Raw genomic sequence first — 55,482 nt, 5'->3', positions numbered from 1 at the left:
TCCGTAAACAATAGGGGTGCGGTTGCAGTTTCAGGCACACTTATCTTAAATCTGTGGCCCAATATTCCTAGGAGCATGTGGATTGTGCCAAGCGGGTACTTCACTCTAAAATCATGCAAGCCATCATAGTTTCTCAAGTTGTTTGGTTGTATGCAGTTTCTGAAATTGTCCCAATTGACAGGGCATTCCCTCTTGTTAAAGCGCACCATATGGTGGCCAAAGCTTCGGATATATTTTCTGAATATTTCCATATCCAAATATATGCAATCTTTTGCAGAGGTTCCATTTTCTAGGAGCATTATTTTTCCGTCGTAGAAGCCCTTGATTTTCCAGTCCAGAAAGTCAGACATCAGGAGCCCGCACAGCAGCCCATCACTGTCAGGGCTTAGGACACAGCTATGCCCATTTTCCACGATCCAGGGGTAATCTGTAATCAGTTTGTCATAATCTATCTTCTCATTTCGACCTGACAGAAGCTCCTGTATTTTTGACATGCTTAGATATGTCTGATTTTGTTTAATAGGCGTCGGATAGATAATTCCTTTCAATATGGGCTGTTCTGGAAGTAGACCTTGCTTATCTTTGGGTCTTCCATCAATTTCTTTTCAATGAACTCGGTTGCGGTAATCCTTGAGAAAGGAGAATATGAGCAGGCACCCTTAAGCGCAATTTTGATGACACCAACGTTTTCATCAAAGTGGAGTAACTCTAAATCACTTCCATTTTCGACTAGTACTTCTCTTATTTCCTGGATTTTATTTTCGAGTTCCATTTATTCCACCACATCAACACCAAGGGTGTTTTCGATTTCCCTCTTCTTGGTCTGGCGAATAACCTCTTTTTCCTCAAATCTGTCGAGCGTCTTGACCCCAGTTACTATTACAAGCGTGTTTACCGCTTCTCCAAGGGACTTGTCAACGACAGCCCCCCATATTACCTTTGCATTGGGGTCCAGGACTGAGGACACTCTTTCAACAATTTCCTGGCATTCCTTAATTGTAATGCTCGAGCCGCCGCATATGTTTATCAATGCGCCTCTGGCACCTTCAACGTCAACATCAAGAAGAGGATTGTTTATGGCCCTTTCAACGGCCTCTATTGCCCGGTTTTCGGTGTCGGAGCTTCCCAGGCCAATCATGGCAAGCCCGCCGTCAGTCATGACCGCTTTTACATCTGCAAAGTCAAGGTTTACGAGACCTGGCTGCATTATGAGGTCGGTAACCCCCCTTACGGCGTTAACCAGAATTTCGTCTGCAATCTTGAATGCGGTCGTAATAGAAACTTCAGGGACAATCTCAAGGAGCTTGTCGTTAGGGATAATTATAAGGGTATCTACGTGCTTTTGGAGCTTGCTTAGGCCTCCAAGGGCATTATTCATCCTGTGCCGGCCTTCCATGGTAAAGGGCATTGTGACAACGCCCACGGTCAGGGCTCCAAGCTTCTTTGCGGTTTCAGCCACCACAGGCGCCGAGCCGGTTCCGGTTCCGCCGCCAAGCCCGCAGGTGACAAAAACCATGTCTGCGCCGGTAAGCGCCTTTTTGATGTCTTCGCGGCTTTCTTTTGCCGCTTCCTCGCCCACAAGAGGGTCGGCTCCTGCGCCAAGGCCTCTCGTAAGGACTTTTCCTATAAGGATCTTTTTGTCAGCTTTGCTGTAGAGAAGCTGCTGAGCGTCAGTATTAATTGCAATTACTTCGACCTTTGGGGCTCCGCTTTCGACAAGCCGGGTTGCAGTGTTGTTTCCTGCCCCGCCAGCGCCAACCACCTTGATCCTTGCTTTCCGCTGCTCAAGTATTGTCTCAAGGTCGGTTTCTTCCTGCGTTTTTTTGATAACTGTGTCGTTCTTCTTGGCAACCATAATACCTATATGTAAACATATTTATATTCTTCTGGGCGGCTGGAAATTATATTCTCTAGTATTAAATCCTCTTTAATATTATTTATGGATTCTGCGACCCTCCCAGATGACATGGAGAGATTGAAGGAGCGGCTGAAGCTCAATTTTTTTCAGATTGAAAAGCGCCTTGCTGAAGGCGATATCCGGCTGGATGGCATCGAAAAGGAGATAAAAGCCCTCAAGGGCATAAAGAAAACGCTCGAGAAAATAGAAAAAGGGGCTTCTGGAAGCTACAGCACGCCTGCAGAGGTAGCGCAGCTTGAGAAGTCAATCTGCTCACTCAAGGATGAGCTTTCAAGAAACTGGTCCTCTCTTAGCAAGCTAGAGAAAGACCTATCTTCAAAGGAGAAGGCCAGTAAGGCAGAGGGCAACCTGCAAGGAGAAATCGAAGTGTTGAAAGATGAAATTTCCAAAAACAAGTCGGGCATGGCGGCTCTTGAAAAAAAACTTCTGGAGAAGGTTAAGGAAAGTAAGGGCGTGCAGGAAGCAGGCCAGCTGGATTCTGAGCCAATAAAAAAGGAACTCGGTGAAATGAGGTTAGAGCTTTCAAAAGTCCATCCTGCTTTGGATGACTTTGAAAAAAAGCTTTCTGAAAAGGAAAAGCTTTCCGGGGAAGTTGTTTCCCTTAAAAAAGAGCTTGGAGGGCTTAAGGATGAGCTCTCCCAGAACCGCTTGGCTCTTGACGGCTTCGAAAAAAAGCTCCAGGAAAAAGCTGTGGCTGGGTCCGTTCCTGAAATTGATGTGCTCAGAAAGGAAATCGATGCCCTAAAGTCAGAACTCTCCAAAGGCAAGGCCTCTCTTGAAAAAGCTGTAGGTAGCTTGCCTGAAAAAGACAAGTTGGATAGGGAGCTTGAAGAGGTAAAGGGTGCAGTCATAGGGCTTAAGGATGAGCTTGCCCACAACCGGTCGGCATTTGAAAAGCTCGAAAAGGAGCTTTTGGAGAAAGATGCCGGAGGGGCGGATGCTGGCAGGATACGGGAGGAGATTAATTCGCTTAGGGCAGGTCTTTTAGAAAGCCGCAAAAAAATGGAACTTTTGGAAAAGGCAGGCATGAAGCCGGAGGATATCGACCTGGATTGGGAGGACCAGCTCAAGCAGATAAGAACTGACATTGAGGAGCTTGAGATGGTTAGAAAGGAGCTTGCCCAGGATAAAGAGCTTTACCGGGAGCTTCGGTCCGCTGTCCTGGCCTCAATTGAAAAGTTTGATGCGCTTGAAAAAGACTTCTCAAAGCACCTTGAAGAGCTTACTGAGCTAGGCAGAAATGTCGAGTCCACACGACAGCTTAATGAGGAGACACTCAAGCAAAACAAGCAGGAGCTAGTGCGGCTTAGCGAGCGGGGGGCGAAGATTGAGCAAGCGCTTGAGGAGGCAAAAGCCAAGGTGGCTAAAGACCTCAAAGATGAGTCAGACTGCATTCAAAAGAACCTTGAGCAAGTCAGGGGCGAGCTTCGGGAGGAAATGAAAGACGAAATAACCCGGCTTGAAGCGGAAAGCCACAAGCTTGAAATTGCAGCTGCCAGCCACAATAAGGCCCTGAGGGAAAACATAAAAGAAGAGGCAGACAAGCTTGAGGACCGCTCGAAGAGAATTGAGAGCTTTCTTGCCGATGCCCTCGAGGAGCTTCACAAAGAAGACAAGCTTCAGAGAGAGCAGCTTGAGGCAGAACTTAAAAATCTGCTTCAGGATAATTTTGCTTCCCAGTCAAAGAAGATTCACATGTTTGGCGAGCAGGTAAACCGGCTCGGAGAGGAATATGCGCGAATAAAGAGAGATGTTGTCGAAAAGACAATCGATGAGGAGATGAATAAGCTTTTGATAATTCTAAATGAGAAGCTAAAGAACCTTACTACAAGGGACGAGTTCGATAAAATCCGGGACGAGCTTCGGCTCAGGATAGAGCAGGTAAGGACTCCTGAACTAAAGCCGCTTGAGGCAAGAATAGTCTGCCTTGAAGACGACCTTTTGGAGCTAAAACGGCTTTTGAGGGGAATTTCCCAGCGTCTGCCTGTAATTGTAGAGTAATGTTTCAGCCCTTTTTGGCTAAATACTTGAATTCTCCCATAATCTTATGGAAAAAGCCCTTGCGCTCGTTGCCCTTCTTTTCGTGCTTTGCCCCGTAATGGGGGCAGGGCCTGCAAAGTACCTGGAGTATGAAGTTTATCTGGATGTCCAGGAAAATAACCGGGTTTATGAGACAGTAAACCTTACCTTCCCTGAAGTGGTGGACTCCTTTAACTATTATCTACTGCACCCAGCGGGAAACCTTACCATCTTATCAGAAGGGCTTGCAATAGACTGCACCGCCAAAAGGGTTTCTCCGGGTATGGAGATAAGCTGCGAAAATATAAGCGTTTCCTCAATTCAGCTATACTATGAGTTTGCAGGGCTTGTAAAGCAGAACGGGCCGTTCTACGTGGTTTCAGACCAGTATGTCTTTTCCACGCCAACAGATGAGTTTTACATCAGAATTATGCTTCCCGAGGGCTATGTGGTGTCTGATGAGGGATTTCTTGAGCAGGAATCTGAATCATATAATCCCACTGACGCGATACAGGGAACCGATGGGCGGCGAATATCCCTTACCTGGAAGCGCGAGCCGAAAATCGGCGAGATTTTTTCCTTTTACGTGAGCTACGAGAACGTTTCTGAAACTAGGGACTACTCTGCTTTGATGTTTTTCCTTATAGGGCTTGCAGTGCTGCTTGTGGTGATGCAGTACCTCAGGAGAAAGCCCACGCTGAAGGAATATGGCCTGAATGAAGACGAAAGAAAGGTTTTGGACGTTCTTTTGAAGGAAAACAGGATTTCCCAGAAGAAAATCGCAAGGGAAACCGGCTTTTCAAAGGCGCACGTCAGCCGGATTGCAAAGAATCTCGAATCCAGGGGGCTTATAGAGAGAAAGCGGATTGGAAGGACTTACGAGGTTGTTTTGAAGGTGTGATTTGGGATACTCACCTGTCGAATTTCTCACGATATCTTCTGAAGTAGGTCAAGGCCGAGTTTTCGGCATAAACAGAATCTCCATCAAACCCGATATAACCAGCACCCTTCAGTCTTCTCAGGTAGCTATCTATTTGGTCATGGCCTTTGCCAGGAAAGCTTTTATAAATGTCTACTCGTGGTATTCCCTTATCGCCATCTATAACTCTGCCAAGTACCTCTCTTGCAAGAGGGTCTCTTAAGAGAGCTGTTGGGTTGTTGTCTGCGGTTAGTTTTCCACCATTACGACCTCCCATATTTCAAACCTCTTTAAGAAAACTATACGAATTCAACCTTCTTGATCCTAAAGCCGGAGCCGATAATGTTCTGCTTTTTGCACTCCTTGCACTCGTACCTTAGGTCCAGTTTTGTAGTGGGTTTTCCCCTTCCCTTGGGGTTCTTCTTTGGAAAGCCGCCGTAACCTACCATTTTTCGAAGGTATCTCCTCTGCCCTATGGCCAGGGTTCGCCTGGGCTTGTTTTTAACTCTCTTTACCTTTTGTTCGGTGTATTTCTTGCATTTTTTGCAGTACCTGCGCTGGACTTTCGGTATTTTCATAAAATACTGAAGCAAAATATAAATTATGAACGAATGGGGGCTTATAGCCCTTTTGGGGCTTTCAAACCTCTTCCTTTTGGCTATTCTCGCCAGCCGGCTCATGAAGGAGCGCGAAATAAGGCAGGATGCTATCGAAAAGAGCAGGGCGGTCCTGGAAGGCAAGTTCCGAGAGCAGCTTGCGCCTGTTTTGCCCGATTTTGGCTATAACCCTACGGATGTCCGTTTTCTTGGCTCTCCTGTGGACTTTGTGGTTTTTGATGGGCTTGCGGAAAACTCGCCGCGGGGCATTGTCCTGCTTGAAGTGAAGTCGGGGGAGGCAAAACTCACTGAAAGGGAAAAGATGGTAAGGGGGCTTGTAAGGGAGGGAAAAGTGCATTATCGCGTCCTGAGGGTTTAGCCCGGCACTGCTCGCTGAAAGTCAACCCGCTATTTCTTTGCCTCATTTAGCCCAATGGTTAAGCTGTTTGCCTTTATGAGGGAGCTTATGCCTTCAAGCTGCGCAGTTCCCTTGCTGTAGGTGATTTTTCCGACAAAGCCGTAGATTTTTGCACCCGTATCGACCTTTGCCTCCATAACCTGCGGCCTTGTGGTACTTATCGTGCCGTCATTAACGTCAATCTGGGTAATCTTGATATCGCTTACTGCTATTTCGTCGAAGCTCTGGCCTTCTATGGAGATTCCCATTTTGCCGTCAAGGCCGAAAAACTCGGTTTCAATCCCGTCGCATGTTCCGAGGATTTTTCCTTCATTGAAGTCTATGTCCCCCTTGAAGCCGTTGATTGTGAGGAGGCCCTTCAGCGTAAGATTTTTGCCGTCGGTCAGGATTTCATAGCTTTTGCTCGAGTCCAGATAAAGCGTCGTCGGGAGAAGCGTGTTTATTTTTGGGACTTCTTTTGCGCTCATAGAGAAAGCGACATTGTCCTCGAACTCAAGCTGCTTTTCAAAAAAGGAGCCGGCAATGTCATCTATTGAGGAAAAGCTTCTGCCAAAGCTTGTCCCAAAGTCGGGTGAAAAGAGAGGTATTGCCCCAATGCCAAGTATCACCAAGAGTATCATTATTGTGGCAGGAATCTTCCAGTCCATAAACTAGCTGGTATTTATAATATAGTTAGTATTGCTTGTAATTGCCCTCTAGAGCGCAACAGGGCTTTCTCCGCCGTGCCAGGACTGCCTTGGCCGGACCCTTATCTTGTACATCCTCTCTGAGTTATCGTCAAGGATCAGCGCAACCCCCTTTAGTTTAGGGAGTTCGTCAAGGTATTTTTCAATCGAGTAGAGCATGTAGGTCTGCATTATTGCTTTTAGCGCGTCAATGTCTCTTTGGGAGGTAAGCCGGTGGGAAATAACAACATCTGCCTGGGCAAGCACATCGGGGTGAAGCTTGTCGGGCATCTGGGTGATGAACAACTGGGAGATTCCCGGCTGACGGCCCTGCCTGATGATTGTAAGTATTATGTCGGAAGACGCAGTCGAGCCTTCGGAAGGTATGAAGTTATGCGCCTCGTCAGTCATAAGCCAGCAGAGCGGCACTTTTCTCTTCTTGTCTTCAGAGTCCTCTATTGTCGCAAGCTCTTCCTCCCTTCTTGCAAGAACCCTTGCTTCATAAACTTTTTTCATAAGAAGCCCGACGACAAGACTCTTTACGTTCCAGCCGACTCCGCCGCCAAACATGGAAACATCAAAGATGACAACTTTTCCGGGCTTGAGGAATTCATAGATGTCCATCCCGTCCTGTGAGAAAATTCCCCAGTCGTTTGCGTTAAGGAACATGTTCTCGAGCTTTACCCGGATCTTATCGTCAAACTCTTCTTTTCTTATCTGCTCGACAATGTCAGTTATCGAGTAGCTGCCCTGCATCTTGTTTACGACCCTTGAAAGCAGGATTCCGTCGAGGTCGTTTTCCGCAAGACCGAAGGTATAACACCAGTCGTTTGCGTTGAGGTCATTAGGTCGGAAGGAAAACCCGCCATCGACAATTACGCCCATTTCCTCGAACTTTTTAACATGGCCGACAGGTACGTACTCGAAGGCCTCGAAGCTTTCGGGCTTCAGCCCCCATTCATAGAGGAGGTCCCTTTGCTTGTGGTTGGGGTAGCGCATTGTCCAGAAGATTCCCTGCGTGTCTATTGAGATGACGCACAGGTTCAGCCGGACTTCGTCAGGAAGCTTTGTCATTTCCTCTGCAAAAATCTGGCTAGTATAGGACTTTCCGGTTCCCCTTTTGCCGACAATGACTACGACGTGTGGCCGAAGGACATCGACCATGATGGGTGTGGTAAGGTGAACTTCAGCTCCGGTGCCTACAATGTTTTTCCCAATAGTAATCGTCCCCTTGGTTCCATACTTCTTAAGGTCTTCCCAGTCTCTGCCGGCAATAATCTCTGGCATAACTGAATCTTTTTCTTTTTAGGAAAAGAAACTCTACCTTCTATATGGAACCAAAAGACCCTGTACCGGATACGATAAAAACTTATGACGGCTACGCCGAAACCTACGATGAAATATATGGTGAGGGCTGGTCGGGGCTTGAAGAGTTCAGGGAGATTATGGACGAGTTTGTGGCGCGCGTTCCCGGAAAAAGAGTTCTTGACATTGGGTGCGGTCCCGGACGGGACGCAAAGTATTTTTCTGAAAAAGGGCTTGATGTAACGGCAATAGAACTGTCGAAAGCATTTCTTGAGATTGCCCGGAAAAATGTGCCCCAGGCCAAGGTTATTTTCATGGACATGAGGCATATGGATTTTCCGGGCAGTTCCTTTGACGGATTATGGGCGACCGCTTCTTTTCTGCACATACCAAAAAACCAGGCAAAATCCACCCTGGAGGGATTTAGCAGAATTCTAAAGTCGGGCGGCCTCATGTTTATTTCAGTAAAGCAGGGAGAGGGAGAAAAGTTCGTAAGGAAGGATTATTACAACGGAAGCGCGAAATTCTTTGCGTTCTACACACGGGAAGAATTTGAAGCGTTGCTAGGTTCAGCGGGATTTAAGGTGGAGAAGGTTTTGGTAAAAAACAAAAACAATGGAACCTGGATCAGCGTTTTTGCGTCTAAGTCCTAGCATTGCATTTTGTTGAAGGATCTTATTGAAAAGTAGCTCTAAGAATAGCCCTCCACTTGCTTTAGTCAAGTATTTACTTTGGCAAAAACCAAAGATATTCTGCATATGGGCTGTAACTTAGGTAAACAATTACCAAGGTCAAAATTGCTAAACCCGCAATGGCCAGTATTAAGTGCTTATTGCTTTTTCCAGGGTATTTCTTGCCAGTTGGTTCCATAATCTGGCTACTGAGATTATATATTTCAAGGGTTTGCCTGAAAGGAGTAGCTACTAAATAATTTCTTTGAGTTTTCCAACCGTCCAGAACTTTGCCTTTCTCAAATCCTTCACGCCGACAGAGTTCGTAAGAAACATTGCGATTTTCAGCTCCTCGATTGTGGCGTCAAGATACTCGTCCAGCGCGTCTTTTCCGGCCATAGCCGCTTTCAGGATTGGCCGTGCAATTGAGACTGCGGATGCGCCAACTGTAAGCGCTTTGGCAGCATCCAGCCCGTTTCTTATGCCGGATGAAGCAATAAGTGGCAGGCCTGTTTTTCTGCATTCCGTCAGGCAGATGGGTGCAGGAATTCCCCAGTTTCTGAAAGTTTCGGCAATTTTCATTTTCCTTTTGGACTTTACGCTTTTTGACCGGTAGTACTCGACCATGACCCAGTTTGTGCCCGATGTTCCCGAAACATCGATTGCTTTTACTCCTGCGTCTTTCAGCTTGAGCGCAACCTCCCCCGATATGCCAAAGCCGACTTCCTTTACGATGACGGGGTAGGACTTTGCAATCTCGCAGATTTTTTCAAGAACGCCGCGCGCATTAAGGTCGCCTTCGGGTTGGGCAATTTCCTGAGGGTAGTTCAGGTGAACTGCCAGGAAATCCGCCCCGATGCTTTCAAAGAGCAGGTCTGTGTCGGGCGCGCAAAGCGCGGGAAGCTGTGGCGCCCCGATATTTCCGATTACAAGCGGCAAATCATAATTTTTAACGACACTGTAGCTTTTGAGAGCATCTTTATCTCCCCTGAGCTTCAAAAGCGGCCTTTGCGAGCCGATGCAAAGCCCGATTTTCCTTTCACACGCGCTTTTTGCAAGCATCTCGTTAAGCCCCCCCGCCTTTTCGATTCCGCCGCTTATGGCGCCAATCAGGATGGGCGCGCCAAGCTTTTTTCCAAGGAACGTTGTTTCGCTTGAAACCTCAACAAAATCAAAGTCAGGAAGTGCGTGGTGCTTCAGGATTATATCGTCCCAGTAATTATATCTATGCTCTACTTCCTCTTCAAGGCAGATTCTTATGTGGTCGTCTTTTCTTGTCTTTATGTCCATAATAGTAGGAAAACCTAAAGTTTACTAAGAAGTATATGAATGGTCGGCGGAGACGCGTATCTTCTCGTTCTAGTAACGCTTAGCTTCCTTGCATTGGTGCTGGGCGCTATCCTGAGGTACTTCAGGCAGCCGTCGGTAATTGCCTACATCCTTACAGGGCTTATCCTTGGGCCTTTTGGGCTTAAGGTAATCACCGACACAGAGGCGGTAACGAGTCTTGGAAACATTGGTGTTGTCTTCCTACTTTTTTTCATAGGGCTCAGCGTTTCTCCTTCAGAGCTTGTGACGCGCTGGAGGATAGCAATACTTGGCACCTTTTTCCAGATTCTCCTGAGCGTTCTGGTGGTCTGGTTTTTCGGGCTTATTCTTGGCTGGCCGATGGGCATGATTATCCTGCTTGGCTTTGTCATAAGCTTGAGCAGCACTGCAGTTGTCGTGAAGATTCTGGAGGCAAGAAAAGAGGTTGACAGCAAAATCGGGCAGGACGTTTTAAGCATATTGATTGTCCAGGACCTGGCGGTAATACCTATGATAATTGTCCTTTCCCTGATGACTGGTGAGGCGGTAAGCAGGGGAATTTTGAGCTTGCAGATTTTCGGGTGCCTTTTTGCGCTTGCATTTGTCCTTTGGATAATGAGAAAGAGGGAAGTGGTTCTGCCTTTCAGCGATAGGTTTAAGGGCGACCCGGAGATGCAGGTTCTTGCTTCAATCGTGTTCAGTTTAGGCATAGCGTCTCTTAGCGAATTTTTTCACCTTTCTGCGGCCCTTGGCGCTTTTGTCGCAGGAATTTTCATCGCTTCGACCAGGGAAACCCGCTGGGTTCAGCAGAGTTTGGAGCCGTTCAAGATTCTGTTTATCGCAATTTTCTTCATGTCCATCGGGCTTCTTATCGACCTGAAGTTTCTTGCCTCAGAGTTTCCTACAGTGGTGATTATGCTCATGCTGGTGTTTTTTACCAACAGTTTCCTTAATGCCCTGATTTTCAAGTGGAGCGGTGAGTCCTGGCGCACGAGCTTGTACGGCGGCTCTCTTCTTGCGCAGATTGGGGAATTCAGTTTTGTCCTGGCAGCAATTGGGCTTGGAAACCAGCTCATTACCCAGAGCAGCTATCAGCTCGTAATTCAGGTTATCGCAATTTCTCTTATTATAGGGCCTTTCTGGATAAAATTCTTTGAGTACTTCATAGACGAGTCTGAGGTGCTGATAAGGGAAAGCCGCAGGATTGCTTTTGCGCCAAAGAATTACCGATATTCTCCAAAACAAGCAGGCCCATATGACGCTCTTTTCGAGGCGGGAAAGAGGATCTCATATGCAATCTTTGATGAGTCAGGAAACCTTGTTGACGGGGACAAAAACAATGGCCCGTTACATAGAGAGAAATACAGAAAAAGGTCTTAATTTGAATTTGCTTGGAAAAACCAAAGAAAAATGCTCTCGCTCAGGAAAATCTCCTTCCGACTGCAAGGTTATGCGCTTCGATATAATGCCTCACCAGCTTTTGCCAGTCTGCCAGAAGTGAAAGACGTTTTGCCTCTATCTTGTTTTTGGTCCGGTCTGATTTTGAAAGCTGGCTGTACTCGTAAAGTATCCTGGAAAGCGCGCTGATTTCTTCCTCCCTTTTCTTGTTCATCCTCTCGAGTATATAAATTCCGGGGTATTTGCTGCGCTTTCCCTTCTCTTTAATGTACCTTCCAAATCCGGAAAGGTCAGTTGTAACCGATGGCACTCCAAGCGCTGCTGCTTCAAGGGGCGTGTATCCCCATGGCTCGTAAAATGAAGGGAATACTCCAAGGTGCGCTCCCTGAATGGCTTCATAATAGCTCAGGTCCAGGAGACCGTCTGCCCCGGATAGGTAGATGGGATAGAATATTGCTTTTACCCTATCTTCTTTGCGGTTCAACAATCCTGCATTTTTGAATGAGTTTAGTATCGTGTCGCTCTGTTCGTCATACAGGTCGTGAGTTGTAAGGGAGGGAACCCCGCTTTTCATTAAGCTAAGGACGCTTCTTTTGGTCTTTTCCAAAAAGTCCTGCTCGAACAGGGTTTTTTCGTTTACTTCCTTTTGGGACACCAGAAGAGTTATCACCCGGTTTTTTATGTCGTTTGCCCGGTCATCCACTTCATCCTTTACATCCTCAAAAAGCGTTTTGTTTTCAAGAAGCTCCTGCTTTATGCCCCGGACATTGCCAGGGACCCAGAAGAAGGCCACTATTGTTTTTTCAGATTCCTCTTTCTTGAGCCATTCATTTACCCTTCCAAGGGCCTCTATGTAAATGTCCATCCCCTTTACGTGAAACTCGTACCTGCTGCAGAGAAAGTAAAATAGCGTCTGCTCGAGGTCAAACGATTGGTAAGGGAAAAAGTAGTAGAGCAGGAATTCCTTCATCCTGTCTTTGTATAGCTTGTGCTTTATGGAGCCCTCTTCAAAGGTAGGGAACTTGCTGATGTCAAGCCCGTTTGGGAGGATTATGTCTGGCTTTTTGCCCAGAAGGTAGCTTGCCTCCGTCCCAGTAGTTTCGCTCACTGTAGTAAAGGCGTCGGCGTTCATTGCGCACTGCTTTTCTGTAAGGTGCTTTGCCTGTATTCCAAACTCGAATGCCTTCCTGTCCGGCTCAAGCTCGTCAAGCTTGTCATAGATGCTGATGTCGTGTCCGCTAAGGGATCTGCCAAGCATCGTTGCGTGCGTCGTAAATACTGTTGCTACCGGCGCTCCCCTTTGCTTCAGGTATAAGAGTCCCCCTCCCGACAGCCACTCATGGAACTGTGCCACTACAACGCTGCTGTCCACTTCGTTTTTGAATGTTTCGATAAGCTTTCCGGCGGCGTAAGACCATACCATCGGCTCGTCAAAATCATGGAACTGGGTTCCCAGGGAGTCTATCCTGAAGTTTTGCCAGAGTTGGTTTTTTATGTCATTTGTTTTTGCAGTAAACCCGCTATAATCTATGAGTATTGTGTTTGGCTCTCCGGATATGAGCCAGCGGCCGTAATAGCATTTTATGCCCTCCCGCTCAAGCTTTTCAAAGACCCTCTTGAATTCTTCCGGGGGAGCCCTTTCCTCGAAAACCCCTGCTATTTTCTTGGGGAAAAATGGGCCTACCGTGAAGTATCGGTTCCCATAATATTCTTTCATAGGCCCTACTTTGGACATTATTACCGTGTATATCCCACCCACCTTGTTGCAGACTTCCCAGGAAACCTCGAACAGGTAGTTTGCAGAAGTTTTCAGGGGGATATAATTTTCCTCGCCAGAGTCGCTTAGAACTCCTTGCGTACCCATAATAAACTACAAAAGTATTTTTATTGTAACCGTAGCAGGATGGTGACTTTCCCGCCAAAAGTGGATTTTGGGAGTTGCTTATTATTTGCCCAATTAATTTGCTGCTTTGGGGGCACTTGGAGGGGATTATTTAAGACTGGGCTTTCTTATTTGTGGTAATATGAAAAAAGGAGTTTCTCGGCCTCCAGAACTGTCGGCCTATCATGTCGAGCCGCTCCCAACGCCTAAGTTTCCTGGGGGCACATACCGGGCATTTAATGCCCTTACTGAAACCTACCGTGGGCTAAATGCCTTGCTGGCAGGGGCAAACACATGCACAACCATACTTGACCTTACCGACCCTGAAGGCGTTCCCAGAAGATTGCCTGAGCCGGCAAGGAGTTTTCTGGCTTTGCACAATGTCCACTCCTGCGAGGATTTGGCTCATGTGAAGACTGCTTATCGCAACCCATTTCATGTTTATGTAGTGGATGGTGAGGGGGGCGCTGGGGCTACTATAGGGGCCATATATTCGATAAGAACCGATTCCAGCAGCGGCGAGGTATCGTTTGGAATGCTGGTAGAGCCGGGTGCCAGAAAAAAGGGGGTGGGCTCGGCTATGCTTGGGGTCTTTGAAGGGCTTAATGAAGGCAGGATTATGAGGTCAGACTTTACCAACAGCGATGAAACTGCGGCTTTTTTCAGGGAGCAGGGATATGGTGTAGAGGTTGGCAGATATAACTCTAAGGCCACAAAGCCGCCCAAGATTTGAGAATAAATACCACCCAAAAATAATATATTGTTTAACGAGGTATAAACTAATGAGCAAAACAGAAAAGAAAGAGGCAGGCACCATGCAGTTTGTGGCATATAACCCAATAAACAGCAAGGCCGACACAATGGTGCTTGTGCATGGATATAGCGAGAACGTGCCTTCGGGATACATGCCATGGGCAGAGGTAGTCGAGGACCGGCTTAAAATGGCCCAAAAGGTGGTAGATTACCTTGAAGACCACGATATTGACACCTACTTCGTGATTTCCGGCGGCACCAAGAAAAACGGCGTAACTGAGGCGCAGGCCATGAAAAGCTGGCTCCAGAAATACCTTCCTGACCTTTACCATGAGATAAAGGACTACCTTATCCTTGAGGAGGAATCCCTGAAGACAAGCGAGAACGTAAAGAAGATGGTCAAGATGGCGGACCAATTGGGTGTAAGAACCCTGCTTCCGGTCACAAGCAAGGACCATGCTTCAAGAGTGGTGAGGGACTGGGCATACGAGAAGCCGGAAGGCTCAGACCTTATTATCGCAGGAGTGCCGAGCAAGGATTCCTACAGTGAAAAGAGCCACTACGAGAATGTGCAGCCGTTCATCGCGGAGCCGCCTTTCTGGGCAAGGGAAATCCTTGACAAGATATTCAAGGTTCCTGGAGAATATAGAGGCAACAAGGCAAACCGGGAAGCATTCAAGAAGGAGCTTGAAGAGCTATATAGGAAGTTTGGCGTTGCGTCCTAAAAGAAAAGGGAAATTTATTTTTTCAATACCCCAATGCTTGCATCAGCCAGGTATTTTATTTTTGAAAGTTTCCTATTTTTGGGTTTTAGTTGTCACTATCAAGAAACAAAAAAACTATAAATAGCATAAAATCTAGGATAGTATATGCAAAGGGGCTATTTGGAGAAAATCGGGAACGCTTTAGGCAACGCTGAAAAGTATGTTTCTGAGACTATATTTTCCCGTTTAGGCAAGGGCTCTTCAAAATATGCCCCCTTCTCAGGAGAGCATAATCTGGGCCAAAAAAGCCAATCCAGGGAAAACCTCTCTGGGGGGCGGGAAAAGCCCGTTTCTGGCAGCAAATATTGCCCAAACCCTTTGGCAGAGCGGTTTTTTTCAAGGTGGCCTGAACTGCCCATACTTTACACCGCTGGTGTGAAGACCGAAGGGTCATTTCCCGATGATTCGATGGGAATAAGTAAAGAGCTTTGCAGGTACTTCAAGGAGGCTTCAGAAGGCAAGGATTTTGAGCTTCACGAGATCTTTTTTGATGTGGGAAATCTCTGGAAGAACACGCAGACCTATGCGCAGCTTATTGCGCCAGGCAAGGCGCGCAGTGAGCGTGATGCCGAGTCTGCATTTGAGGGTGAAAACGGCGAAGCGGTTTACGGTCGGTCGGCAAAGAACCTCAGAAAGGTTAACGCTGGCGGAATACCGGACGCATATTCCATGATAAACCAGCACCCTGGAAGCGAGTTTGATTATCCTTATCGGCTTTCTGACATGCTGACGGCAAGAGAAAAGGCGCCTCCGGGCATAAAGCCGCACAAGCACTATTTTTTCAACTACCCCGAAGCTGCAATGGAAAAAGTGGGTGACATAACTGGCCTTACCTGGCAGAACATGCTTAACAAGGACCCATTGGGAAAGCCTCTCAAGGAGCCGATTTTCGAAGGCCCGTTCCAGTGGAGCGTCCTGGAGTATGACCCCGAGACAAAGGAGACCCGTGTCTTCTACGAGTGCGGCAAGGTCCCTGCATATGATGTGGACCTGCCTGACGCAATCCTTATTTATGCTGGCTGCGGCACGAACGCAAGTAACCCTAAAGTCGACGCGATAACCGTTGTGGGAAGCAGGAAGGGCTCTTCTGAGGGCGGAGAGTGGATAATCACACGAAACAAGGAAAAGCTGAAAGGTGTTGAAAACTATGAAAAAGTCCTGGCAGAGATAGACAATATTGTCGACACCGCTCCGCCAAGTTCGATTGGAGTTGAGCTTGTAGTGCAGGATACGCTTTACAACAACAAGCTAAAGCGCCTTGATAAAGTTCTTGCCTACGAGTATGTTTATCCAAAGGACGAGGTGGCGGCGCTTTTCATGTGACAGAAGTTTCTGTCTTTTTTGGGTTTTTGCTTTCCGCATCCTGCGGTGTAGATTCTTCCGTTTCTTTGAGTTTTTCCTCCCTGCTGCCTTCACAATTTGCTCCTTCTCTTCTGCCTTCCAGAATCTCCAAAAACTTGGTTGCTTTCTTTTCGCCCAAGCATTCAATTTCCATAAGCTCCTCTTTTGTTGCCGTAAACACTTTCCGGGGATTTCCAAACTTGTCAAGCAGCCGCTTTGACAGGACAGAGTTAACGCAAGGGAGGCCTGCAACCAGAATTTCCTGCTCTTCTCGAAGGTTCTTTGGCTTTTTCTTGATGCGCAGGGGAAATGACCTCTTCCTGTCCAGCTGCTCTCTTTTGGCAACCGTCTGTATGAATTTAGCGCTTTCTATCTTGTTTTTTGTCCAGACTGTTGATATTCCAAAGTCGACGGCTATTGCGGAAATGGCGCCAAAAACTACATTTTCATTAAATCCGATATAGCACTCGAAACCTTCGACAAGGAGAAGGGGCTTTTCAAAATTGTTTGCGAGTTCGCGCGCCTGTGGAAAGATTCGCCCGTCCATTATTGAAGAAATGAGGTCGGAGTAGGTCTTTCTTTCTATTGCTACCCTGTCCGAAACGATATAGTCCGCAATCTGAAGCTGCTCTTCCTCGACGATGCAGTTGTTTGTCTTGAGGTAGTCCACAATTCCGCTTTTTATTTCCCTCTTGTCGACTTTCACCCTGCACTTTTCCGTCTCTAGCATCAGACTCGCCTTAGATTTCTACTGGTCTTTTTGGAAGGTATGGCCTCAGGTTTGGATTCCCCCTTGAACTCGTCAGGTATTCTCTCCCCGACTATTTCTTCTATGACATCTTCTATGGTGACAATGCCTGCAAATTCGCTGAATTCATTAAGCACGACAAAAAGGTGGCACTTTGTTTTCTTGAAGGCATTGAACAGGTCGTCGAGGGGCTTGTCGCCCTCAACAAAAAACACGTTTTTTCTTGCCACTTTTCCGGCAGTCAGCTTTCTAGTATCCTTCCCAAGAATGTCCCTTGTGTAGAGAATCCCTACAATGTTATCCTTGTCTTTTTTGTAAACCGGCACCCTCGAGTAGCCGGAGTTTTTAATCCAAAGGAGCGTGGATTTGTCGAGCTTTTGGCCAAAGTCCAGCATTTTTACCGCGGTTCTTGGAGTCATAATGTTTCGGGCAATCTTTTCCGAAAACGAGAGGGCGCCTTTTAGTATTTTCTCTTCATCGGCATCGATAATTTTTTCATCTGCGTTTTCGTGCTCCTCGATAATTTTCATCAGTTCCTTTTTGGAATAGATGGTCGGCATTTCATCTCCCAGATACCGATCAAGCACTTTTGAAATTGGCCAGCATATGGGGTAGAGAAAGTACATGAAAATCTGTACAAACCAGGCAAATTTCGAGCCGATATGCAGGGCGTGCCTTGAAAATAGCGCCTGGGGTATTATCTCGCCAAATATGACTATAAGGGCTGTTGCGGTTATGTTTGCAAGCATACCAAAGAGCAGGTTTCCAAGAAGTATGGATAATGTGGTGTTTACCGCCACATTTGCCACAATAAGGGTGCAAAGAAGAAGGTTTCCGTTTTTGCGCACAGAGTATATCTTTTTTGCCTGCTTGTCGCCGAGCTGGGCCTTTCGCTCCAAATCTGCCTTGTTTAAGCTGAAAAACCCAAGTGTGAGCCCCGAAAACACTCCTGAGAAAACAAGCAGGGTGGCTATCAGGAGGTAGGACATATAATTAGATAAGCTTTAAAATAGTGTAATTCTATGAGGTTTGACGTTAAAGGCACATTACTCTTGGGTGATGCCGGGAATGGGGTGGAGGCGAGCGTTCTTGGAAGGAAGATATCAAAGGACGAGGTTTTTATCCTAAAGGAATTATTTGAGGAGGCCTGCCGCAAGGGTTGCTCAAATTACGGGAAAAACCACAGTTGCCCGCCCCATGGCACTAGTTTTAACAAGTACACGCGCAAATTCAGCCACATTCTTGCCATCAGCTTTTGCGTAAAGCCCGCTGAAGGCCTTAAAACCGCAGAAATTCCTGCATACCGGGAACTTGAAAGCGTCTCGGAAGCCCGGATAGATAAGCTTATGCGGTCTTTAGAGGAGTTTTCCGGCTCAAAATACATTTCTGCGAGGTCGTGCCGCATCTGTTCGCCCTGCAGGAGGGCGCAGGGAAAGCCCTGCAAGAACCCGGACCTGCTTCGCCACTGCACCTGCGCGCTTGGAATAGACTGCGGCTACTTGTCAGAGAAGTTCTTCCAGCGGCCGATTGTCTGGCAAAAAGGGGCCTTTGAGGGCTATCTGACATTTATATGCCTTCTCCCGTTCAACGAGAAGGACGAGAAAAAGATTTTTGCAGAGCTTCGTAAAAAACTTAAGAAGCATTAGTTACACATCAATATATAGGTTTCAGCACCCAATATCAGCTTCTCAGAATGTCCAGGTACTTGGTGTTCAACTTGCTCATGTCGTGTATGATTTCTGCCTGAAGCTCTATGGGTTCGCTGGGTATTACAAAACCGATTACCCTTACAAGCAGCCCCTGCTTTAGCTCTTCCGGCTTTGGGGACTCGTCAGAATAGGAGACCGTGATGTTCCCGCTTCCATCGTCCATCACGAAAAACCCCTCCTGGGGATCGATAATTTTTCCTAAGATTCTCACTCTGGTGTCAAGATTTGGATTTATTTCTGATACCCGCCTCCATACTGAGGGCTCGGTCTTAAAGCCAGCCATAATTTAACTTTTCGAATAATAAGTTTGTATCTCCCTGTGCACCTGGCCAATATCGAGCACCATTTCCTTTGACAGCTTTTCAAGGAAGGCCTTTCTTTTTTCGATTTCTCTCCTGACATCTTTTATATCCAGGCCTGATTTTTTTGCAAGTGCCGCGAGGGCAAAGCTCTCAAGCCCGTCTTCAAAAGAATCATCTTTGCTGTTCCAGGAGGAAACCACGGTAGTTACCGCCTTTCCGGTCCTTTCATCAATCTGCCGGAATTCCTCTATTTTTGAAACTCTTCTCTGAAGGTGGTTTTGGGATTCAATCCGGTCAATTGTCACGACTACGTCAAGAAGCTCGATTAGGGAGCCGGGAAGGTTTATGGGCGGCGTTTTGAGGCGGTTTAAGACTGAGTCGATGTCCTCAGAGTGAAATGTTGCCATTGTGGGGTGTCCTGAAGCCATGCCCTGGAACATTATGTAGGTTTCTTTTCCCCTCACTTCGCCAACCAGGACATGGTCGGGGTTTTCCCTGAAGCTTTCCCTCAAAAGCTCCTCAAGCCCGACTTCCCCGAGGCGCATTCCTCCAATGGAAGCTCTTGCAACTGTAGCGGTCCAGTTTTCATGGAAAAGCTTTATCTCGCGCGTGTCCTCTATAGAAACCACTTTAGACTTTTCCGGGATAAAAGTTGCAATCACGTTCAGGAGCGTTGTCTTTCCGGCGCCTGAGCCGCCTATGATGAGTATATTTGAGCCCTTCTCGATGAGGTACCAGAGGTATGCCATTGCCTGTGGGGAAATTGTTTTTGAGTGAAGAAGTTCTGTCGGCGAAAAAGGGGTATGCCTGAATTTCCTTATGGAAAAGTTTGGGCCTCTTGGGGAAACCTCGTCGGATATGGTTCCCTGGACTCGGCTTCCGTCAGGCAGGCTTCCCTCCAGGAAGGGGTCCGAGTAGGTAATATATTTGTCGCACCTCTGGGCAAGCTTGATTATGAAGTTCTTCAGCTTTTCGTTTTCAGTAAAGCAGATGTTTGACCTGAGGTTTCCAAGAATTCTGTGCTTTACATAGAGAGGAGTTTTCGTGCCGTTGCAGTTTATGTCCTCGATGTACTCGTCATGCATCACGGCTTCGATTTCGTTAAGCCCCACAAAGTTGCGGTAGATATAGTACATGAGCTTTTCAAAGTGCTTTTCAGAAATTGAGATTCCGTATTCTTCCAGCAGGCGCTTTATTTTTTCGTTAAGGTATTTCATAAGCTCATCCGGGTCTTTTACTTCTTCCGGTGAAATGTCTATGGTCTGCAAAAGCCCTTGGTGAAGCTTTTCAAGCATCACTTCATCATCCCGGGTAAGCTCCGGCTCAATAATCTCGTAATGAATTTCCCCGTTTCTGTAAAATAAATGCGCTTTTGCAAAAGGCCTTAAGAGAAGGTAAGTCGTATCCGTTTTTTGCAAGTCTTTTGGAAATTCGACAAGCTGCGGCGATTCCTCTGGCCTGAACATAATTAGATAGGGTATAATCTATAATTAAGACCTATTTTTATGAATGAACTGAAAGGGGCTTATCCGCCGCTTCTGATTCTCTTTGGGCTTGTAGTCTCGGTCGTGATTTTCATGGCGGTCTTTAAGGTTCTTGGGCAGGCAGGGGCTTTTCAGTATGAGCAGCAGGCGGAGATAACTGCCCGGAATATGCAGACTGCGATAAACCAGGTCTGCGTTACTGGAGCCACACAGGAGGTTTCTGTCAATTTTCCACAGCGCCTTTCATCGAGCGGGATTTCAAAGCATCCGCTTTCCCTGATGGGCTCGATTGCAAGTGGGGACTTTGCCGCGACCTCGGATGCGCTCAGGTATATGGCAGCTCTCGACTCTTTTGGCGACCCCTGGTATGTGCTGTATTATGAGGACTTTCCTGTCGGCGAGGATTCCGGTTGGACGGGCTGGAGCAGTGTTGCGGCAGAAAGGACGACCAGCCAGGCCATGAAATTTTCCGATGCCGCGATATGCCTTAGCACTTCTGCAGTTCCGGTTCTTGGAGACATGAAGAACCTGGGGGCAAGAATTGCAAGAAAAGCAGGAAGCGTGGACGACATGACCGAGATTTACCAGAAAAACCGCGCGCTTGACCGGCTGCTCAGGGATTATGATTCTATTTATATTACTGCCCGCGTCGCTGGCGGGACTGTTAGGGAAACTGTCGAAAAAACCTGGCTTGTCAGAAATGGCAGGAATGTTTTGTCTAAAGGCAAGGGGGCTTATGACCAGAGTCTTGGAAAAGTTTTCAACAGGTTTTTCCCGAAAAAAGCCCTTTCGGTTGCAGTGGACCCGCCAATGGTCTCGCCTGTTGGTCGCCATTTGACGGCTTTCAGCAAGACTGAGGAAATTATTTCCGACAGCTCTACGGGAATCAATTCCCTTAAGTCAGTCTTGGCAAGGGAAGGAGGTGACACTTCTGCTGCAAATAGGCTGATAAAGCAGCTTGATGGCCTCAAAACCAATAAGGAGCTTACGGAAGGCGGCTACAAGAACATTGTTTCTCAGCTCAAAAATTCAGATGATGCTAAGCAGCTTTACAGCGCATCTTCAGATATACTTGCCAAAGACATAGAAAAGCACACGCAAATTCTTGGGTCCGGCTCAAACCCGCTTGTAAACCGCCGTATACTTGGGCCGGATGGAAATACTCTCAGTGACGCCGAAGAAGAGTTCTTAGGGGGGCTTGTGAGGCGGGTTGGGGCAGGTGATGAGATAAGCAAAGCAGACGTCCGGGTTGTAAAAAGGATATTTACCGATTCAAAGGGCGAGATAGACGGCGAGTGGCAGAATTTTGTGGAGGTATTTCAGGACACTCAGGCGATAAACGAAAACTTCCGCCAGATGGAATCTTTGTCAAGGCATCTCCTGGACGATAACAAATTACCCACCACAGAAGTTGATATTCGCGGCACGACAATAAAGGCGGGGCCTCAGCCGATAGAATATTCCCGCGTCTATCTTGATGCGATAGAAACAAGGCGCTTTGGGCTTCCCGCAATAGCTGCATATTCAAGCGTCATGGGAGTCGAGCGGCTTGGGCAGATTGCAAAGTCGGGGCTTATAAGAGAAGGCCGTTGGGCAACTACGTCGTACGGGGCTTCGTTTATGTTCAACACGCTCGAGGTTTCGCTTTTTGACCAGGCGCAGTACAAGTTTTATCCCTGCTCAGGAAACGCGCTCTGCCTGAAGTCTGCAGTTAACCCTTCGATAAGCATTCTTCCGCTTGATGACTGCAAGGCAGTTGGCATAGACTACATCGAGCTTGACAAGACCCCTGCGGACGCAGCACTTATATCTGGAAGTTCCAGCTCCTGGAGCATTGCAACGCTAAACAGTTTTGGCACAAAGCTTTTTGGCGGAAAGACCACCTCTAAGTTCTACACCGCAAGCCCATGCTCAGGAAAGGTGAAAATTGAGAGGACTGCATGCGACTGCATAATGCAGGAGCAGTATTATATTGACACTTCTTCGCCGGACATCTTTGAGGTCAAGTGCACCATCGAAGACTTTATTGGAGATGAGGTGCGCCTGAAATGCACGCTTACTAAGAAGAGGTCGTATGCAAGCTTTTCCGGGGAAGCGGAAGTCCTTGACGAAAACCTGCGAGTGCTTGTGCCTCTTATCTGCAAGGATGACCTTGGAAGGTGCGACCTTTCTTTTGACCTGACTGACTCGGGAATGGTTACCTTCAGCGTCGGAAGGTGGGATGACTACTTTGGGGAGTATTATGCAGACCTTTCCGAAAAAACACGTGACAGAATAAATCAAATTAAGGATACCAAGGGTGACCAATGGCCTTCGGGAGATGGTACCCGTGAGGATGAGCTTTCTAAGGTGGATAAGCTAATGGATACTCTTGGAGAGTGGGACTTTGTCCTTCCACTCGAAGCATCAATCGTAAACAACCTGGACGAGGCCAAAGGCAAGGAAATATCCTTTGACCCGATAGTTTTGCCATCAGTTCCCTTCAAGTACCACACCTGCATAGACGAAAGCCAGCTTTGGCTCAAGTGCGCGCATTGGGAAAATATCGGCGCTTCAAACCTGGTGAAGGACACGCTGGACGGAAAGGAAAACATCAAGGCAAATGAGTGGTGTTGCCTATCATGGGTTCTTTCAAAGGAAGACGGCTCGTCCAGCCCGATTCAGGGCGAGGTTCTGCACTTCGATTCCTGTGAGGAGTATAGCACGCTTACCTTTCCCTTGGTTCGAAATAACCTTGGCTCAGTGATGGGTCTTGACTTTGCGCCCATAGGGGGTGAAATTTATATAGAGCCAGAAGTTGAGGGCACTTTTCGCGGCGGGACATCAAGGGCTTTTAGGGCTTATGGCGAAGACGGAAATGAGGTTACTTCAGGGCTTGTCTGGTCTGAAGGCACAGCCGGCGTCTGCCAGAGGACAAGCACAAATGACATTGGAACGTACCTGGCTACCGGTGAAGGGGCTTGCAGGATAGATGTCCAGTATGGCGGCAAGAAGGCGTTTTACATTGTTTCGACAGTGGACTCCATCGAATGGGGCTTTGACACGGAAGCCAAAGCAAACCTATTTTTGGACTCAAATGCCCACAGGATACAAAACCAGCTTTCCCAGTCCGGTAAGATAATCCTGCCAAAAAAGTCCGATGGGGGACAGGACATAGACCCTAACGGAGAAATTGGAAAGCTTTACTGGTACAACCTTCCTCTGGTTTTTGAGCAGGGTGAGAAAACCCCATGCATCAAGATAAAGTACTATGCTACTGATGAAATGGGCGCTGGAAATGCAGCGACCGGCTTTTGCTATTCTTCCCCAACTGCCTGGGCGGATGTAAAGGCGGGTGGTTGGGTTCTGGCTGCAACAGTCATAGATATGGGGCTTGAAGTGGCAATTGACATCACGACCGCGGGAAGCGGTGCCGCAAGCGGCATCGGCGGGTTTGTAAGCTGCATGGCAGGAAACTTCATAATGTGGTACGGCGAACAGGCAGTGTCCGAAGAGAAGCAGGAGGGCTACTGGCCAAACAACATCTATTTCGAGAATTATTTCACGGACTAGCGCCGCAGGACCTAGTGCTGTTTCTTAAATTATCTGAAAAGCCAAATTATGGAAAAAGCAGTTGTGACTCCGTGGGAGGTGAAGGGAAACATAGACTATGATGCGCTTATAAGGGAGTTTGGCGTTTCGAAAATAGATGGCAAGATGCTTGAGAGGATACAGAAGCGCACAGGAGCGCTTCACCACTTCCTGAGGAGGGGGATTTTCTTTGCCCACAGGGACTTGGGCTGGATTCTGGACGAGTATGAAAAGGGAAACAAGTTTTTTCTTTACACAGGAAGGTCTCCTTCAGGAAACACCCACATAGGCCACCTTGTCCCGTGGATTTTCACGAAGTGGCTCCAGGACAAGTTTGGAGTAGAGCTTTATTTCCAGTTTCCCGATGATGAGAAGTTCCTGTTCAAGTACGAGATGACGCTTGATGACACGAAAAAGTACACTTACGAAAACATGCTTGATGTTATAGCACTTGGCTTTGACAAAAAGAAGACTCACTTTATCGTAAACACGCGCCATGCAAACCTTATGTATCCCGAAGCCCTGAAGGTTGCAAAGAGGATAACCTTCTCGACAGCAAAGGCGTCTTTTGGGTTCACAAACGAGACCAATATTGGGGCAATTTTCTACACCTCCATGCAGGCGGTTCCTGCTTTTTTGCCATCCGTCCTGAAGAAGAAAAACCTCCCCTGCCTGATACCTCATGCGATAGACCAGGACCCGCATTTTAGGGTGTCAAGAGATGTCATTCCAAAGCTGGGCTACTACAAGCCCGCGTCAATCCAGTGCAGGTTCCTGCCGGGACTTGCTGGAATGGGGTCAGATGGCAAGATGTCTGCCTCAGACGCAAAGACTGCAATCTACACGACTGACGACCCGAAAACCGTAAAGAACAAGGTAAACAAGTATGCTTTTTCTGGCGGGCAGCCGACAGTCGAGGAGCACAGGAAAATTGGGGGAAACACAGACATCGATGTTCCGTACCAGTGGCTGACCTTTTTTGAGGAGGACGACAAAAAGCTGAAGGCAATTCATGACGACTACCGCAGCGGAAAAATGCTGACCGGAGAGATTAAGGCGATTCTAATTGACAAGCTTAATGCCTTCCTTGAAGAACACCAGAAGAGGCGTGAGGCAGCAAGAGACCTTGTTGAGGATTTCATGCTCAAGCCATAGCCCAGGCATTCAATTTTGCTAAAAATCAAAAAATAAGGGTCTATTTGAGTTCTGAGTAAGTCTGGCCAAAGATTGTCATTGCCGTAAGCCCTGCTATGAACGAGCCGATGAATGGGCCGATTATAGGGACCAGGGAAAGTACCCCCACGATGAGTAGCCCGTATATACTCGCCACAAGCCATGAAACAAGATATTTCACGCTGAACGCTTTTCTAAGTACCTCTCCAATGCCGAAAGCCGAGCCGAAACGGTCTGCTGCAACATATTTCATTATTGCCATTGGAAGGATGTAGAGGGCGAAGAGCAGCAGAACTGCCCCGAAGGCCATTCCCATTCCTGCGCCAAGGAGCGCTCCCGAGTTTACGCTGGCGCCAGTTGCGATGCTTGTGAAAATTGAGACGAGCATTGCACCGCCGGCCACTGCCATTATTCCAAGAGGTATGAGCATGTATATGAAGGCGATTGCCAGGGACAGAAGGCCTTTTATGAAGAGGTTTCCCCAGTCCTTCCACTCCGGCAGGTCAAACTTCCTTCCCATCGCGCTTTTTGCGCAGTTCAATTGGTAGCCGATAGCAATGAAGTTTATAATCGGGACTATGTTCAGGACGATTCCAATAAGCAGTTTGTTGAAGTCGCTAAAAGGTCGCTTTATCGCTTTGGTAAAATCTACCATAAGTGATTGTATCCAGCTATATAAAAAACAAAACCCGTTGCATGCAGGCTATCTCTTCTTCTTTGGTTTTTTCTCTTCCTGGACTTCGGGCTCCTTTTTCTGGCTTTTGGAGTCCCTCAGGTCTTCCATTTCAATCCAGGTGACCAAGAGCCCCATAAGGACCAGAAAAGCCCCAAATCCGCCGGCTAAAAGTATCAGGAGCGCGTCAAACGAGGAAACCCCGTCAGAAACATTTATATAGCTCCCAAACACACTCCCCCAGACATACCAGGCAAGCCCTGCCGCTGTTACAAGCAAGCCGATTATCAGTTTTACCCATGCGTTCATAGATATAATTGGCTTAAGAGGTTAAATACCTTGCCTTTGCATTTTTGAGGGCTAAACGGTCAGTTCCTTTATCCTAAGGTGTGCGCGGGCTATGTCCTGCTTCAGTCCGGGTATGAATTTCAGCCCGTCAAGCTCCGTGGCCTTCTGGATTTTCCATTCAGTGTGCTCTTCGCTGATTTCCGGCCCCCTTCCATTCAGAAAGCTCTCCACCTGGCAGGCAAACCGGACTCCCGGAATCTTCACTTGTTTCTCGCCCAGGGCAGGTATCTCATAGGCAGCCAGGGCAAAGAGCGGCTTTATAACTGCCCCGAATTCTTCCCTAATCTGCCTTTTTATGGCCCCCTCAAAGCTTTCCCCGCTTTTGACCTGTCCGCCGCCGCACTCCCAAAACCCCGGAAAAATGGCTCTTGAAGCGGACCTTTTGGCAATAAGGACCGAATCCCCAAGAAAGCAGATTCCCGCCACGTGGACTTCCAGCTTATCAGTGCCCTCCTCGCGCATAAATTACTTATACTTAGGTATTGTGCTTAAGAATATTAAATTTTTATCAAAAGTTATGGCACTAGCAAGTATCCTGGCGAAGTTGTGGAAAAAACCCAAAGAGAGCCCTTTCTGGAAAGACCGGCTTATAACCTGGAGAACACAGGGCGCGCTTGTCAAGATCGAGGACCCCACAAGGCCTGACAGGGCGCACGCGCTTGGGTACAAGGCAAAACCCGGATTTGTCCTTGTAAGGGCAAGAATTGACAAGGGCACAAGGCGCAGGCCAAGGGTTAAAAAAGGTCGAAAGCCGCTTAAAATTGGTACCAAAATTCCTGCAAAGAAGTCAAAGCAGTGGATTCTTGAGGAAAGGGTGGCAAGGAAGTACAAAAACCTTGAGATTCTGAATTCTTACTGGGTTGGCGAGGACGGAAAGCACCACTGGTATGAGGTCATACTTGTGGATAAAAACCACCCCCAGATTCTGGCAGACAAATCCATCAACTGGATTGCCGAGTCCCAGCACAGGGGAAGGGTCTTCAGAGGTCTTACCGGCTCCGGGAAGAAGTCCAGAGGCCTTCTTAATAAAGGCAAAGGGGCCGAGAAGCTTCGGCCTTCACAGGCAGTTCACAGGGGAAGGGGCAAGTAATTGCAGATTTTTTGACTTTCGTCAAGAGCTATTCTATTCTTTGTTTCTCGTGTATTATGCCTCAAATGAAAAAGGAGATTGTCAGAATTCCCGGAATAGCTGTTCCGCCAAGCCCATTCAATCACGCAGTCAAGGCAGGCAATTTTATCTTTCTTTCGAGCCAGCTTTCCGCCGACCTGACAGAGCATAAAATCCTTGGAGGAACTATCCAGGAACAGACCCGCCAGGCGCTTGAGAATATTAAGTTCCTGCTAGAATCATCTGGCTCTTGCCTGGATAATGTTGTCAAAGTCGTGATTTATATGAGGGATGTCAAGCGGGACTTCAGGGACATGAACGAAGTCTATAGGAACTACTTCAAAAAAGGAGAAGAGCCTGCCAGAATAACTGTCCAGGCATTGTCCCCAATAGACAAGATAGATATTGAGATTGAAGTGACTGCGATACTTCCTGACTAGAAGGATTAGTTTTATGAAAGGTCTATTGTCTTGTAAAGACCTCTTGGAGATGATCTAATATTTTTTCGTCCAGGGGGTGTTTTGCATGACTGTTGACAATCGTTATTCTTTCGACACCATCTATCAGAATTGCAGAGCAATTAGGGTTGTTTTTGAGTAGGTTATCGTCCAAGGGAGAATCATATTCACTGGTTAAAGTGTCTAAATAACTAAATGCCCCGGGATAGTGACAGCAAACTATGAGAAGTTTAGAATTTTCCACTCTTTTGTCTTCAAACTGGTCGCTTTTTTCATTCAACGCCCGTTCAATAACCCGATTCAGCCTATTCCGTGCAAGCCCTCCGCCCATAACACTTAGTTTCTGTCCTCTGACCACTTTACGCTCAAAGGTATTCTTTTTGAGTTCTTTTGTTGAACGGGCAAGAGGTTCTTCTGGCATATACACCTCAAATCCAACAATCTTTTCATTGAACCTAATAAAGAAATCCCCGTGTTCTTCATTTTCTTCCCGTTCTCCTTTGAATATATAATTATAATATTCTTCGGCAGTTTTATGCAAATCAATTTTTCCAAAGATTTTTGTCCCTTCGGTTTTTTCTACCCTGACTATTACAAATTTTCCTGGAGGGCAAACCTTGTCAAGAATAATCTCCCTATGGGCAAAGTTTTTTCCAATTCGCTTTTCTGTGATAAGCGCTTCGCCAGTCCAGCCAATCCATTTTTTTGTTTCCACTTCGGCGATTTCTTTTGCAAGCATGTGGGCAATTTCGCTTCTTTTTTTCAATACTGAAGAATCCAGCGGCTTAAGCTTTTCTGCAGGAGTTCCATGCCTTTCGGAATACCTGGAGATATTTATCCAGTCGGGTCGGGTTTTTCTCATGAGCTCAAGGGTCATCTCAAAGTCTTCCTTGGTTTCTGTCGGGTAGCCAACGATAAGGTCTGTGCCTATCGTGGAAAGCGGAAAACTCTTTCTGATTTTCCGCACAAGCTCTTCAAACGCCTCTGGCTTGTAAGGCCTATTCATGTCACTTAGGACTTTGGCTGAGCCAGACTGGACCGGCATGTGGAAGAACTTAAAGACCCGCTTATCAGAGCAGACTTCAAGAAGAGGGCCTATTATTTTTTTAAGCTGGTTAGGGTTTAACATTCCAATACGGATATAGTATTTTCCATTTGCCCGAAGGATGTTTTTGAGAAGATCTGAAAGGTCAGTTCCTAGGTCAAATCCGTAGCAGGCATTATCCTGGCTTGTAAGCCATATCTCAGTGCATCCGGAAGATACGGCATCCTTTACGTCATGGACAATGCTTTCAGGGCAGTATGACAGAATAGACCCTTTTGCTATTTTTGTCCCGCAGTAAGAGCAGTTTCCAAGGCAGCCCGATGAAATCTGGACAATTCCTACAAGAGGATTTTTTCTCTTTCTTGGAAGACCCGCTTTTTCTTTTCTGCAACTTCCGAGAAGCTCGGGTCGGCCTCCGTCCAGCAAAGCCAATGCTGCTTTCTTTATCTCCCCGATGCGGTTTGTGGATAAAAGACCTGCATTTGGTGATGCCTTAGCCAGTTTGTCCCGGATTGCGTCAGGCATGCACCCGCAGACCAGGATTTTTTTGGAGGGGTATTTCTTCGAGAGATATTTCAACCGGCCAAGTATCCTGTTCTCTGTTGTTTGCTTTACGTAGCAGGTGTTTATGATGATGAGCTTTGCATTCTCGATGTTTTCTGAAATCTTAAATCCGGATTCCTGAAGTATTCCCGCAATAATTTCACTGTCGGACTGGTTTGCGGAACAGCCATGGGTTTGTATGTAGAAAAAAGTACTGGTGTGCCCACTTGGATTTACAGGTTTCATAGTATTTCTTTCCTAAGCGGATTTATATATACTTTAATATAAGTATATATGGGCCTTTTAGCTTCAAATAGCAATAACGCTTTTAGGAAGGGTGTTTCACCAGTAGTGGCCACAATTCTTATGGTCATGATAACCGTTGTTCTTATTGCCTTCAGCTATACCTGGCTTCAGGGCACAATGGAGGGTTCCCAGCAAAGGACCAGTGAAGTAATATCCAACACAGAAAAGCTGAACCAGAAGGTCGCAATCACCACGGTTTATCAGGATGGAGGGGCAATTTATTTTGAGCTTAAGGCGCTTACCACGAATTCTTATAGCGTAAACATGACGGGAACAAGCTACTATATAAATGGTGTTCCAAAGGGTCCGGAAGATTGGACGGGGGGCATAAGTGGCGGTGTTTCCTGTATGGACCCTGGCCTGATGCTGGCTCCAGGCGCGAAATGCTATGGTATGCTTGACGAGGACTGTGGAATTGGGGATGTGTTCAAGGTTTCGATCGCATGGGGCGCAGAAGACTCAAAGAGCATATCCAATTGCAGCTAACGATTTTTCTGAGTTATGGGCTGTTTTTATATCAAATAGCTACTTATATTATGGCTTCTTTTGAAAAGAATCTTTTTGTCAGGCCGAAAAGATTTCGTAAAGGTGTTTCGCCGGTTATTGCTACAATCCTCATGGTGATGGTAACTGTCTTTCTGGTCTTTTTTGTCAATGATTACCTGAGGGAATTTATAACGACTGCTCAGGCAGGGACTGACAGGCAGATGGCTAAAAACGAAATGATGAGCCAGAAATTCAGTATTCCAACTGCGTATATTTGCGGCTCCAGGATTTGTTTTGAGGTAAAGGCAATTGGCACAAATGACTATGACCTGCCTATGGAAGGTGCGGGCTACTACTTGTCCAATGTCCCTATGGAGCCAAGAGTTTGGTATGGCCCAGAAATAGACGGCCCCGACTGCGCAGATAATCCCGTTCTTTCGCCGGGAGAAAGCTGCTATGGAAGCCTCAACGCAGACTGCTCTGACGGAAACATATTGAAGATATCCCTTTCCTGGGGCATGGAAAACTATAGGTTCATCTCTGGGTGCTAGCCGTAAGGTTTGCTTTTTCTGGCTTCTTAGTTTTGGTTTTTTTCAGATAAACATTTATGAAACTAAAAGAACTGCTGGCTGGTGTGCTTACTGAAGAGGAGATGAAGTTTGCCCCTTCTGCCTTTGACATGGTCGGCGACATTGCAATAATCTGGATTCCGGATGAGTTAAAAAGCAAGGAAAGGGAAATTGGGGAGAAGCTATTGTCCTTCAAGAACCTAAAGACTGTCCTGAAGCGTGAGAGCGCTGTTGAAGATGAGTTCCGGGTAAGGCGGTACTCTCTTCTTGCGGGGGAGGACAAGAGAGAGACGATATATGTTGAGTATGGAAGCCGCTACAAGGTTGATGTCACTAAGGCCTATTTTTCCCCTCGCCTTGGAAACGAGCGGGAGCGGATTGTGGGACTTGTGCAGGAAGGCGAAAAGGTTCTGGTTATGTTTGCCGGAATCGGCCCATACGCAATCCAGATTGCAAAGCGCGCAAAGCCGGAAATGGTCTATGCCGTCGAAATAAATCCCGAGGCCGTGCGCTACATGGAAGAAAACGTGCGGCTTAACAAGGTCGGGCGGAGGGTACGTTTTTTCTGCGGTGACGTCCGGGAAGTCGTGCCAAAGCTTGAAGAGAGGTTCGACCGCATAATAATGCCTCTTCCAAAGGATGCAGAAACTTTTCTCGATGTGGCAAGGGGCGCTTCCCAAGACGGCGCAGTGATACATCTCTATGTTTTCGCGGAGTCCAGGGAAGATGCATTAAGCAAGGTTAAGGAGGATGTTGAAGTGCTGGATGTTGTCGAGTGCGGCACATACTCTGCCAAAATCTCAAGGTATTGCGTGGATTTTAAATTCAGGTAGCATATATCCAATCCGGACTTGAAGTTTCTCAGAAAAAGCTGCTTTTGGGGAAAATAGTCGCTTAAATACCATTGCTCTTTTAATTATGGCAAAATCGGCACCAAACTCGTCCAGGGGAACAATAATTGCAGCATCAGTTGCATGTCTGGTGATTGGGGCTGTTATTGGATACTTCCTTCATGACTGCGGAGACTTCAGCCGGTGCGACAGCTTTCAGCAGACTTCCTTTGTAGTGGGATGTTACACAGACCTTGCAGTCAAGAATAAGGACACTTCAATCTGTGACCGGATTCCTGGAGACTTTTATACAGAAACCTGCTATGAGGAGGTTTCGAAGGTTTTGATGGAGGAGTCGGTTTGCGAACAATTGACGGATTCTTCCAAAAAGGATGCCTGTTATTTCCGGGTAGGCATTTACAAGAAGAGCGCTGCTTTATGTGAAAAGATCTTCCTGCCTCAGCTCAGGTCTGACTGCCTAAGGGATGTTGGGGCAAGTGGAGAAATTTCGTCCGGTGACGGGGAAACTGTGCAAAACAAAACCAACCAGACCCAAACAACAGGGACTTCTACAAGCGTGGCACCGGGAGAGGAAAATGCAGGGATTGATTTGGCAATACCGTCAGTTTACCAGTGCGGCTCAGGCATATGCTTCCAGATAAAGACCCCGGTTTCGAACAAGCGGGACTTAAACCTCAGCGCAATAAGGTACTCTGTTGCCGGCTCTCCCAAAACTATCGCATACTGGAGCGGAACAGGCACTGCCTGCGCTTCTCTTGAGGCCCTTACTCCGAACAAGAACTGCTTTGCAAGGATAGAAGACACTTACTGCCTGAAGGGAGACCACCTGACAATAAACCTCACCGGGAATTCAAGCATATCGGGTTTGATTAGCGGCTGCAAATAGTTCAGCTTTGATTGTATTTTGAGAACCAGTTTTTTCGGCTAAATTATCCTTTTAATCCTGACCGTCGAAACCATCAGTATAGAAACAATTAGCGAGTATGCGATTACCGCAAGGGGGCTGGTAAGCCCTCCAAAAATCAGGATGGGCACAAAAAGCCCGTTGAAGGTAATCGGAAGGCCGATGAAGGCCTTGCTCTGGTTTGTCACATTGTATCTTGCAAGCCGAAGTTCTCCTGCAATTGCTATAAGAAGCGGGATAAAGAACAGCTCGAAAGGAAGGTAGGCCATGAGGATTACTGCGGGGGCTGCACCAAACGATATCATATCGGAAAGAGAGTCAAGCTGCTTTCCCAGTTCCGTCTTTTTTTCGCCTCTTGCGACCTTTCCGTCAAGAACGTCAGCAACAACGGCCAGGAGAAGCAGGACTGCAGAGGTGTAGAGTTCACCAAAAAAGGCAAACCTTATCGCGAGAACGCCAAGAGAAAGGTTCAAAACTGAAATAATATTTGCAACCTTTCCCATAATTATGGGATTTAGAAATGATAAGCTAAAGGCGATGAAAAAATATTCCCTGGCGCTTGAAGAGGGCAAGGTGGATAGACCCATTATCGAGATGATTAACTACATAAATTCCCTCACTGACTACTATACGACTTCAAGCTGCTCAGGAAGAGTTATTTTCCTTCATGAGTTTGGAAAGAGGAAGGTGGACAATGAGTTTATAGTAAAGGAGCACGAGAAGGTAAACCCTGACGACTTCCTGAATGCAAGCCCGGAGGGCCTTGGCGGCAGGGTGTGGCTTAAGCAGGAGCCCTTCATAATACACATCGCATCAAGGACCCTGACCGAGGCGACAAGGATGCTGGACCTTGGCATAAAGTGTGGGCTGAAACACTCGGGTGTGTTTGTCTTCAAGCCGGAAAGGTACGTCCTTGAGCTTAACGGGACACCCTCCATGGCGGTTCCGGTAATGGAGGGCGGCAGGCCTCTTGTGCCAAAGGAATACCTGGTTTACCTCCTGAAGCTTGCTGACGAGAAGCTCCAGAAAAACAAGGACTTTCGCTTGAAGTTCGAAAAAGGGCTAAAGGAGTCGATTCGCTAAGGTTTCCCTCCAAAGGGTATTGTTTCCAATATATCCTTAACAATAGAAAAGCATATATAGGCATATAACCTACTATATTTAGGTGGTAACTATGGTGGAAGCAGAAAACTTAGTATCGGACGCGAAATCGCTTATTGGCGATGTCGCTAGGGGCTTTAGAAATGAAACCCCCGGAGGCAAGGCAGAATACGCAGCGGCAGCTACAGCCCTTGTCGGGGCTCCTTATTCATTTATGGGGCTTTCCGATGTGGCATTGACCGGAACTTCAACTCTTCCTTACTACGATCCGGTTCTTGCGCTGACAAACATCTGCATGATTTATATACTGTACCGGCACTGGAAAAGGGAGGGGCTTGAGGGCTTTAACATAGCGCCTAAATCCGCAGGCCCAAGGCCATATTCTTCGGACCTAGCAGCCCTTCCAATAGTTCCTGAAGTCGCAGCCCTGTCGGGTGTTCCTGTATGACTTAGGGGTGAGTTGAAGATGTCTCTTGGGTGCTGGGCAGCTAAACGGGGGGTATATGTTCCGAAATATACGGAACTCTGTGATGGGGGAGATAGACCTTCCCTCTGCAGGATGACCTATAAAACCAGTATCTATGAAGCAATCACTGGCTTGAGGGCGGGTGAAATCAAGAATGCAGGAGGAACCTGCTCTGCAAAACACTATCATGGTCTTGAGAGCCATACCGAGGCATTGCAGGTACATCACCCGCTGATAAGAGGGACTGCGGCTGAACTTGCACGGGGAATGGTTTCTAATGGAGGGGGGTGCTGTCTTTGTGAGACCCGTGTGCCCGAACCGTGGAAGATTCTACCCACTAAAGATTCAGTTTCCAGGGAAATTGTGACTGAGATTATGTATTCAAGATTTCCCGAGTACTATGAATTAAGAGGAAAAGGGCTTTCTGCTGAGGAAGCATTAATAAGAATGGGCTATAAGCAAAGGATAGTCAAACCTCTAGAGCCCCTCATAAGCGAACTTAAGGTGCTAGATGCGTCAGTTCGAAAAGCTGTTGATAGAGAGATGAATCAGCAGTTGTTCAGTCCCTGGAGCTAATCTTTACGGAGAACGGGCCATGCTTAATGGCTAGAGATTTACTAAATTATGCTCTCGAAAAAAGAAATCGCGCTTGCCAGGATAAAAACCCTCTTTTGCTTGGCTGAAGAGGAGGCAAAGAGGGGAAACCCTGAGCGTTCCAGGCGGTATATAGGGATTGCAAGGAAAATCTCGATGAAGGTCCAGGAGCCGATTCCAAGGGACCTAAAGCGCAAATTCTGCAAGAAGTGTGACTCCATCCTTATCCCCGGGCTTACGAGCAGCATAAGGTTAACCAGCCAGACCGGGATGATGGCTATAAAATGTTTTAGGTGTAATAATATTAAGCGTTACCCTTATAAGAAATATGGAAGAAATGAACCTGAAACTGGCGGAATTGTCGAAAAAACTGAAGAGTGAGAAGATTGTCGAGATGCCAGAGTGGGCAAGATTCATAAGGACAGGAGTTTCCCGGGAAAGGGTGCCCCAGGATGACGGCTGGTGGTACATAAGGTCTGCCTCCATATTGAGGAAAGTTTACATAAACGGCCCTATCGGGACAGAGCGGCTGGCCAACCACTATGGCGGAAGGAAGAACCGGGGTTCGAGGACAGACAAATTTTTCCGCGGCTCAAGAAAGCTTATAAGGACAATCCTGATACAGCTCGAAAACAGCGGTCTTGTCGAGAAGTCCAAGACAAAGAGGATGGGCAGGATTCTAACCAAGAAGGGCGCAGACATGATTGCAAAAGTTGGCTTGGAAAGGCCCTAATTGAGGTTATCCTTGCTTTGGGTGTAATTTTGAATAAAACTATTTATACTTTTAATTGATATTACAATTAGGTGACAACTATGAAGGGAACAAACTATCAGCTTATGGGCGTTCTTGCGATACTATTTTCTATATTCATTTTGGGCGCAATTGTCGGCACAGAGCCGCTCACTCTTGCAATATTCCTTCTTGTCGGTGGGCTAGCATTCCTTGCAATAACAACTAAGGATAACTTCGCTGTGATGGGCTTTACCGTGCTTATTTTTGCGCTTTTGTTCTATGTGACGTACCCTGTGCAGCCAATCGCCGCGATAACGATAGACAACCCGCAGAACTACTTTTCCACGCTGATTGTGATGGGAATTGTCCTCGTTGGCCTTCTTTTCGCATTCAAGGCGACAGGAAAGTAATTTGAGGTAAATCGGCACAAGCGGTTACCTGGAAGATAGTTCTTTTAAGCTTTGAGGTGCATAAAAGGGAGCCCTTGATTTTTAAGAGTATGCCTCCTTTTACGATTACTTCTGCTTTGGGGTATCATGAAATTATCTGAAACTCTTCTTTTCTTCAGTGTTGCTTAATATTCCTAGTAGAAAATAGGTTATGCTATCGCAAATCCCGATTGATTTGGCAAAGGCGAAGAGAAGTGAAATTGACAAGGAAATCCTCAGGGCAGGCGTTATCGCCGAGCTCGATGCAATAAACCTTTACGAGCAGATGGCGGCAATGGCTGAAGACGCCCTATTGAAGAAGCTTCTCCTGGACATCGCAAAGGAGGAAAAAACGCATGTAGGCGAATTCCAGGCACTTCTTCTCGAGAAAGACAAGGAGCAGGAAAAGGAGCTTGAGGAAGGAAGAAAGGAATTCGAGGAGATAAAGGAGGAGTAATTGCTATTTTGGTTTTTGGTTATTTTTGGCGTTATAGTGCTATCTTATATGGTTCTTACCCAAACTCCTGCATTTGGATTGAGTTTGTAAGAGCCTCCCTCTACGTTAACTGAACCTAGGTCTCCCAGATAGATTCTTGGCCCCTCCAATACTAACGCTTGGGTGTAATCCGGTCTTATGCTAACCTTTTCATTAGCACCTCGTCCAGTAAAGTCGACAGCTGCCCGAGTCCAGTAAGGGGTTTTTGATTCAGGTTTCAAGACCTGGGCATAAGAAACCATTTCCTCATCGGTTTTAGCAGGTCTTGCAAGCATTACGCTGGCTCTCAGTGGGCCTGTGGCGATTCTCCTAAGATCATTGGAGGCATTATATGGGCGATCCAAGGTTACACCATATACTAGAGTGTTGGTTCCATCAATAATTTGGGAACATATCCTTCCATGTTCAGGCCTTCCGGCAGGCCTCTTTTTCCACTGAGGCGCGCCTGCTTCTGGGTTTCCAGCTCTGCTTTTATCTTCACATTTATGTGGCTGGAATCCACGAATATCCTTACGCCCGCCAAGGTATTTTTTCGCCATATTTTTATAACTTTATAGATATATACTTTTTAAAAGGGCTGGCGGTTACATATGTAATGCGCTTACTCCTTTGGTTTTCTTCCAAAAAGGCAGTACTTTCTCCTTTCCAGGTCTTTGCAGGCCTCAAGTATTTCAAAGCCCTTAAAGTCCTGCCTTAAAAGCGCCTTTGTGTAGATTAAGTGGGGAATTCCCTTTTCGTGGCCGTCCAGCGGAATGTAGGTGTTAGGCGCCACGGTCTTGAACTTTCCAGGCAGGCCCGCCCTTGGAGATAGCCGGCGCCGTGAGGCAACTGTCACGAAGATAAGCCCTCCGGGACTGAGGACCCTCTTCATTTCAGAGATGCAGCCCTGCACCTTTTTGCGGTAGTTGTGGTTTATCGTTTGCGTTGAAACCACTGCATCAAAGAATCCGTCCCTGTAGGGGAAGGGTTTGTAGCAATCCCAATTTTTGAGCTTTGCCTTTAAGCCAAGCGCCTTTAGCTTCTTTCTGGTAAGCGCCAGACCTTCTTTAGCATTATCCAGCCCGTACACCTCAAAGCCTTTCTTTGCCAGCAGGATGGTGTGCCTTCCTGAGCCACACCCAAGGTCCAGGACTTTTCTGGCATTCATTTTCTTCAGAATTTCAATAACGTTCTTCATTTCCGGAATTGGGTCGTTCAAGATGTCTTTTTGGGTTTTGAATATTGAATTCCAGGTTGGCATAATATACTTCCAGCGGCAGATACTTACGAGTAAGCCAATTAGTCTAGAAAGCTATGGAACAGGAGTTTAAGCTGTGCACACTTGTTGTGTGACCACATTGTACTTAAATTGAGGTGATCCAGCCGCACGTTCCCGTACGGCTACCTTGTTACAACTTAGCCCTCCTTACAAAGCCTAAGATTGAGATTCCGAATGACCAGAAAATCTCTCTCGAGACCCTATTCAGATGGCTTGATGGGCAGTGTGTGCAAGGAGCAGGGATACATTCGTCGAACGATGATGACGTTCGATTACTAGGGATTCCGCCGTCATGAGGGTGAGTTTCAACCCTCAATCTGAACCTGGGTTGGGTTTAGGGATTGGCTTCACCTTACGGTGTTGCAACTCACTGTCCCAACCAATGTTGCGCGCGTGTAGCCCAAGAGATTCGGGCTATACTGACTTGCCGTTGCCTACTCCTTCCTCCAGCTTGCGCTGGCGGTCCTGTTAGAGTACCCCTTCCGGTGGTAACTAACAGCGTAGATCTCGCTCGTTGCCAGACTTAACTGGACACCTCACGGCACGAGCTGACGACAGCCATGCAACTCCTCTCAGCTTGTCGGGTAAGCCCTTTGGGCTGACCGTCATCCTGCTGTCTCCCTTGGTAAGATTCTCGGTGTTGAGTCCAATTAAACCGCACGCCGCACCCCTTATGTGCTCCCCCGCCAATTCCTTTAAGTTTCACTCTTGCGAGCGTACTCCCCAGGTGGCCCGCTTATCGATTTCTCTACGGCACGAGCCGGTCCCTACAAACCAACTCACGCCAAGCGGGCATCGTTTACAGCGTGGACTACCGGGGTATCTAATCCCGATCGCTCCCCACGCTTTCATCCCTCACCGTCGAAGCCATTCTAGTCTGGTGCCTTCGCCATCGGTGGTCCCTTTGGGATCAACAGATTTCACCCTTACCCCAAAAGTACCCCAGACCTCTCCTGGTTCCTAGTCCAATAGTATCTCTAACGGCCTCCCAGTTAATAGGAGATTTAATCAGAGACTGATTTGGACCGGCTACGGATGCTTTAAACCCAATAATAGCGGTCACCACTTGTGGCGCGGGTATTACCGCGGCGGCTGCCACCCGTCTTACCCACCACTTATTCGCCAACGGCTTTGGTGTTGGCAAAAGCTTAACATTGCTGCTAAGCACTTAGATTCCCCCTGTCGCACTTGCGTACATTGCAAAGGTTACGCGCCTGCTGCGCCCCGTAGGGCCTGGATTCATGTCTCAGAATCCATCTCCCGGCTCTAGCTCTCACCACCGGTACTGATTATCGGCTTGTTGGGCCATTACCCCAAAACAACAACCTAATCAGTCATAGCCCCATCCTTAGTTCAAATTGGCTCTTTCCAGAACCCCAATCCTATCTCCCTTTATCCCCAGTTTCCCGGGATTATGAAAGGCCTAAGGGCAGGTTAGCTATGTGTTACTGAGCAGTCCGCACTACAACCCCCGAAAGGACCATAGTACTCGCATGGCTTAGTCGGATTCTAATAGCAGTGACCTCTGGCAGGATCAACCAGAATTCTGCGGGGTTTAATCGCTCCTCGTTTTGCTCCTCCTGTTCCATAGCTGATTTTACTCTAGCTACTTCATTGCTTGAGTTAGGTTACTCAAGCTCTCATTAAATTATAGGGCATTCAAAAATTAATAAGGCATTATTACCTTTTTCCGGGAAGTTGCCGGAAAAATGCGCCAGATTGCCAAATATATATCGTTTGCCTATAATTATTAATGGAGTTTAGGGCTTACCTTATACTTTTGCTGGCGGTTTCTTTCATCCTGATAGTCCCTTGCATTGCTGAGGATAGTGAAAGCTGGGTAAAGGTGGATCCTCTAAAGAGCACCTCTTTCAAGGTTACTCTGGCAAATCCGTCCGATTCTCCGGTTGTTTACTCGCTTTTCGTAAAGGGCTGGTTTGTATGGGTATTTATAACCGATTCCCAGGTTGTCCTTGAGCCGGGCGAAATGAGGGAGGTTAGCATTGTGGCTGCCCCCGACCTTAGTGTGGCGCCTGACATATATGCCCTCGATATCATGGCAACTTCCCGGCTGGACAACTTGAGCCGCCATATTCTTTTGGAAGTGACTAAGCTTAATGTCCCGGAAGAGCCGAAAAGCGAGCTTCTGGGGGCAAAGTTTGACCAGAATGGCTTTAAGCTGGACGTTTACACCACAGAGGGGCTTGCCCTTGAAGCGGTTCTTTCCCTGAATAACACCCCAATTGAAGAGTTTACTGAACTTATTGGCCCGGGAAGGGATTCCTTTAGCAACCTTCCGGATTTTGAGGGGCTGGGGACAGGAACCTACTCGATGAGCTATGCTGTCCGCAAGGATGAAACTGCACTTTTTTCTGGCCAGGAATCATACTACTGGCAATATGGCTCGAAGCTTCAGGTCTACGAGGAAACCAAAGATTCCCTGCTCGCATCTGTTACAACCGTGACACTGGTCAACAACGGAAGGGGCACTGAAACCAAAATTTACGAGCTGGAGACAGAAAGCTACCTTGAGCCGCTTATAAGCTCTTCAGAGCCGTTTACAAAGGTGCGGGAGGGCGGAGTTACAAAATATATCTGGGAACTTTCCGTCTCAGGAGGGCAGACCAGGACATTTACCCACCAGTACAATTACCACCTCATCTTTATCGGCTTTTTCGTGGCTATCTGCCTAGTTGTGCTGCTTGCCATGATACTCAGGACTGAAGTGGAGGTCAAAAAAAGCGTCATGGGAAAAATCGTACACATAAAAAGTGACACTGAGATAAGAATCTGCCTTGAGGTTACAAACCGTTCCTGGCGCGAAATCCGGGACCTTACCATTGAGGACTTCGTCCAGCCGATTTTCAGGATAAAGCGCCGCTTTTCGGGAGTCGAGCCGGTGGGTTTTTACAGGAAAGGCGACGATATCAAGATTGTCTGGAAGATTCCAAGCATCCAGCCGAGGGAAGCCAGAGTATTTACCTACACGATAGTTCCAAAAGTCGGGCTTGGCGGCACTTACCAGTTTAACATTGCTAAAGTGACTTATCACGCAGGCGGCGTCAGGAAGGCGGTTTACTCGAACCAGGCCATTGCAGGCAAATGATGTCTAAACTAATTTTAAAAAAGGCCTTTAGATTATGAAAGGCGAATTGGCGCTGGACATGGTTGTCAAATTTCTGATAATACTTGTTGTTGCGGCAATCGTAATAGGGCTTTTCATGAGGTTTTCTGGCGACTCGAAAAACGCGGTAAAAGACCTTTTTGGACCCGACAAGAAAAAGCTGCAGACAGACTTTCCAAAAACATATGAGCAAAGCACTTTTTCTCCAGGAGGCATCGCCCAGTATATAGAAAGCTGCTATGATGCCCTGACAGAGGTAGAAGAGGTTGAGCAAAAGGATACTGTTTGCTATGTCCTTCTGGCAGATTCCGATTTTTCCGGCTTTACAAGTGTCGATGCGATAAGGAGTGCAGTTTCGGCAAAGATTAGGCAAGACTTGCACTTCAAAACAGACCTGACGCAAACACACCTTAAGATAGAGTTCAAGGAATTGGGGGATGAAATAATTGTAAGCTAAACTATGAAGTGTGAACTTACCCGGGAAACGGTGATTCTTTTTTTAGTTCTTGTTGCTGTTGCAGGTATAGTGAATGCATATTTCATAGTAGGGCATAACGACCTCAAGGGCCGCATTCAGAATCTTTTAAACCCTTCTGGCAGAGTCCAGGAATTTCCAAAAATTATTCAGGAGAAATCTTTTTCGAGCGGGGATATTGCAGGGTATGTTGAAAACTGCTATGATGCTATTTTGAAGGTTCCGGAAAGCCAGCGGGAGGATACAGTTTGCTACCTTCTGACATCTGGCTCTGAAATAGGACTTTCTGCAAGCCCTCTTGAGATAAGGCAGCTCTTGCGGATTGAGCTCCAAGAGAAGGTCTACCTTCCTTCCAACCTGTCAAGAGACCACCTAAGGATAGAGTATCTCAACACCGGAAGGCAGGTTTTTGTTAGCTGACAGATAATCTAGAGACTAATAAAATGCTGTTAAGTTATGGTGGAGCTTGCATTTAAAACAATAGCTGAGCTTATCGTTGCCCTGTTTGCCGTTGCTTTCTTTTTGCTGATAATAGAGGGCATGCTCCCGGGCGCAACCGGAAACACTTTTTGCGGCATAGGCAATGCAATTTCAGCCCTTCCAATTCCTCACCACCTGAAGCCATCACTTGACCAGTGCGGACTTAAGCACACTTCGGCAAGGCAGGAACTCCAGTACCCTCTTGACGATGCCACGCTCCTGCAGTATGCAGAGGAGTGCTGGGAAAATAATGACGAGGGGATGGGCGGAATGACTTACACCTGCTATGAGCTTTTTGTCTGGGAGGTAAGCGGAACTATAACGGAAGAAACGTTTACTTCACTTCTCGAGGAAAGGGGGCTTTGCGATACAATCCCAAACAATTTCTTGGATGTGGAGAAGTCGGGAACGGACTGTGGAGCTTCAAATCGCCTCCTGTGGAAGATTGGCGACATTTCCGGTGAAGAGGTAACAATAATTGTCAAGTACAATGCATTTGACCATCGCCTGGAGATTATTTAGGTCCGGCTTAAGGTCTTGCTAGTACTTATATTTGGATATTGGTTCGATATATTATGGAGCTTGAGTCTGTTGCTTTGATGCTCATAGTCCTTGTTTCTATTGCGGTTTCAATCGGATTTCTTACTTCTGTTGGCTCCGAAGCAATCGGATCCCCTATCGAAAAGTTTGCTTCTGTTTTTAGGGAGGCAGCTGGCTCGATAGCATTCGGGAAAAGCTATGATATTTGCCAGGAATACAATGGTAAACTGGTAGCGCAAAAGGATATGGAAGCGATTCTTCAGGCAATGTATGACGGAAAATGCTCATCAAACCAGACAAGTGTCCAGACCAGCTTTTCGCTTACCAAAGAGGATATAGCTGTCCTTATGAAGAGCATGGAGCTTGGGCGAAATGCCAGCCAGATATTCTACCGGCGTGACCTTGAGCCGATTGGAATTGGGGCAGTAATAATCCGGGGCAATCCGGGAAATTACCCGATAAAAATGTGGGACAAGCTTGAGCTTAAGTTTGAGGGAGCGCCGCAGGGTGATATTATAATTACGGTTACTGAAGAAGGATGCGACCCTTATGATGACAATTGTGAAGTTATGTGCTCTTATATGGAGGGGGTATGCGACCCCCTTTGCTACCAGGAGGGCACCGGTGATGGCACACCCTGTGACATCGACTGCGTTGACTCGGATGGGAATGGAAATATATCGGGCGTCGACATGGACGGAATCTGTGACCTTGACTGCTACAATAACTTTTTTGACCCGCAGAGGGCATACGACCCGGACTGCGCCTGGCAGAACGTGAATTCGCCTGACGGGATTTGTGACCCGGACAGCATGGGTGTTGTGGACGGAGTCTGTGATCCGGACTGCGCGGAGAACCTGACTATGTGCGACCCTGACTGCGATGGCGTCGAGTCTGATGGAAACCCCGGCGGCCTTTTGTCGAGTGCCTGCTATGTCTGCGACAAGACGTGCAACGGATTTTGCTCTATGAGTTGTGAGAGGGAAGACAATGACTCCGACTGCCCCAAGGGCTTTCAGGGCTTCAATAACCTTACGGAATGCTGCGGCAATGGAAAGTGTTCTGTGGAAGCGATGGAGGACTGCAAAACCTGCAGCAAGGATTGCCCTGCACAAGGAGTGACCTGCGAAAACTTAGGGATGGTATGCTGCCCTTCATATGCCTCACTTGGAAATTCCTATGGATGCTCTACGGAAATGGGGCTGAAGGAGGGAGAAAAGTGCGCCTGCTCCAGCCAGTGTGATAATTCCTCAGGTCTTTCCTGTACGGGAGGCCACTGCTGTCCATTGGGCTACATGTGGAGCGAGGATGAGGGAGAATGTGTTGACAGAGCGGACGTCCTGATTGTCGCAATCAAGGCCAATATGGGGGTTTATTCTGAAGGGGACATAAGCCGGCTTGAGGACAAGATTGAGGACTTCCGGTCCGCCCTTTCTTCAGATGGCCTCGGCTCAATGTTTTTATACCTTGACAGCGATGAAGTTGAAGATATCTGCGGAAAGAAAGTCACTAGCCCCAAGGACTGGAGAAACATCCGGGCGACGACGGTTCCCCTGATAAAGCAGCTTGATTCGAAGTACCTGATAATTATTGGAGGCCATGCAAGGTTCCCTCAGACTTCAGTTGCCTCGACCGGCTCTGACGCCCCATATGGTGACATAAGCGACAATGGGGATGGCGGAAAGTACTTGATGGATATTTCTGTTGGAAGGTTCCCTGATCCAGCGAAGGGAGATATGGACGTAATCCTGAATGCCCTTGATACTGCAATAGGGCTTCACAAGTCTGGCGGCGTATCCTTATCCAATAAGGTTTCGCCGATTATGGGTTGTGGTGGTCTCGACAATCGACAATGGAACTCCGGCAAGTGTTTTTGCTCGGCCGTTTATGGCTCCTCATGCCAGGCCTGCAGCGGATGCTGTGGAAATCTTGGCCCATCAAGCACAAGCAACAAGGGCTTTGTCATGATTCTTGCACATGGTCCTGGCCCGGCGAGAGAGGATCTTTATTATGGAGGGGGCTTTAATGTAGGCCCAAGCTTTGTCAATGGCATAAGTGTCAAGAATACAGTCTGGATGACTATGGCCTGTGGCGGGGCGCACCTTGCGCTGAAGCAAACAACTTCAGACTCGATTGCAATGACTTTCCTTAAGAATGGAGGCGCGGTTTTTTTCGGAAGCACAGATAACAATCTGGGCTCCCTCGGAAGTTGCTATGTCTTGGGTGGAGACAATTCCATTGGCTCTTTGTATGTTGAGATTGCATTACGCTTTAAGGAGGGCGTCCGGATTGGGGATGCCTACAGGGAAGGCAAAAACGCATATTTCCCAAAGTATAACTGTCCTTATGGCCAGATGTACCACTACCACATCAACTGCCTGCTTGGAGACCCAACGCTGAAGATAAAGAAGGGGTTTAGCGCATAATCTGGCGGCTTCTGTTTTTGGCACTTGCGCTATAGATAGTGCTTGCTTGGAGCACGAGCTACCATATACTTCTGCAGTGTCAGATATAATATATATTCCTTGGTCTCTATTATGGGTACTTTGATAAATCAATACGAAGATTATCCTTCAATGCCAACTCCAGAGGCATCTAGTCAAGCCCAAAGCGGCTCGAAAGATTATACCAAGGTCATCTATGTAGTCATTGGCCTTGTGGTGCTGGTCATGATTTATTTCATATTTTTCTCGGGCGGGTCTGATTCTCCTGAAAGCCATGAGGGTGATGGGATTTGCCAGAAAGAATATGGGGAAAACTGCGTTACTTCTGAGGACTGTAAATGCACAGGCAGCAAGATATGCTCTGAGGCGCAAAAGCTTTGCGTGGACGAATCCACTCAGACCCAGGAACCTGTGAAGAACGATACCGTTGTCCAGACCAATGCCACAGAGACCAAGAAGGCAGCCGTAAACGGAATCTGTGAGAAATCCTTTGGCGAAAACTGCGTAAATACTCCGGGGGACTGCACCTGCAGCGAAGGAGCTTACTGCTCTGATGTGGAAAAGGACTGCGTGATCTCTGTTTGCGGAAACGGCAAGTGTGAGCTTTATGAGGGGCCTGACAACTGCTGCCTTGACTGTGAGTGCTTCATGCCTGGTGAGGTATGCGATGAGGAAAGCCACGCATGTGAGTATGCGGAAATGGCTTTGTCGGATGAGCGGGCAATTGAGCTTGCAAGCCAGTATATAGTCGACCAGGGCATTGACATTGAAGCAACCGAAGTGGAGGGGGTAAAATCTTCGTACGGAAAGCTGATTAAGCTTGTTAAGGTCACAGTTGTTGGAGATGGGGTTGCCCGGCACGTTGGCGTTGCTGAAGACGAAAGCGTGACTGAGATAGTCCTTATTGGCTAAGATGAAGGGCGCACTGGACACGCTTACGGATTATATGTACCTTATAATAGCGCTTGTAATTGGGGCGATTATGTTTTATTTCATCGCAAGGTATTCCGGGGTTTTTGACACGAGTGCGGATGATGTTTTGTTTGGAGACACAAGCCATGTCTCAAAACGGCTTGCTGAAGAGATAGAGCTTTGCTGGGAAAACCATCGCGGCGGGCTTGACCCTTCCTCAGACATTTGCGCAGAAATAATCGTCAATGCGACAGGGAATTTCACCGAAAGGACTGTTACTCAGCAGCTTGATTGCAAGCAGATTCCGAATAATATCTGCTCCACAGGCAACTGCAGCTTTTGCACATCAGAATCGTATGATGACCAGGACAAGCTCAAGTGGTCTGTAGGCGCGAAGGATGCGCTTGTGGAAATCTCCTACGTTGCAGATGGAAGGTATATATCGGTAAGGGACCTTAATGTATTCTCTTCAGATAACGGCAATACCGGAGGAAATACCTCCAGTGCCGGAAATGTGACCGCCCTCATATCTCTTCCCGTGAATGGGACGCAATATGGAATGGACGAAACGATTACGTTTAAGGCGTGGATTTCTGGCGGAAAAGCACCTTACAATTATGGCTGGGAACTGGACGGAAAGCACCTGGGAAACAAATCGGTCATTGAGGTATCCAGCATGGACCTGGGAATTCACACAGCAACTTTGAAGGTAGATGATGCTTTCGGCAGGTCTTCTGAGGCAAGGGTGGAGTTCAGGGTTGCAGATTCTGCAGGCAATGAAACCGTTGGGGAATATTGCATCCCCCTTATTCATACAGGTCCTTCATCAAGCAACCTGAATGTGGTTTTTGTCGGGCATGGCTATGTAGACCTGTCTAAATTCAGAAGCGATGTCCAAAACCACACTGAGTCCCTGCTCTCATATTCCCCGTTTAAGGAAAATGTGAATAAGATAAATGTCTATATGGTCAATCTTTCCGGGGACCTGGGGTGCTACTATAATTGCGCCGGCATTGCACGGCTCATCTGCTGTGACGTTCCAAAAACAAAGACTTTTGCCATGAGGTGTCCGTCTGACCAGATTATTGTTCTCTTTGACAGCGAGACCTATGGTGGGGGAGGATATATTACGGAAGGAATTTCTGTGGTCGCGAGAAGCGAGACAAAAGCAGCAGTGCATGAGTTTGGGCACGCTTTTGGAAAGCTTTATGACGAGTACTCCTATGGGCAGCCGACAAGCATGCCTGAAGAGGCGCCCAACTGCGACGAGAGCCCTTCCTGCACTGACTGGGAGGGGCAGGGCATGGATTGCATCAGGGAATGTTCCTATACGAACTGGTACCGGCCAAGCGACTCCTGCATAATGAAGGACCTAGGGTATGGCTTTTGTTCGGTTTGCCTGGCTCAGATAGAGAGCCAGCTAGATTACTATGGAAATTGAGTTTAAGGTTATGGGGTCGTGGATATTTGGGGCTTTATTTGCTTTTTTGGTGTGTTTTGCCCCTGTACAGGGGGCTTTTGGGACGATTTATGTCGTGGATATTCACTACAGCCAGGGCGAGCTGGATTATTCAGCGGTTAAGCTTGGCAGAGGGTATTTCCCGGAACGGCTTATTCAGCCGGAGTCGGGGCACACCTGTGAAGTCATCTCCTGCTCGGGGGAAGTGCTTTATTCCTTCAGGTATGGCACTAATCAGATCATATTCCCGCCTCCGCCAAGGGAAGGCGAAGACCCGGGAAGCCCTTATTTCGTCGAAAGCTTCAACAAGACCCTTATTGTGCCCTATTTTAGGGACGCTTCCATGATAAAAATTTATGATGAGCAGAATAGTACTCTGGCGAATCTTGACGTTTCAATGTACTCTCCTGCCTGCATAGTTTCTGAAAACCCCGGGTCATCTTTAGAGATCGGTCCAGAGAGTGGTGAAGACGCTCCAGACATAGAGAATGGCGAAACACAGGAAACCAATTATTGGGTGATTGGAATAATCTTCCTAGTAATAATCCTGGCTATTTTACTAATGTGGCGATTAAAGCGCAGAAAGGATTCTGCTCCTTCTGCAGAGAGTTTTTCCGGACCGAGCCCACCCGAGTATGGTGGCTACTAGCATCATGAAAGGCATTGCCAAAGGAATGGCTTCGTGGATATGGGTTGTTGGGAGCGTCTTGTTCGGGCTGATGATTTTTTTTGCAGGATATGTTCTCATAAGCGGCCAGATTCAGAGTGTTTCCGACCGGCTCATTCTTGATGAGGTCACTAACCTACAGAATAGCCTCCGGTCTATGTGTGTTAGTAAAGGAACTGGCGCTTATGAGATATACGATATCTCCCTTCCAGAAAATATCAAGGCGGTTTATGTCGCAAAGGCGGATATGATTCCTGCTCCAGACAAAGTTTCTGTTATGATTTCGGAAAATAAGTCCGCGATTGGAAACTTTTTTTGCTACCAACTTGCTTATACAGATACAAACCTTCCAAAGAAATGTTGGGAATCGCGGTGCGACCTTAACTTTACGTATATAGGGACACCCTCGATGAAGACTACTCTTTCCAGCAGGATTGCCCGCATAATGGGAAGCAATCCCACATATAATTATCGTCTTTCGATAAACAAGACCGGTGAGCATTCAGTGCTTGTTACAGCAGAAACACTAATAAAGTGATAGCTGAGAAATGCTTGTCTGTTTAGGGTGCGCTTACTTCAGCCGTTTAAGGTCTTTTTCAAGGGCTTTTATTCTTGGGCCTGCCATTTCGAAAAGCCCCATGCTGACTTCCTGCTCGGCCATCTCTAGTTCGCTTCTTACATTTGTTGTGTCTTTTCCCTTGCTTTCGGCTTCTCTCACCCTTGCTTCAAGGAATGCAAGCTTCTTGTCAAAGTCATAGGTCGGCTTTTGGAAAATCTTGAAGTAAAGGAATGCCATAACTCCGACAATGAACAGCAGAAGGAATGCGCTTGTTGCAACTACGGTGGGGTTTAGTTCTTTATCGCCATCATCCTGATTTGGGTCATCATCTCTGGGGTCAATGGTTCCATTTTTTGAATTATTCTTTGGAGCACTGATGCATACTTTGTTCTTGGCATCGCAGCCGTACTCGCAGGTTTCTTTTTCGGTCCAGGCATTATCTTCGCATAGGTAGAGGACATTTGACGCGCATTTTTTCTCGCCCTTGGTGCATACTTTCTCTTCTACCAGATAATCCAGCGTTTCCCGTGCTATGTTTCCGGCATCATCGATTGCTATGCAGGTTGCGCTTTTTGCGCCTTCTGATGAGGTATTTATCCCGGTAATTGTTCCCTGAAATGACCCCTTAAAATTGTCCTGCGCATTGCACGTTCCGATTATTGTTTCGCCTTCAAATACCTTCTCCTTGTTTAGCTTGAAGCTGATTGTCGGAGGGGTCAGGTCTACAATTATGCTGAATTCACTTTCTGTGGTGTTAAAGCCATAGATGCTTCTGAAAATTACCTCTGCAAGGTATGTGCCTTCTCCGGGTAGCGTCAGGTTACGTTCAAATGTGCCGTTTGCAGTTATGGTTACTGTGCGCGTAACGTTTCCGCTTGAATTGTATATGTTAATCTGGGTTGTGTTGTGCTCGTTTTCCCTCAGGACAGTTCCCGACAGGGTTATGTTTGTTGAGTTGAACTGGTCGCCTTCAAGCGGGCTTGATATCACGACTTTCTGGCTGGATGACAAGCTTCTTATCATTGCAATCTTTATTGTTTCGTTGTTGTCTTCCTTATCCACGCTATAGTACCTGAGGTATATTTGCTCGGTCAGGTTTTTGTCCGGCTCTATCTTGAACGGTTCCTTGTAGGTTGTTTCAGGAGTGCAGTTTCCATAACGGTCTATGCAGTAGAGAATTCTCTTGCATCCTGAGCCGTACCCGTCTGAGCAGTAGGCGGTTACATTTACATAATTTTCGCTTATCCACTGGCTTGAGTTATAAGCTTTCCCATTTGGAAGCGTTATTGTGATATTTGTGGCAGGCGGCGTAACATCTGGCGCAAACTCATCGCTCAGGGGAAGATAATCTATGTTATTGCTTTCGGGAGGCGGGCCAAAAACACTGAGCGTCAAAAACAGGCCTGTTATAATATCTTTCAGGAAGAACCCAGTGCCGGAATTTTGGCTTCCATACCCGACATCATAGGGCTCATCGCAGAACCCGTCAGTGTCTTTGTCAGTGCATGCTATGGAGTAATCGTTTCCTTTTCCCGACCAGAAGTTTCCTCCAATTTTGCTGCCCTTTGAAGTTACTCTGAGGCCTTCTTTCTTTTCGACGTTCCAATAATTTTTCAGCGTTTCCCCTTCAAACCCAGCTTCTTTTTCGTTGCTAAATACATTGTTGTATATCCTGTTGTCGGAAGAAGAATAGAGCCGTATGCCCATGGTATTATTGCCAATGACATTTCCCTGGATTTCGTTTCCGCCAGAGGAATAAAGGTATATCCCGGTATTTCTGTTTTTGAGGACAAGGTTGTTGTTGATGTGGTTGCCTGTAGAGAACTGTGAAAATATTCCGTAGTCCCACTCAGAAACAATGCAGTTTTTTATGGTGACGTTTTTCCTGCCGTTAAGCGAAATGCCGTAGGTCTTATATGCGGCTTCCTTTCCGGTTATTGCCCGGTTTTTGCAGTCGAGAATGATGTTGTCTGCCTGGATGTTGAGGCATATGCTTCCGCTCGTGTGGGTTATAGTATTTTCGACGGTGTATTTTTCCCCTGCAACATTCAAGTCTGAGCAGGAGGTGACTTCCAGAGGGGTAAGGATGTTGTAGACAGTGCTTGATGCGCTGTTTCCGTCCATGTCGTAGGCGGTTGCGGTTATGTTGTAATAGCCGCCCTTATTTACTTTTAAGTCTTCCTCAAAGGTGCCGTTCTTGGTGCTGACTGCACTCTTTACGGTTTCGTTTCCCTGCATTATCGAGAGGTTGGTATAAGCATAAACGGCATCATTTGCGGTAATCGATATGGTTATTGTGGTATTGTCTACAATCTGGTTTGTTTTCGGGGAATTAATTATAATCGTTGGAGGCACGGTGTCGGAAAGGTACCTGTTGCTTAGTGGAAATGAGTCCCTATTCTGAGGGTCCATTTCGTACGGCTCATCGCAGAACCCATCGCGGTTTGCATCATTACAGGAATCTGAGGGTCCGCCACCGGGGTTTGACCAGTAGTTTCCGCCAATATAAGTTCCGGGAGAGTATATCCTCTTGCCTTTTTCCTTGCTGGAATACCAGGTGTTCTCGTTTGTTCCAATAAAGACCGTGTTGTTGGTGTTATTCAGGAGATTGTTGTAGAAGCGGTTTCTCTCGGAAAAGGAAATTTGCACCCCGATGTTGTTCTGGATAAGCAGCGTGTTGGAGATAGCATTGTTTTCCGAATACGAAAGGGTAATTCCGCGGTAGTTTCCAATTATCCTGGAATTTTCGACAAGGCCATTGTTTGACCCCTCCATGCGGAGGCCGTTATGGAAATTTGTAATTGTGCAGTTTCTCAGGATGAATCCGTCCTTGCTTGCGTAAACTCCTGAAGTGCCCGAGCTACCGCTTCCTGCAATTGCGTTTCCGGCGCAGTCAATTACTACATCTCGTATATTTACCTCGATGCAGTTTTGGCCTGTCGTGAGCGTTATGTTGTCTACAAGAGTGTAGTTTCCTGGGGCGCTTATGATTGAGCAGGAGCTTATATTTGTTGCGTATGCGGGCAGTGAAAACAGCAAGCCGGCAATAATGGCTTGCAGTGCAAGTATCATGATAGTGGGAAAGCTCCGGTTTTTCTGGCCCGGAGAATATGTCAACTCCATAATACAGATTCTTTACAAATAGTTATATTACTGTATTTATGGGGCTTAAGAAGGGCGATGCAGCACTTTCAGAAAGCATGATAAATGTTATTGCCCTGCTGCTGTCCTTTGTGCTCATAGTTCTGGTTGTAAGGGGAATTTTTGCCCAGTCTTCTGAAAATACATATGCCTCCTCTATCGAGCCGATAGCACGTGATGTTGTTTACGCAATAGACCGGACGGCAGCTCTTGCCGGTTCCCAGCAGACTTATTACCAGCTTCCTGAAGGCGTCAATGTAAACCTGACGGTTGACAACAAGATTGTGACGGTCATTTACGACAAGGGAACCGCAAGCAAGACTTTTTCCGGGCTGATTCATTCGGGCCCATATTTTTTTGAGAACCCAAAAGGATTGTGCTTTGTCAAGAACAGGGATGACCGGAAGATTACCATCGTCCCAAGAGAATGCATCTGCCGGTTCAATGATGGTGTGTGCGACCCTGCCTGCCTTCTTGACTTCAAGTGCGACCCCGACTGCAAAACGGAGGAACCCGACTACTTTTGCAGCAAGTACTGCGCCAAAAGCGGGGATAGCTCATGCGACCCCGACTGCTATTCAAATGAAAATGACCTGATATGCGACACGGACTGCATACAGGACGGGGTGGAGGATGGAATCTGCGATCCTGACTGCGCGAATGTGAACAAAACCGCCTGTGACCTGGATTGCTTCAAGAGGTATAATGGGACCGCAGGGTTTGAAGGGGTATGCGACCCCGCCTGCAAGCCGAAGGACTCCGATGGCGATAAGTTCGAGGACGAAGCAGATGGAATTTGCTACAGTGGCTGCTATGAAAAGATGGTTGGGGAGGCGTTGAGAATGACTTCTGACGGAATCTGCGACCTTGACTGCAATGCCACGAATAACGTATGCGACCCCGACTGCAACCTTGACGAGGACTGCGAGGACAAGTGCGCCCTTGTGGGGGAAAGCTGCATAGCCCTCTCCTGCTGCACAAAGGACATTCCTGAAGTCTGCTGCCCAGGGACAAAAACCTGCGCTGACGCAAGCGACATCACGAAGCCCGCCTGTTGCGGCAACGGCGAGTGCGAGGTTTCGCCGTTAGTAAAAGACCTGCTGACTCTTGAGGGAGTTCAGGGGGTAGGATTCACACTTCCCGCCTTTTCTGCTGTTGATAGCTCCCTGAATTGGGAGAATTCATATACCTGCCCGCTTGACTGCACAGCTTCGCAGATAAAAAATAAGGAAACCCAGCTGATAAGGACCTCTGACCTTGTATGCGACAGGACTGTTGACGGAATCTGCGACCAGGTTGACTGCCTTTGGAGAACCGGATACACGACGGGCGGCTGGTCCAATGCCGGAGCCAGTGACGATTATTATTACTGTGACCCCGACTGCTCGCTTCACCCGGGTTGCCCTTATGTCAATGACCGGAAGCAAACTCGGGAAGGAGATGGCATCTGCCTTCCGGTAAAAGATGTGCCTAGCTTTGCCGTCCCTCCAGATAACACTTCAGAGAACCTCGCTCTGGAGCTTCTTGCTGCTGGAAACTGCGACCCCGACTGCAAGGGCAATACCGAGATTTGCGACCCCGACTGTTGCCAATTCAACTCGGCTGGCCCATGCGCCAGTTCCCCCGGATGCTATTGCCCTGTGAGGGTGAATAAGAGCGATAATTTTGATAAGTCTCCTGCCTTTTACGACACAGACCCAACCAACTGGCAGAATGATAAGGTCTACTGGACAGATGGCGCAATTGAGATTTGTTCTGAATCGGTCATCCGGTATCTTGACCGGAGGGGATGGGACATAAAGCAGGTCGAAAAAGACCTGCTCTCCCCGCATCCTCTTGGCTTTGCATTTGATGGCTCAAGGTACTCGACAATAAGGAACTCACAAGGAAAATGCACCCCTGCAGAGGACGGAAGCTTCGTCCAAAATGCAAGCAAGACCATAGAGGCAAATGAGCAATACAACCTTACCGATTCGACCTGCTGCGCTGACTCCTGTGGCAGGTGCGGAAGCGTTGACTATGTAGGTCCGCTTTGCGATGGGATTGGCTTTTGCGGAGACCACGCAGTTGCAATGCTTTCCATTTTAAGGACTCTTGGCGTCCCACCCTATGATGTTTATGCAACTCTTTCAAGCTCGGTAAACCCGCAGTTCAGGCACGCTTATGTCATATACTTCTGTGACCCGGACCTTCCCGACCACCTGACTCTTTCTGCATGCAAAGGAAACGAAAAGAAGTGGCTTTGGTTTGATGCTACCTGGCATGAGATAAAGCCGTTTGAAGGAACCCAATGGTGCGACCACATGTGCATCGCCTACAATGACTATGGGGCATACCCGCAGATTGACCCTTCGATATATGGCTTTGGAGGAAAAGTTGATGATGATACGGGCTACGCATTCCCTCAAAGTGGAATAAGGAAGCTTAATTGCAAGGTTGACCCTTCCTGCATACTTAACCGTGAAAACCCGAAAGGAATGTGCCAGATGATAGGGGTAGAGAAGTGCGTATATTAGCATGATGGCGAAGATTGATAGGATGACGAGAATAAAGGGCCAGATGAGTTTTACCGTAAAGCCGTTTACGATGCTGATGATGATTGTTCTGCTTCTCTTTTTGCTAATGTTCCTGAACTCGTCGGAAGTAAAGAAAGAGAAAGCCCAGCGGGACCTGGAGCTTAGAAGCGCGGCAACGGATGTTCTCTTGATTCTTGCCAACTCTGAGGATTGCCTGGCTTACCAGCTTCCGACAGGCGAAAGCGCCTATGCAAACATAGTTGACGTAAAGAAGCTTGACAGCTTTTCATTGGAGTATCAGGGAATAGAGCCGATGTGCGCAAGGAACTATGACTTTGGCTTTCGGGTGGAAGTAAGCGAGATTGTGATGACTGACCTTGGCTCAAGGGTTGGGAAGACTTGGACCTTTGGGAGGGGAAACTTTTCCAGGGAATATTATGATAACAAGATGAGCTACATTATGCCCATTGCGATAAAATATTCCGAAAAGGAGGTGGGGCTTGGGCGGCTGAACCTTACGGTTGTCGACGGCCAGCTTGACCGGATTGCGGGCTTTCTTGACCGGGCCTGCATGATGGGAAAGTCTTCCTGCAAGAATCAGTCCTCAGCCAAAATCTCGCTTGATTATCCATTAAGCTACTCAGAGGGCGAGCTTTGCATAGGGCTAAAGAACAAGGACTGCAGGAAGCTCCTGTGCGAACTTGACATGAAAGACATAAAATCAAAGGGGACATACCGGCTGGCAACCTCTTTTGAGTATCCTAACCGGCTGATTGTGAGAGTATGAAAGCAAAAGGACAGACGTTTGAGATACTTGGCATGGTAGTTCTTGGAGTTGCTATTATTGGGCTTCTTTTCTTTTTAGGGGTCTTTTCCATGAAGGACTATACGAACACCGCAAAAGACCTGACAGAACGCCAGCAGCTTGAAAGCTTCAAGGCAGGAGTAAACTCTATACTCTACACCACGGAATCACGAACAGGAAAGACTATGATAGAGCTTTTGGGAATAGCAGCAAAGTCTGGAAACACCACAATTTACTTTGGGCCTGGCGTTGGGGAAATCGATGTCAAAAAAGAGCTTGAGTGGAAGTTTGATGCCATATACGGAAAAGGCAACTGGTACCTTAGAATTCCATTCCCAAATGTTTCTGCGGATGTCCAGATTGTTGCTGTTGTAGACACGTCTGCCTCGATGTGCGAGCAGATATATGCCCTTGTGACCGATGTGCCGCAGGTCATTGATGACCTTAGAGCTAATGGAAAGAAAGCCGAAATGACCATTTTCCTTTTGGGGACTCCAAGCTGCTGCATCCAGAAAAATGGCGCTTGGATTCCATTTGATGTGAGAAAGGAAACAAAGGAAACCGATTATTTTCATGTTGTTGCCATGCCTTTGAATTATGAAAATATGGTATGCAGAAACCCCTGCGGAGGACAGGGCTCAAATGATGAGGACTGGGGCGCAGGCCTCGAGTGCGCAATTGCCATGGGGCCTTACAAGGGACCCGGGCAATTTGGCTGGAGAGAAAATGTCATAAAAGTCGCGATACCTATTTCTGATGAGCTTCCTGGCGGAACCGAGTGCGGCTGCCCTTCTGGCGGCTCAAGAACACTTTTTGACAGGGGGCTTAAGAGGGCGACTCAGGATGACGTCTACATATTTGCATTCAGAGGCGATGCCTGTGGGACAATAAAGACTGGGGCGGGCTGCCAGAGCGTAGTTGTGCCCGACAATTACTGTTCGTGCAGCAGAGGAACACTTTCCCAGTGGATGGACGAGATGTCCAATACCACCAAAGGGCAGATGTACGACCTGTCTGATGTTTCTGATTCTGCCGAAACAATAGAGAAGA

General features: G+C 47.3%; 57 protein-coding genes and 1 rRNA gene (2 of these 58 running past the window's edge). 36 read left to right on the top strand and 22 right to left on the bottom strand.

Annotated elements, in window-relative coordinates; translation table 11 throughout:
• The 3 genes in view from JW727_01550 to ftsZ are tightly spaced (at most 50 nt apart) and all read right to left on the bottom strand, a layout consistent with a single transcriptional unit that may run on beyond the window.
• Positions 1-494, bottom strand: partial view of a hypothetical protein gene (locus JW727_01550; protein ID MBN2094709.1) — the start only. The gene continues 523 nt to the left of window position 1, outside the view; the window shows 494 of its 1,017 coding nt (coding positions 1-494); the start codon lies at positions 492-494; its stop codon lies beyond the left edge, outside the window.
• A gap of 50 nt (positions 495-544) precedes the next feature.
• On the bottom strand, positions 545-772 hold the full coding sequence (locus tag JW727_01545; protein MBN2094708.1) for a NifU family protein: 228 nt from the start codon (positions 770-772) through the stop codon (positions 545-547).
• Positions 773-1,855, bottom strand: a complete 1,083-nt coding sequence (ftsZ, locus tag JW727_01540) for a cell division protein FtsZ (GenBank protein ID MBN2094707.1) — start codon at positions 1,853-1,855, stop codon at positions 773-775.
• Positions 1,856-1,939: 84 nt separating this feature from the next.
• Here ftsZ and JW727_01535 point away from each other — a divergent pair, with 84 nt between their 5' ends.
• Together JW727_01535 and JW727_01530 are read left to right on the top strand one after the other, a co-directional pair.
• Positions 1,940-3,919 carry a hypothetical protein gene (locus JW727_01535; GenBank protein ID MBN2094706.1) on the top strand — a complete coding sequence of 660 codons (1,980 nt, stop codon included), beginning with the start codon at positions 1,940-1,942 and terminating at the stop codon, positions 3,917-3,919.
• A 46-nt stretch (positions 3,920-3,965) separates the two neighbouring features.
• On the top strand, positions 3,966-4,838 hold the full coding sequence (locus JW727_01530) for a MarR family transcriptional regulator (GenBank protein MBN2094705.1): 873 nt from the start codon (positions 3,966-3,968) through the stop codon (positions 4,836-4,838).
• A 10-nt stretch (positions 4,839-4,848) separates the two neighbouring features.
• Here the strand turns inward: JW727_01530 and JW727_01525 are convergent, their stop codons facing one another.
• The gene (locus JW727_01525; protein MBN2094704.1) at positions 4,849-5,133 is read right to left on the bottom strand and encodes a hypothetical protein; all 285 of its coding nucleotides are present in this window, start codon (positions 5,131-5,133) and stop codon (positions 4,849-4,851) included.
• A 22-nt stretch (positions 5,134-5,155) separates the two neighbouring features.
• Positions 5,156-5,434 (bottom strand): 50S ribosomal protein L44e, encoded by a 279-nt coding sequence (locus tag JW727_01520; protein MBN2094703.1) that lies wholly within the window; start codon positions 5,432-5,434, stop codon positions 5,156-5,158.
• A 25-nt stretch (positions 5,435-5,459) separates the two neighbouring features.
• Between JW727_01520 and JW727_01515 the strand changes: the two genes are divergently transcribed.
• Positions 5,460-5,831, top strand: a complete 372-nt coding sequence (locus JW727_01515; protein MBN2094702.1) for a hypothetical protein — start codon at positions 5,460-5,462, stop codon at positions 5,829-5,831.
• Between the two features lie 29 nt (positions 5,832-5,860).
• On the opposite strand, the gene JW727_01510 is transcribed toward JW727_01515, so the two are convergent.
• On the bottom strand, positions 5,861-6,517 hold the full coding sequence (locus JW727_01510; protein MBN2094701.1) for a hypothetical protein: 657 nt from the start codon (positions 6,515-6,517) through the stop codon (positions 5,861-5,863).
• Between the two features lie 48 nt (positions 6,518-6,565).
• Complete coding sequence (locus JW727_01505) at positions 6,566-7,822, bottom strand: ATP-binding protein (GenBank protein MBN2094700.1); 1,257 nt, start codon at positions 7,820-7,822, stop codon at positions 6,566-6,568.
• Between the two features lie 44 nt (positions 7,823-7,866).
• Here JW727_01505 and JW727_01500 point away from each other — a divergent pair, with 44 nt between their 5' ends.
• Positions 7,867-8,493 (top strand): methyltransferase domain-containing protein, encoded by a 627-nt coding sequence (locus tag JW727_01500; GenBank protein ID MBN2094699.1) that lies wholly within the window; start codon positions 7,867-7,869, stop codon positions 8,491-8,493.
• Between the two features lie 270 nt (positions 8,494-8,763).
• Here JW727_01500 and JW727_01495 read toward each other — a convergent pair whose 3' ends face one another.
• Positions 8,764-9,801 carry a type 2 isopentenyl-diphosphate Delta-isomerase gene (locus tag JW727_01495; protein MBN2094698.1) on the bottom strand — a complete coding sequence of 346 codons (1,038 nt, stop codon included), beginning with the start codon at positions 9,799-9,801 and terminating at the stop codon, positions 8,764-8,766.
• A gap of 39 nt (positions 9,802-9,840) precedes the next feature.
• Between JW727_01495 and JW727_01490 the strand changes: the two genes are divergently transcribed.
• Complete coding sequence (locus tag JW727_01490) at positions 9,841-11,199, top strand: cation:proton antiporter (GenBank protein ID MBN2094697.1); 1,359 nt, start codon at positions 9,841-9,843, stop codon at positions 11,197-11,199.
• A 40-nt stretch (positions 11,200-11,239) separates the two neighbouring features.
• On the opposite strand, the gene JW727_01485 is transcribed toward JW727_01490, so the two are convergent.
• Entirely contained in the window at positions 11,240-13,081 is a 1,842-nt protein-coding gene (locus tag JW727_01485) for a glycosyltransferase (protein ID MBN2094696.1), read from the bottom strand.
• A 160-nt stretch (positions 13,082-13,241) separates the two neighbouring features.
• Here JW727_01485 and JW727_01480 point away from each other — a divergent pair, with 160 nt between their 5' ends.
• From JW727_01480 to JW727_01470, 3 genes are all read left to right on the top strand, one after another.
• Positions 13,242-13,832: a GNAT family N-acetyltransferase gene (locus JW727_01480; protein ID MBN2094695.1), complete on the top strand. Its 591-nt coding sequence runs from the start codon at positions 13,242-13,244 to the stop codon at positions 13,830-13,832.
• A gap of 49 nt (positions 13,833-13,881) precedes the next feature.
• Positions 13,882-14,577 (top strand): YdcF family protein, encoded by a 696-nt coding sequence (locus JW727_01475; protein MBN2094694.1) that lies wholly within the window; start codon positions 13,882-13,884, stop codon positions 14,575-14,577.
• A gap of 144 nt (positions 14,578-14,721) precedes the next feature.
• The gene (locus tag JW727_01470) at positions 14,722-15,939 is read left to right on the top strand and encodes a hypothetical protein (GenBank protein ID MBN2094693.1); all 1,218 of its coding nucleotides are present in this window, start codon (positions 14,722-14,724) and stop codon (positions 15,937-15,939) included.
• On the opposite strand, the gene JW727_01465 is transcribed toward JW727_01470, so the two are convergent.
• Complete coding sequence (locus JW727_01465) at positions 15,932-16,687, bottom strand: hypothetical protein (GenBank protein MBN2094692.1); 756 nt, start codon at positions 16,685-16,687, stop codon at positions 15,932-15,934. The genes JW727_01470 and JW727_01465 overlap by 8 nt on opposite strands.
• Positions 16,687-17,694, bottom strand: coding sequence for an HlyC/CorC family transporter (locus tag JW727_01460; GenBank protein MBN2094691.1), 1,008 nt, complete (start codon positions 17,692-17,694; stop codon positions 16,687-16,689). Before JW727_01460 ends, JW727_01465 begins: the two co-directional genes overlap by 1 nt.
• Positions 17,695-17,727: 33 nt before the next feature.
• On the opposite strand from JW727_01460, the gene JW727_01455 reads away from it, so the two are divergent.
• Positions 17,728-18,351, top strand: a complete 624-nt coding sequence (locus tag JW727_01455) for a hypothetical protein (protein ID MBN2094690.1) — start codon at positions 17,728-17,730, stop codon at positions 18,349-18,351.
• Positions 18,352-18,385: 34 nt separating this feature from the next.
• Here JW727_01455 and JW727_01450 read toward each other — a convergent pair whose 3' ends face one another.
• Positions 18,386-18,697 carry a hypothetical protein gene (locus JW727_01450; protein MBN2094689.1) on the bottom strand — a complete coding sequence of 104 codons (312 nt, stop codon included), beginning with the start codon at positions 18,695-18,697 and terminating at the stop codon, positions 18,386-18,388.
• A gap of 3 nt (positions 18,698-18,700) precedes the next feature.
• Positions 18,701-20,182, bottom strand: coding sequence for a type II/IV secretion system ATPase subunit (locus tag JW727_01445; protein MBN2094688.1), 1,482 nt, complete (start codon positions 20,180-20,182; stop codon positions 18,701-18,703).
• Between the two features lie 39 nt (positions 20,183-20,221).
• Here JW727_01445 and JW727_01440 point away from each other — a divergent pair, with 39 nt between their 5' ends.
• Together JW727_01440 and JW727_01435 are read left to right on the top strand one after the other, a co-directional pair.
• Positions 20,222-23,752, top strand: a complete 3,531-nt coding sequence (locus JW727_01440; protein ID MBN2094687.1) for a hypothetical protein — start codon at positions 20,222-20,224, stop codon at positions 23,750-23,752.
• 48 nt (positions 23,753-23,800) lie between these two features.
• Positions 23,801-24,925 (top strand): tryptophan--tRNA ligase, encoded by a 1,125-nt coding sequence (locus JW727_01435; protein MBN2094686.1) that lies wholly within the window; start codon positions 23,801-23,803, stop codon positions 24,923-24,925.
• A gap of 40 nt (positions 24,926-24,965) precedes the next feature.
• Here JW727_01435 and JW727_01430 read toward each other — a convergent pair whose 3' ends face one another.
• Genes JW727_01430 through JW727_01420 form a run of 3 tightly spaced genes read right to left on the bottom strand, consistent with a single transcriptional unit; the run spans position 24,966 to position 26,426 of the window.
• Entirely contained in the window at positions 24,966-25,598 is a 633-nt protein-coding gene (locus JW727_01430) for a DUF4013 domain-containing protein (GenBank protein ID MBN2094685.1), read from the bottom strand.
• 48 nt (positions 25,599-25,646) lie between these two features.
• The gene (locus tag JW727_01425; GenBank protein MBN2094684.1) at positions 25,647-25,925 is read right to left on the bottom strand and encodes a hypothetical protein; all 279 of its coding nucleotides are present in this window, start codon (positions 25,923-25,925) and stop codon (positions 25,647-25,649) included.
• A gap of 51 nt (positions 25,926-25,976) precedes the next feature.
• Entirely contained in the window at positions 25,977-26,426 is a 450-nt protein-coding gene (locus JW727_01420; protein ID MBN2094683.1) for an NUDIX domain-containing protein, read from the bottom strand.
• A 55-nt stretch (positions 26,427-26,481) separates the two neighbouring features.
• Between JW727_01420 and JW727_01415 the strand changes: the two genes are divergently transcribed.
• Positions 26,482-27,054, top strand: coding sequence for a 50S ribosomal protein L15e (locus JW727_01415; GenBank protein ID MBN2094682.1), 573 nt, complete (start codon positions 26,482-26,484; stop codon positions 27,052-27,054).
• A gap of 65 nt (positions 27,055-27,119) precedes the next feature.
• Positions 27,120-27,512, top strand: coding sequence for a RidA family protein (locus JW727_01410; protein MBN2094681.1), 393 nt, complete (start codon positions 27,120-27,122; stop codon positions 27,510-27,512).
• A gap of 22 nt (positions 27,513-27,534) precedes the next feature.
• On the opposite strand, the gene JW727_01405 is transcribed toward JW727_01410, so the two are convergent.
• The gene (locus JW727_01405) at positions 27,535-29,364 is read right to left on the bottom strand and encodes a tRNA (N(6)-L-threonylcarbamoyladenosine(37)-C(2))-methylthiotransferase (GenBank protein ID MBN2094680.1); all 1,830 of its coding nucleotides are present in this window, start codon (positions 29,362-29,364) and stop codon (positions 27,535-27,537) included.
• 120 nt (positions 29,365-29,484) lie between these two features.
• Here JW727_01405 and JW727_01400 point away from each other — a divergent pair, with 120 nt between their 5' ends.
• From JW727_01400 to JW727_01385, 4 genes are all read left to right on the top strand, one after another.
• Positions 29,485-29,910: a hypothetical protein gene (locus JW727_01400; protein MBN2094679.1), complete on the top strand. Its 426-nt coding sequence runs from the start codon at positions 29,485-29,487 to the stop codon at positions 29,908-29,910.
• Between the two features lie 50 nt (positions 29,911-29,960).
• Positions 29,961-30,461 (top strand): hypothetical protein, encoded by a 501-nt coding sequence (locus JW727_01395; protein MBN2094678.1) that lies wholly within the window; start codon positions 29,961-29,963, stop codon positions 30,459-30,461.
• A gap of 56 nt (positions 30,462-30,517) precedes the next feature.
• Complete coding sequence (locus JW727_01390; protein ID MBN2094677.1) at positions 30,518-31,312, top strand: class I SAM-dependent methyltransferase family protein; 795 nt, start codon at positions 30,518-30,520, stop codon at positions 31,310-31,312.
• A gap of 85 nt (positions 31,313-31,397) precedes the next feature.
• Positions 31,398-32,216, top strand: a complete 819-nt coding sequence (locus JW727_01385) for a hypothetical protein (GenBank protein MBN2094676.1) — start codon at positions 31,398-31,400, stop codon at positions 32,214-32,216.
• A 38-nt stretch (positions 32,217-32,254) separates the two neighbouring features.
• Here the strand turns inward: JW727_01385 and pssA are convergent, their stop codons facing one another.
• Complete coding sequence (gene pssA, locus JW727_01380; GenBank protein ID MBN2094675.1) at positions 32,255-32,737, bottom strand: CDP-diacylglycerol--serine O-phosphatidyltransferase; 483 nt, start codon at positions 32,735-32,737, stop codon at positions 32,255-32,257.
• Between the two features lie 4 nt (positions 32,738-32,741).
• Here pssA and JW727_01375 point away from each other — a divergent pair, with 4 nt between their 5' ends.
• The 7 genes from JW727_01375 to JW727_01345 all read left to right on the top strand — a co-directional run bounded on the left by JW727_01375 (position 32,742) and on the right by JW727_01345 (position 36,013).
• Complete coding sequence (locus JW727_01375) at positions 32,742-33,317, top strand: hypothetical protein (GenBank protein MBN2094674.1); 576 nt, start codon at positions 32,742-32,744, stop codon at positions 33,315-33,317.
• Positions 33,318-33,408: 91 nt separating this feature from the next.
• The gene (locus JW727_01370) at positions 33,409-33,783 is read left to right on the top strand and encodes a hypothetical protein (GenBank protein ID MBN2094673.1); all 375 of its coding nucleotides are present in this window, start codon (positions 33,409-33,411) and stop codon (positions 33,781-33,783) included.
• Positions 33,784-33,801: 18 nt separating this feature from the next.
• Positions 33,802-34,377, top strand: coding sequence for a hypothetical protein (locus tag JW727_01365; GenBank protein ID MBN2094672.1), 576 nt, complete (start codon positions 33,802-33,804; stop codon positions 34,375-34,377).
• Between the two features lie 48 nt (positions 34,378-34,425).
• Positions 34,426-34,776 (top strand): hypothetical protein, encoded by a 351-nt coding sequence (locus JW727_01360; GenBank protein MBN2094671.1) that lies wholly within the window; start codon positions 34,426-34,428, stop codon positions 34,774-34,776.
• On the top strand, positions 34,724-35,128 hold the full coding sequence (locus JW727_01355) for a 40S ribosomal protein S19 (protein MBN2094670.1): 405 nt from the start codon (positions 34,724-34,726) through the stop codon (positions 35,126-35,128). Before JW727_01360 ends, JW727_01355 begins: the two co-directional genes overlap by 53 nt.
• An 80-nt stretch (positions 35,129-35,208) precedes the next feature.
• Entirely contained in the window at positions 35,209-35,538 is a 330-nt protein-coding gene (locus JW727_01350; protein ID MBN2094669.1) for a hypothetical protein, read from the top strand.
• A gap of 190 nt (positions 35,539-35,728) precedes the next feature.
• Positions 35,729-36,013, top strand: coding sequence for a rubrerythrin (locus tag JW727_01345; GenBank protein ID MBN2094668.1), 285 nt, complete (start codon positions 35,729-35,731; stop codon positions 36,011-36,013).
• 44 nt (positions 36,014-36,057) lie between these two features.
• Here the strand turns inward: JW727_01345 and JW727_01340 are convergent, their stop codons facing one another.
• The 3 genes from JW727_01340 to JW727_01330 all read right to left on the bottom strand — a co-directional run bounded on the left by JW727_01340 (position 36,058) and on the right by JW727_01330 (position 38,855).
• Positions 36,058-36,591, bottom strand: a complete 534-nt coding sequence (locus JW727_01340; protein ID MBN2094667.1) for a hypothetical protein — start codon at positions 36,589-36,591, stop codon at positions 36,058-36,060.
• 62 nt (positions 36,592-36,653) lie between these two features.
• Positions 36,654-37,292 (bottom strand): class I SAM-dependent methyltransferase, encoded by a 639-nt coding sequence (locus tag JW727_01335; GenBank protein MBN2094666.1) that lies wholly within the window; start codon positions 37,290-37,292, stop codon positions 36,654-36,656.
• Between the two features lie 108 nt (positions 37,293-37,400).
• Positions 37,401-38,855: ribosomal RNA gene (locus JW727_01330) — 16S ribosomal RNA — on the bottom strand.
• Between the two features lie 208 nt (positions 38,856-39,063).
• Here JW727_01330 and JW727_01325 point away from each other — a divergent pair.
• The 9 genes from JW727_01325 to JW727_01285 all read left to right on the top strand — a co-directional run bounded on the left by JW727_01325 (position 39,064) and on the right by JW727_01285 (position 47,949).
• Complete coding sequence (locus JW727_01325) at positions 39,064-40,416, top strand: hypothetical protein (protein MBN2094665.1); 1,353 nt, start codon at positions 39,064-39,066, stop codon at positions 40,414-40,416.
• Positions 40,417-40,450: 34 nt separating this feature from the next.
• Positions 40,451-40,891, top strand: coding sequence for a hypothetical protein (locus JW727_01320; protein ID MBN2094664.1), 441 nt, complete (start codon positions 40,451-40,453; stop codon positions 40,889-40,891).
• 3 nt (positions 40,892-40,894) lie between these two features.
• Positions 40,895-41,329 (top strand): hypothetical protein, encoded by a 435-nt coding sequence (locus tag JW727_01315; GenBank protein ID MBN2094663.1) that lies wholly within the window; start codon positions 40,895-40,897, stop codon positions 41,327-41,329.
• Between the two features lie 36 nt (positions 41,330-41,365).
• A complete protein-coding gene (locus JW727_01310) occupies positions 41,366-41,911 on the top strand; it encodes a hypothetical protein (GenBank protein MBN2094662.1) in 546 nt (181 codons plus the stop codon).
• A 53-nt stretch (positions 41,912-41,964) separates the two neighbouring features.
• The gene (locus JW727_01305) at positions 41,965-44,355 is read left to right on the top strand and encodes a hypothetical protein (GenBank protein ID MBN2094661.1); all 2,391 of its coding nucleotides are present in this window, start codon (positions 41,965-41,967) and stop codon (positions 44,353-44,355) included.
• 111 nt (positions 44,356-44,466) lie between these two features.
• Positions 44,467-45,285 carry a hypothetical protein gene (locus JW727_01300; protein ID MBN2094660.1) on the top strand — a complete coding sequence of 273 codons (819 nt, stop codon included), beginning with the start codon at positions 44,467-44,469 and terminating at the stop codon, positions 45,283-45,285.
• A gap of 1 nt (position 45,286) precedes the next feature.
• Complete coding sequence (locus JW727_01295) at positions 45,287-46,726, top strand: hypothetical protein (GenBank protein MBN2094659.1); 1,440 nt, start codon at positions 45,287-45,289, stop codon at positions 46,724-46,726.
• Positions 46,716-47,393 (top strand): hypothetical protein, encoded by a 678-nt coding sequence (locus JW727_01290; protein ID MBN2094658.1) that lies wholly within the window; start codon positions 46,716-46,718, stop codon positions 47,391-47,393. Before JW727_01295 ends, JW727_01290 begins: the two co-directional genes overlap by 11 nt.
• Positions 47,380-47,949: a hypothetical protein gene (locus JW727_01285; protein MBN2094657.1), complete on the top strand. Its 570-nt coding sequence runs from the start codon at positions 47,380-47,382 to the stop codon at positions 47,947-47,949. The genes JW727_01290 and JW727_01285 overlap by 14 nt, the downstream gene beginning before the upstream one ends.
• A gap of 33 nt (positions 47,950-47,982) precedes the next feature.
• Here the strand turns inward: JW727_01285 and JW727_01280 are convergent, their stop codons facing one another.
• On the bottom strand, positions 47,983-51,093 hold the full coding sequence (locus JW727_01280; protein MBN2094656.1) for a right-handed parallel beta-helix repeat-containing protein: 3,111 nt from the start codon (positions 51,091-51,093) through the stop codon (positions 47,983-47,985).
• A gap of 38 nt (positions 51,094-51,131) precedes the next feature.
• Here JW727_01280 and JW727_01275 point away from each other — a divergent pair, with 38 nt between their 5' ends.
• The 3 genes in view from JW727_01275 to JW727_01265 are tightly spaced (at most 1 nt apart) and all read left to right on the top strand, a layout consistent with a single transcriptional unit that may run on beyond the window.
• The gene (locus tag JW727_01275; protein ID MBN2094655.1) at positions 51,132-53,627 is read left to right on the top strand and encodes a transglutaminase family protein; all 2,496 of its coding nucleotides are present in this window, start codon (positions 51,132-51,134) and stop codon (positions 53,625-53,627) included.
• A gap of 1 nt (position 53,628) precedes the next feature.
• A complete protein-coding gene (locus tag JW727_01270; GenBank protein MBN2094654.1) occupies positions 53,629-54,414 on the top strand; it encodes a hypothetical protein in 786 nt (261 codons plus the stop codon).
• Positions 54,411-55,482: the 5' portion of a hypothetical protein gene (locus JW727_01265; GenBank protein ID MBN2094653.1), read on the top strand. It continues 152 nt past the right edge of the window; only the first 1,072 of its 1,224 coding nucleotides appear in the window; the start codon lies at positions 54,411-54,413; the stop codon falls past the right edge of the window. Before JW727_01270 ends, JW727_01265 begins: the two co-directional genes overlap by 4 nt.

It is taken from the genome of Candidatus Aenigmatarchaeota archaeon, from assembly GCA_016932615.1.
Lineage (GTDB): Archaea > Aenigmatarchaeota > Aenigmatarchaeia > QMZS01 > QMZS01 > JAFGCN01.
The sequence above is the reverse complement of the archived record's forward strand: the minus strand, read 5'-3'. Positions and strand labels throughout refer to the sequence as shown.

Coding starts and splice junctions, on each gene's coding strand:
- JW727_01325 (MBN2094665.1), top strand. CDS start 39,064: ATGGAGTTTAGGGCTTACCTTATACTTTTGCTGGCGGTTTCTTTCATC.
- JW727_01530 (MBN2094705.1), top strand. CDS start 3,966: ATGGAAAAAGCCCTTGCGCTCGTTGCCCTTCTTTTCGTGCTTTGCCCC.
- JW727_01310 (MBN2094662.1), top strand. CDS start 41,366: ATGGTGGAGCTTGCATTTAAAACAATAGCTGAGCTTATCGTTGCCCTG.
- JW727_01290 (MBN2094658.1), top strand. CDS start 46,716: ATGGAAATTGAGTTTAAGGTTATGGGGTCGTGGATATTTGGGGCTTTA.
- JW727_01345 (MBN2094668.1), top strand. CDS start 35,729: ATGCTATCGCAAATCCCGATTGATTTGGCAAAGGCGAAGAGAAGTGAA.
- JW727_01350 (MBN2094669.1), top strand. CDS start 35,209: ATGAAGGGAACAAACTATCAGCTTATGGGCGTTCTTGCGATACTATTT.
- JW727_01470 (MBN2094693.1), top strand. CDS start 14,722: ATGCAAAGGGGCTATTTGGAGAAAATCGGGAACGCTTTAGGCAACGCT.
- JW727_01455 (MBN2094690.1), top strand. CDS start 17,728: ATGAGGTTTGACGTTAAAGGCACATTACTCTTGGGTGATGCCGGGAAT.
- JW727_01275 (MBN2094655.1), top strand. CDS start 51,132: ATGGGGCTTAAGAAGGGCGATGCAGCACTTTCAGAAAGCATGATAAAT.
- JW727_01320 (MBN2094664.1), top strand. CDS start 40,451: ATGAAAGGCGAATTGGCGCTGGACATGGTTGTCAAATTTCTGATAATA.
- JW727_01480 (MBN2094695.1), top strand. CDS start 13,242: ATGAAAAAAGGAGTTTCTCGGCCTCCAGAACTGTCGGCCTATCATGTC.
- JW727_01545 (MBN2094708.1), bottom strand. CDS start 772: ATGGAACTCGAAAATAAAATCCAGGAAATAAGAGAAGTACTAGTCGAA.
- JW727_01375 (MBN2094674.1), top strand. CDS start 32,742: ATGGGATTTAGAAATGATAAGCTAAAGGCGATGAAAAAATATTCCCTG.
- JW727_01535 (MBN2094706.1), top strand. CDS start 1,940: ATGGATTCTGCGACCCTCCCAGATGACATGGAGAGATTGAAGGAGCGG.
- pssA (MBN2094675.1), bottom strand. CDS start 32,737: ATGGGAAAGGTTGCAAATATTATTTCAGTTTTGAACCTTTCTCTTGGC.
- JW727_01520 (MBN2094703.1), bottom strand. CDS start 5,434: ATGAAAATACCGAAAGTCCAGCGCAGGTACTGCAAAAAATGCAAGAAA.
- JW727_01445 (MBN2094688.1), bottom strand. CDS start 20,182: ATGTTCAGGCCAGAGGAATCGCCGCAGCTTGTCGAATTTCCAAAAGAC.
- JW727_01475 (MBN2094694.1), top strand. CDS start 13,882: ATGAGCAAAACAGAAAAGAAAGAGGCAGGCACCATGCAGTTTGTGGCA.
- JW727_01390 (MBN2094677.1), top strand. CDS start 30,518: ATGAAACTAAAAGAACTGCTGGCTGGTGTGCTTACTGAAGAGGAGATG.
- JW727_01335 (MBN2094666.1), bottom strand. CDS start 37,292: ATGCCAACCTGGAATTCAATATTCAAAACCCAAAAAGACATCTTGAAC.
- JW727_01505 (MBN2094700.1), bottom strand. CDS start 7,822: ATGCCAGAGATTATTGCCGGCAGAGACTGGGAAGACCTTAAGAAGTAT.
- JW727_01495 (MBN2094698.1), bottom strand. CDS start 9,801: ATGGACATAAAGACAAGAAAAGACGACCACATAAGAATCTGCCTTGAA.
- ftsZ (MBN2094707.1), bottom strand. CDS start 1,855: ATGGTTGCCAAGAAGAACGACACAGTTATCAAAAAAACGCAGGAAGAA.
- JW727_01295 (MBN2094659.1), top strand. CDS start 45,287: ATGAAGGGCGCACTGGACACGCTTACGGATTATATGTACCTTATAATA.
- JW727_01355 (MBN2094670.1), top strand. CDS start 34,724: ATGGAAGAAATGAACCTGAAACTGGCGGAATTGTCGAAAAAACTGAAG.
- JW727_01420 (MBN2094683.1), bottom strand. CDS start 26,426: ATGCGCGAGGAGGGCACTGATAAGCTGGAAGTCCACGTGGCGGGAATC.
- JW727_01300 (MBN2094660.1), top strand. CDS start 44,467: ATGGGTACTTTGATAAATCAATACGAAGATTATCCTTCAATGCCAACT.
- JW727_01315 (MBN2094663.1), top strand. CDS start 40,895: ATGAAGTGTGAACTTACCCGGGAAACGGTGATTCTTTTTTTAGTTCTT.
- JW727_01415 (MBN2094682.1), top strand. CDS start 26,482: ATGGCACTAGCAAGTATCCTGGCGAAGTTGTGGAAAAAACCCAAAGAG.
- JW727_01280 (MBN2094656.1), bottom strand. CDS start 51,093: ATGGAGTTGACATATTCTCCGGGCCAGAAAAACCGGAGCTTTCCCACT.
- JW727_01490 (MBN2094697.1), top strand. CDS start 9,841: ATGGTCGGCGGAGACGCGTATCTTCTCGTTCTAGTAACGCTTAGCTTC.
- JW727_01525 (MBN2094704.1), bottom strand. CDS start 5,133: ATGGGAGGTCGTAATGGTGGAAAACTAACCGCAGACAACAACCCAACA.
- JW727_01370 (MBN2094673.1), top strand. CDS start 33,409: ATGGTGGAAGCAGAAAACTTAGTATCGGACGCGAAATCGCTTATTGGC.
- JW727_01270 (MBN2094654.1), top strand. CDS start 53,629: ATGATGGCGAAGATTGATAGGATGACGAGAATAAAGGGCCAGATGAGT.
- JW727_01510 (MBN2094701.1), bottom strand. CDS start 6,517: ATGGACTGGAAGATTCCTGCCACAATAATGATACTCTTGGTGATACTT.
- JW727_01515 (MBN2094702.1), top strand. CDS start 5,460: ATGAACGAATGGGGGCTTATAGCCCTTTTGGGGCTTTCAAACCTCTTC.
- JW727_01460 (MBN2094691.1), bottom strand. CDS start 17,694: ATGTCCTACCTCCTGATAGCCACCCTGCTTGTTTTCTCAGGAGTGTTT.
- JW727_01385 (MBN2094676.1), top strand. CDS start 31,398: ATGGCAAAATCGGCACCAAACTCGTCCAGGGGAACAATAATTGCAGCA.
- JW727_01435 (MBN2094686.1), top strand. CDS start 23,801: ATGGAAAAAGCAGTTGTGACTCCGTGGGAGGTGAAGGGAAACATAGAC.
- JW727_01485 (MBN2094696.1), bottom strand. CDS start 13,081: ATGGGTACGCAAGGAGTTCTAAGCGACTCTGGCGAGGAAAATTATATC.
- JW727_01360 (MBN2094671.1), top strand. CDS start 34,426: ATGCTCTCGAAAAAAGAAATCGCGCTTGCCAGGATAAAAACCCTCTTT.
- JW727_01500 (MBN2094699.1), top strand. CDS start 7,867: ATGGAACCAAAAGACCCTGTACCGGATACGATAAAAACTTATGACGGC.
- JW727_01305 (MBN2094661.1), top strand. CDS start 41,965: ATGGAGCTTGAGTCTGTTGCTTTGATGCTCATAGTCCTTGTTTCTATT.
- JW727_01340 (MBN2094667.1), bottom strand. CDS start 36,591: ATGGCGAAAAAATACCTTGGCGGGCGTAAGGATATTCGTGGATTCCAG.
- JW727_01465 (MBN2094692.1), bottom strand. CDS start 16,687: ATGCTAGAGACGGAAAAGTGCAGGGTGAAAGTCGACAAGAGGGAAATA.
- JW727_01365 (MBN2094672.1), top strand. CDS start 33,802: ATGTCTCTTGGGTGCTGGGCAGCTAAACGGGGGGTATATGTTCCGAAA.
- JW727_01405 (MBN2094680.1), bottom strand. CDS start 29,364: ATGAAACCTGTAAATCCAAGTGGGCACACCAGTACTTTTTTCTACATA.
- JW727_01450 (MBN2094689.1), bottom strand. CDS start 18,697: ATGGCTGGCTTTAAGACCGAGCCCTCAGTATGGAGGCGGGTATCAGAA.
- JW727_01285 (MBN2094657.1), top strand. CDS start 47,380: ATGGTGGCTACTAGCATCATGAAAGGCATTGCCAAAGGAATGGCTTCG.
- JW727_01440 (MBN2094687.1), top strand. CDS start 20,222: ATGAATGAACTGAAAGGGGCTTATCCGCCGCTTCTGATTCTCTTTGGG.
- JW727_01400 (MBN2094679.1), top strand. CDS start 29,485: ATGGTCATGATAACCGTTGTTCTTATTGCCTTCAGCTATACCTGGCTT.
- JW727_01425 (MBN2094684.1), bottom strand. CDS start 25,925: ATGAACGCATGGGTAAAACTGATAATCGGCTTGCTTGTAACAGCGGCA.
- JW727_01430 (MBN2094685.1), bottom strand. CDS start 25,598: ATGGTAGATTTTACCAAAGCGATAAAGCGACCTTTTAGCGACTTCAAC.
- JW727_01395 (MBN2094678.1), top strand. CDS start 29,961: ATGGCTTCTTTTGAAAAGAATCTTTTTGTCAGGCCGAAAAGATTTCGT.
- JW727_01410 (MBN2094681.1), top strand. CDS start 27,120: ATGAAAAAGGAGATTGTCAGAATTCCCGGAATAGCTGTTCCGCCAAGC.